This is a genomic window from Escherichia sp. 93.1518, from assembly GCF_013368915.2.
Lineage (GTDB): Bacteria > Pseudomonadota > Gammaproteobacteria > Enterobacterales > Enterobacteriaceae > Escherichia > Escherichia ruysiae.
Genome location: NZ_JABWMT020000008.1, coordinates 115343 through 171565, shown reverse-complemented (window position 1 = coordinate 171565; position 56223 = coordinate 115343). Strand labels below are relative to the sequence as shown.

Genomic DNA, 56223 nt, shown 5'->3' with positions numbered 1-56223 from the left:
CTTATGAATTACTTAGGCAACATGGGCATAACTATCAGATAACAGTATCTGTGGCATAGGCGCGGGTAAGTCAGTGTTTTGCGCTATATATGGCCTGTCCATTAACAGATGCTGTGGTAAATAAAAAACAAAATAACATAATAAAAATATAATTAGGAATATTTATAAAGACGTTTTTAATCAATTGATATGGCTGCGATTATTTTTATTGTCAGGCAATTTTCCCATTATTTTTTATTCTCAATATGTTGATCTGCATTGCTTTTTTTCATTTCCACATTGCCTTAGCATCGAGTTAATGAAGTATTGTGATTAATTTGACTTTAATTGAATTAAAAAATAATTTTGATGCAGTCCTTTCTGAATATTCTCCAAAAGTAAATCTTATTGTTAATAACACACTTGCTGATGACGGTAGCGAAGACAGCATCAGGTTGCACTTCTGGACAAGCTACCACCGGACTGGCTCACTCCCCGAGGATGGCAGCTTGTCGAACAAGCCCGGGCGATTTGGCCGGAGCGGGCAAAACCTCTGATGCAACAGTGGCAGCAACAACTTAATGTTACCGCATTGCCTACAGGAAACCTGAATGGCTGGCATCAGGGAATGATGACGCTACAGAAACTGAGTGAACGACTGAACGGACTGGATGAGCATAAAGGGAAATATATGACGGTCAGTGAACTGAAATCTGTGGTGTATTCCGCTATGCAGCTATTTAACCAATCCATACCGGCTGAAGAACAACTGCGGATACTGGCGCAATCGCCGGTAGGGCAGCCACTCCCTCCTGCCGCAGGGGCTCAGGCAGAGATGCGCCTGAAACAACTTATCGCCAGGTATGCCGACATTAAACAGAATGCTTCGAAGCTAAAAGGTGTGAATGATTATGAATGACTCAGCTCGTTATCGAAATGTCTGCTGCGGAGATTGCTGCACAATCAGGGAGAGTGCCAGCGGACAGAATATCGCTTTGATTTTGTGAAAGTTATCATGAAATTGCATAGTGGTTAGATTCTATCCGCAGTCCATTGAACCTTATTTATTTAAATACGGCTTTAGATTTTTGCCTGCCGCAGGTAGTAAGTGATTGTAGTAAAATCCTCCGTGTTACCAGTTGTTTGTATATCCGTGTGAAATTTTCCTACAGTGAATGTTTAGCTGTTTACCTATATTTATAATCAATGTATCGGTCGTGATCAGAACAGAATGGAGTTGCACATTCATTGAACTTGTCAGAATTTAATTGCATTGAAAAATAATATCCCATAAATTTCATGGTATAGATAATAATAATTTGTTGGTATTGATTAGTTGAACGCTTTACCATACATGGAATATACAAGGAGTCGCGATGCCAGAGGATGTAAAAAACATGATTAGCGTTATGGGGAAAAGAGTTGCGAAGCTTGTTCCCTATGTCGCTTTGTTATCTGGAATAGTTGTTTGGAGCTATTTGAATAGTATAGGTCGAGTAGATATTTTTCCTGATATACTTTCGTTTAATGCTGGGCTTATGTCGGTTTTGGTTTCAGTTATGATATTTGCACTAGCAATTTCAATGACATTGGTTATACCCAGCTTTATATTGATAGTTATTAAGTCAACCTATGAAAAAAACAGTCGTGCTGTAAATGTATTATCGAAGCTTCCTGCTGTATCTTTGTGTTTATCCATCCTGTATTTGGCTATGATTTTTATCCCATTCATACCTGAGGTGGCGAAAGTAACTAAGGGATATGAACCCGGGATTGTTCTAATCGTCTCAATCATTTTGTTTTTGTCATTTTGCTTTGTATTCCTGACTTTAATGAGGAATTTTAAATGGAATAAAGATGATGGTGTAATAAGTAATATAGGTAGTTTTATCGGGCATACACTCGTAAATCTGTTTGGGATTTTTTCTGCAACATTGTCAATTTCTATCCCGATCTCGTTCCTGATGCAGTCAAGTAAAGGGGAGAGTACTACTGCTGTCATTTTTGCACTGTTGTTTATGATTGCATTCTCTTTTCTTACATTCTTTCCTTCAATTATTTATTTTTCCAGCACGGGAAAAACAAAAAGCAATATTGTTTCGGTTGTTCATCAAATATCATTGGCAATTGTGGGTGCGGTTTTGTTGACGTTTTTATTCTTCCCTAATATCGCAACAATATTTATATATTCATCACTCAATGCGATTGGTCTTGTTAGCAAAACACCACATTTTTATCTCATTAACGGAGAGAAGTATAAACCTGCTATGTTTCATAAAACGTCATGGAATACTCAGGTACTATCAGATATGGGAGAGCATTTTTACATTAAAGGTGTGAATGTATTTTCTGTGGAAAGTAAAAACCTGATTTGCCCTATAGCAGTAGTAAAAATCAGGGATGAGACATATAAGAGAGATTACGTATCTTTTGTTCCGTTTGCTGATAGTAAGAAAATTGCGGAATTAAAAAAAATGACCAGAGACTGTCTGGTATTAGACGATGTTGATATTCAACAATGGGATACATTGTTTGATGATAATGGGAAAGTGAGGGAATGATATTTTTGCGATAAAATAATAAATATTAGCTGCTGGGAACGCTTACCTCAGTTATGTGTGGAGTCTGGTTCACACATAACGGTCTGAGGTTCACATATAGTAGGTGGAACTGCACACATAGCGGCGTGAAAAACATTCCCACCTCGCTTGTATGATGTTGAGCCATCATCTCTGCATTGAGCTTTAAGTTAATATGCCTGGTTAGGCTCATTTGAGATAAAATTTCACGATGTTTATTATTGCTTATTGAAATATATAAATATTTTTATTTGTTTTTGAGATGTAGGCATGAGGCAGTTGGGATAACCAAACATCATGGTTCAATTCAATCTCTCTGAACAGAACTAAAAATACTGCGCCAGAACCCACTCGAACTTATTTACCGCCTCCGCATACTTGGCCGGATTCTTATCATTCAGCACTGCCAGGTTACGCAGCTTCCAGCGAATAGCCGGAAGATGCTGAATTTCAGGATAGCGATACATCGACCAGTCAGGGATGTTTTGCTTAAAACTGAGCAAGAACTCGCGATCCCGATCCGTAAGATGTGACTTCAACGCCTGCGGCAGCAAATTCGTTACTGACAGCAGCGATTCCAACGACGTTTCCTGCTGGGTCATCCCTGAAAATTCCTGGGCGTACAACCTGGCAATCCGCGCTGTATTCCAATTCGGTGCCAGCAGTTCGGCAATAGGTCGAGGATGACCAGCCAGGTAGCAAAGAAAACCGTCAAAAATTTCGCGCGTCAGACCCGGTTTCTCCAGCATGTTCATCACATCAAACAGATCGCGCGGATGCTGACGATCGAGCGCGGCGCAGATTTTACCGCCATAAAGATCCGCCAGCGAAACAATACTTATGGTGGTGAAACCATATTCCATTTCCACGCGCTCGCATACCGGCATTTCTGCCGGAGGCAACAACAGCCCACGCCAGACAGGACTAACCTCGATCTTTATCTGTGCATCAGCGGTATTCACAATGATGCGCTTTTCATCTGCTTTATTTTCCTGTCGAATCGCGGTAATCCCCGGTTTACTGTTCAGCGATGCAGTAATTCTCTTCAAAGCATCGTTAATAGCCGTCAAATCGGTATCGCGATCAGCAAAAGTCTTATACGCCAGATCGATATCCACCGACAAACGGGGAAAATCCTGCACAAACAAATTGATTGCCGTGCCGCCTTTCAACGCGAAACAGGACTCCTCCGCCACATGCGGCAGAGCAGCCATCAGCAGTTTAACCTGTCGGTCATAACTATCACGCAGATCCATCTTCAACTCCTTCCGGTTTAAATGTGCGTGGAACAGTAATTTGATAATCCGGCTCCAGCCAGCCGCCGGGTATGATTTGCCGCTTTCCTGTACCTGTTTCTATACCGCTTTGATCAAGATACTGAAAATAAGGGTGCCCATTACGCCGGGCAAGGTAAAGCATCACCCGGTTGGTTTTAACCGAATGGCTGGCGCAGAGTAGTGTTTGTAATTTACGCGGGCTGAGAAGATTCATTCCCTGAAACAGAGCATCGGCATGTTCGAACGAGATCAACGAAGGAACACCGTAGGCGATCTCATACGCGGCCAGTTCCGGGACACTGCCCGCTAACTGCCGGTCGCCCACATTAAGTTTTGTCGTGAATGGTGTTATATCGACGGTGAGGCCAGAGGTATATAGTGTGACAAACGTCGTAGATTGGTCGAAGGCAGCAAACCATCCTGGTAGCTTGACGTAAGCCGGGAGCGCGAGCCAGACCTGCGATTTCCCCAGTTCGGTATAGTGCGCATAGCCCTGAAGCGCAAGGCTGGTTAGCCCCGCCACCCGAACTGGCTTTTCCCACTGCGATTGTAGGCAGTAAACTGCATCCACCCAATCCGGTTCACGACCCGTTCGGCAGTATACGCCGTGAGCGATCCGCCTGAGCCAGCCATTCTGGACATAGAGATAAGAGAGCTTACGATCTATGCCGTTGCGGGTAAGCCATGACTGGAGCAACACCTGACCGGGGAGGGTGTTTTGCATCAGCCAGTTTATATACTTTGGCAAATGTCGTCTCTTGATTGACAATTTGGAAAATTATTAAACTATTATAGTTCTTGTTTTCAGATTGGTACAGGTATTTGACTAAATAGTCATAAGTCTTTCAGGAGACTTAGTTGTATGATTTATGCAGATTATTTTTAGTGGAGCAATCAATGCATATCATAACTAAAGATTTTGTACATAAAATTGACGACAAGTTGATAGCCGCTGATGTCGCACTTCATGCTCGACCATTTTGTGTTGTAATCGAATGGATGAAAGAAAAAAATATCACTGGCGATATACTGGATAAGGGGATATGGGAGCCTGTGATGGGGATTTATGAATATCTTTACCCAAAAGGCGATTTTTCTATTCCATCAGTAATGGTTGGTGGGGTTGCTCTGCGTGATGTGATGTACCCTGTGCACATTAATGTCGCTTATGGTTCTTTTAGTATTGATCCCCTCAAATGTATTGATATCTCGCAAAGCGAATTAGAATTTATTTTTCAGAATTACCCAGAGCAAGGTTGGAGGGCTTTTTATGGCGTCTGTGATCTTTGGGACTTTGGATATGGAGTTGATGATCTTATCAACATGGGATCTCCGGCAAAAGAACTTTTATGTAATGCGCGGTCATCCGCTGTGGCGACCCCCCGTATTCTATCTGGAACAGATCCTGATGCTGCTGTTCAAACGGCATGTTTGATGGCTGAATTATCAATTAAAGCTTCACTAACTCACTTAGGATGGACTGGTGACCAACTAAAAAAATTGTCACATCATCTACCCAAACTAGCCGCTGAATTAATTAAGATTAAACCTACACGCAATGATGAGCGGTTGTTCCAGGCATGCGCAAATTTTCCAAATTATGTAGAAAGTCGATATGCTTTTCATGGCATGACTCGCCTTGAACTTATGGCTCTTTCAATGCGTGCGCTATTTGTTGCTTCTGAGGCGATCCGCCGCATATCTCAACGTAATATGGCTAACGAGATGGAAGAACGATCTGATTGTCCTTCCCGACCAGTGCTTTGATGGGATGAAAGAATAATATTAAATTATTGAAGGATTATATATGGATAAATACAGATTATGTGGGAGGGAAATAGTATTAGAACTTAGTCATACTCTCCCCAAGTCATTGAAGTAATAAAAATTCAAAGAGGTGAATCATCTCCTAATAAAAAGATAAGATTGAGGAGTGAGTTATTAATAGTATGTTTTACCAATTTATTTAATATTAGTGATTTATTACTAAGCTTGCATTGTTTGATTGAATTGGTGTAAGCTTAGTTTTATATATGTTTAATAGTATAATTTATCTGATCCATTTTTGAGGTATGAGCCTATCTCCTTTATCTTTCCAGCAAACTGATTCATGAGTATTATCAATCGACCCCATATTGAGCTATCAGTATGCTCAAGAACGATAATTTGGAAATTTAGATTATTCTTTTTAATTGCTGATGATAATATTTCAAAATACGCCTTGTGGCAGTAATATCAAATTTCCTTGATTTTTGTAGGTTTTCATTTTTATTAGATTGATCTAGTATATTTTCACCAGAATCTGTACCAGGAAAATAAACCTTGATTAGTTGAACGATTACTAAAAAGCTAAAGGGAGGTAATTTATGTCTATTTGGGTGAGAGATATTCATGTAAAGCTAATGAAATTGATATGTGATAGCCCATCCAATTTTCACTACTACCAACTTTCCATAGATATTTTTTTATATATTTGGTTCTTAAAATTTAATGTTAGTTATTTCTTATCAAGACTAATATTTTCTCTTCGTTCAAGGTTAAATTTGTCTGCATATTTTTCAATAAGCGAATTAACTTCTTTATATGCAATGTATTCGTGACGTTCGCGATTAAATTTTTTAAAATAAATATCAAGAGGAGTTAACTGTCTGTTTATTTTTTTATATTTTCACTGATGCCGTCTGTATTCTTTAGTGTTACCGCTTTTACGGGCAAACTTTTCCTTCTGCTTTTTCACGCCGGGATCGTTGCCTGCGCTCAATACCGAGCGGGCATCCTCGCGCATCTTGCGGGTAATTGCCAGAGAAACAGCAGGATAAGCGCCAAACGCCAGCTTTTTCTCTTTACCGCCGAAACGGTACTTGAGGTGCCAGAGTTTAGATCCGTTGGGTTTAATCAGCAGGTACAGACTCTGCGTATCGCTGAGAGACATAGTGGGGGCTCCATAGTTTATCAAACCGACGGGCCTTCAATTAAGCCCTAAAAAACTATGGATGTCAAAAAACCTGGTAGCACCTGTTGGTGCTCCAGATTCTTTGTTACTAACTGATTTTTAACGTTTCAGGACTCATAGCGACGCCATGAAACTAAATAGTGGTGCCCGGACTCGGAATCGAACCAAGGACACGGGGATTTTCAATCCCCTGCTCTACCGACTGAGCTATCCGGGCAACGGGGCGCATTAAACCTGATTCGCCTCGTCTCGTCAATCAAATTTCTTCAAATTACTGCAGACTGCACAATCTATCATCACTTTGCCGCTATTGCACACATTTCAGGAAAACCAGGCGGTCCAGGCGGCGGAAAGTGGCATTGCCAGAAGCAGTGCTGGAAGCATGTTGACCACCGGGAACATTTTAATGCCACAGATGCGCAAACCGGTTGCCAGAAGCAATAATCCTCCCACCGCGCTAAAGTCCGCCATCATCGCCGGCGTAGTTAGCGGTAATATCAGCGCTGCTCCCCAGGCCAGCGTTAACTGGATGATGAGCAATGGAATGCTAATTACTGATACCGCAATCCCCAGAGAGCAGGCGAAGATCATCGCCGTAAAGAAATCAAGAAATGACTTGGCGATTAAAATACTCGGATCGCCAGTCATTCCTTCATTCATCGCGCCGAAGATCCCTGTACCGCTGGCACAAAACAGGATAATAATCGCGACAAAATTTTGAATAAAAGATTCATGCGCTGGCTTCTTGCGCGAGTGGCGAAACAGATTCTGCGCTCTGGCAACCGCTGTATTGACTCCTTTCTCCAGCAAACATATTTCGCCGATTAGAGCGCCAAGTAGCGTAGCTAAAACCATCGCCGGAAGGTTGGCGCATTTCACCACCAGTAAAATACCAATCCCCAGCGATGCCAGACCAAAAATCGATGTCATTGAGACGCGGATACGTTCCGGTAAACGTTGGCTAAGCAGTGCGCCGAGAACGCCACCCAGTAATACTGCACTAGCGTTGATAAAAGGGCCGATGACCACGAGAGTTCCTGTTAACTGTATTGTTTGATTTTTTTATTATGAACTTTTTGCCCTGTTTATGGCTTGTCTGGCCGCAAAGTCCTGGCTTGCACGCTTTAGCGAAAGGTGCCATTATTGCGCGAATTTTCTCCTCTCTGTACGGAGTTTGCCTGATGCATGCCACCTCCTTACATTCTCTCGCTTCTCGCCGTTTTGCGCGAAAATCTTCCCTTTCCATGTTACTGCTCATGCGGTGAAGTTAACGCACGCTTACTGCAGGACAACAGTAAAATCAGAGCGTTTCTGCTTTTACTGATGTCTGGCGGTCGGAGCTGGTGACCAGTTTGACCCACATCTCATGGGGCAAGGTTTTTCATCTTGTCCGATATTCTTACCTCCCCGAAACGGGTTTGCGCTTATGAAATCAATGAGTATTGCCGCCAGTTATGAACTGGTTTCCCGACTTTCTACCCATCGTCGCGTGGTGGCGCTGGAAGATACTGATTTTACGGACGTCGCGGCAGTCGTCATTACCGCTGCGGATAGTCGTAGTGGCATTCTTGCGTTACTTAAGCGAACCGGGTTTCATCTACCGGTATTTTTGTATTCTGAAGATGTTGTTGAAGTGCCTGCGGGCATTACGGCGATTATCAACGGTAACGAGCAGCAGTGGCTGGAGCTGGAGTCTGCTGCTTGTCAGTATGAAGAGAATTTGCTGCCACCGTTTTATGACACGTTGACGCAGTACGTTGAGATGGGCAACAGCACCTTTGCTTGTCCAGGGCATCAACATGGCGCGTTCTTTAAGAAGCATCCAGCCGGACGCCATTTTTACGATTTCTTCGGTGAGAACGTCTTTCGCGCCGATATGTGTAATGCCGATGTGAAACTGGGCGATCTGCTTATCCATGAAGGCTCGGCGAAAGATGCGCAGAAATTCGCAGCCAAAGTTTTTCATGCCGATAAAACCTATTTTGTCCTTAATGGCACCTCGGCGGCGAATAAGGTTGTGACAAACGCACTGTTAACGCGTGGCGATCTGGTGCTATTCGATCGTAACAATCATAAGTCGAATCATCACGGTGCGCTGATTCAGGCCGGGGCGACGCCGGTGTATCTGGAAGCCTCACGCAACCCATTCGGTTTTATCGGCGGGATTGATGCGCACTGTTTTAATGAAGAGTATCTGCGCCAGCAAGTTCGCGACGTTGCGCCAGAAAAAGCCGAACTGCCGCGCCCGTTCCGCCTGGCGATTATTCAGCTGGGAACCTATGACGGCACTATCTACAACGCCCGCCAGGTGATCGATACCATTGGGCATCTGTGTGATTACATTCTGTTTGATTCTGCATGGGTCGGGTACGAGCAGTTTATCCCGATGATGGCGGATAGCTCGCCGCTGCTGTTGGAACTTAACGAAAACGATCCGGGGATCTTTGTTACCCAGTCGGTGCATAAACAACAGGCGGGATTCTCGCAGACGTCGCAGATCCATAAAAAAGATAACCATATTCGCGGGCAGGCGCGTTTTTGCCCGCATAAGCGGTTGAATAATGCCTTTATGCTCCATGCTTCCACCAGCCCGTTCTATCCGCTATTTGCCGCGCTGGACGTCAATGCCAAAATCCATGAAGGGGAGAGTGGTCGTCGGCTGTGGGCTGAGTGCGTTGAGACGGGAATTGAAGCGCGCAAGGCGATTCTTGCACGCTGTAAGCTGTTCCGTCCGTTTATCCCACCCGTTGTCGATGGCAAATTGTGGCAGGATTATCCGACGTCAGCGTTGGCCAGTGACCGCCGTTTCTTCAGCTTTGAACCAGGAGCAAAGTGGCACGGCTTTGAGGGATATGCCGCAGAGCAGTATTTTGTTGATCCGTGCAAGCTGTTACTGACCACGCCAGGTATCGATGCCGAAACCGGTGAATATAGCGATTTTGGCGTACCGGCGACGATTCTGGCGCATTATCTGCGTGAGAACGGCATCGTACCGGAAAAGTGCGACCTCAACTCCATTTTGTTCTTATTAACACCGGCGGAAAGTCACGAGAAGCTGGCACAACTGGTGTCGATGCTGGCGCAGTTTGAACAGCATATTGAGGGTGATTCGCCGTTGGCTGAGGTGCTGCCGAGTGTTTATAACAAATATCCGGTGCGCTACCGCGACTACACTTTGCGCCAGTTGTGTCAGGAGATGCACGATTTGTATGTCAGCTTCGACGTCAAAGACCTGCAAAAAGCGATGTTCCGCCAGCAGAGTTTCCCGCCAGTGGTGATGAATCCACAGGATGCGCATAGCGCCTATATTCGCGGCGAAGTGGAGTTGGTGCGGATTCGTGATGCCGAAGGGCGAATTGCGGCTGAAGGGGCGCTGCCGTATCCGCCGGGGGTGCTTTGCGTAGTGCCGGGGGAAGTCTGGGGAGGCGCGGTACAGCGTTATTTCCTCGCACTGGAAGAAGGCGTGAATTTGCTGCCGGGGTTTTCGCCGGAGCTACAAGGTGTCTATAGCGAAACTGATGCGGACGGCATGAAACGGTTGTACGGTTATGTATTGAAGTGAGAATAAAAAAACGGGTCACCTTCTGGCGACCCGTTTCTCTTTGCGTAATTAGTGGCTAACAGTCTGTGTGCCCGCAGGGACACGAACGTGTTTGTATTTAAACATCGCCATGAATGCGAAGGCCAGAATCACGGAGTAACCTGCGAAAATCAGCCATACGGTCTGCCAGTCGGTAATGCCGTTTTGGGTGTACATCTCAACCACTTTACCGCTCACAATACCGCCGAGGATACAGCCGAAGCCGTTGGTCATCATCAGGAACATCCCCTGCGCACTGGCGCGAATTGCCGGGCTAACTTCTTTTTCAACAAACACCGAACCAGAGATGTTGAAGAAGTCGAATGCGCAACCGTAGACAATCATTGACAGCACCAGCAGTACAGTACCGAACGGAGTCGGGTCGCCGTAAGCAAACAGCGCAAAACGCAGGATCCACGCCACAATACTGATCATCATTACGTTCTTAATACCGTAGCGGCTTAAGAAGAACGGGATGGTCAGAATGAACAGGGTTTCAGAGATCTGCGAAATCGACATGATGATTGACGCATGTTGCACGATGAAGCTGCTGGCAAACATCGGGTCTTTGTCGAAGCTGTGCAGGAAGGTATTACCGAACATGTTGGTAATCTGCAGTTCCGCACCCAGCAACATCGAGAAGATGAAGAAAATCGCCATACGCTTGTTTTTAAACAACGCGAACGCATCAAGCCCCAGCAAAGTCGTCCAGCTCTGATTCGCTTGCTGTTTAGCAACCGGAATATGCGGCAGCGTAAAGGTAAACAGCACCAGAACGGCGGAGAGAGCTGCGCCAATATACAGCTGCATGTGGCTTAATTCGAAGCCAGACAGGCTCACCACCCACATCGCCATAATAAAGCCGATGGTGCCCCAGATACGGATTGGCGGGAAATCCGTCACAATATCCAGCCCGGCATTTTGCAGTCGATAGTAGGAGATTGTGTTGATTAACCCAAGCGTTGGCATATAAGCAAACGAGTTAATCAATATCACAAGGAACATCGCCTCCGGCGTGGTGACTTTCGCCGCCATGAAGAGAGTGATCGCACCAATAGTGTGACAAATGGCGTAAACCCATTTCGCACTTAACCATTTGTCGGCCACAATCCCCAGCAACGCAGGCATAAAGACAGCGGCGATACCCAATGAACTATAAACTGCGCCGATAGAGGCACCGTCGAACTTCAGGGTAACAAACATATATGAGCCGAGGGTCGTCAGCCAACTTCCCCACAGGCAGAACTGCAGAAAAGAGAGAATTTTCAGCTGCAGCTTAAGATTCATGTTAATTTCCTCACATCATGATGCGGATGAGTGTTTCAAAAAGCACATTTGACCGTGCAAGATGATGCGATTCTATCAACTTCACTGACTGTTTTTTTGTTACCCGTGGCAAATAATTGCAAATAATATCGTTTTGCAAAACATAATTGTGATGTAGATAACACTTTTGCCCCAAGACATCGTCAAGGGGCGATAAGTGCAATTATCGGCGACGGTAAGATTTTTGCGCCATGTTCACTTTATAGAGATAGCGGCGAGATTCCGCAGACGGATGACGTGTGGTCAGTGTCTGATAAACATCGCCCGGCGTCATAGTATTAATGATGTTGGCAGCCTTAATTTTATCATTTGAGAAGACGCGTAATACGCTGCCTGCGCCGCCGTTATAGGCGGTGATGACGGCATAACGCCGCGACGTTGGGTTATCAATGCCGCCAAGATAAACATTATTCAGCATCGCCAGATATGCGGTGCCGGTATCAATATTGCTGGCAGGATCAAACAAGAAACTTCGGCTCGGCGTGCCGGATTTCCCCTGCGAGCGGAATACATCTTTCCCGGCGGTGTGTTGTACCACCTGCATTAATCCCAGCGCGTCGGAACGGCTGACCGCATATGGGTTGAAGGAGGATTCGGTCTGCATAATCGCCAGAATCAGCGACTCATCGACGCCATATTTCCGTGACGCCTGGCGGACCATGCCGAGATATTTATGCGCACGTTTATCAAGGTGGTTCGGCACCATGTTAATGGTGACGCTGTAGATGATACGCAACCCGTTGCTGCGGCTCTTCAGACGGTTTTTCAGCAGATAATCCGCGAAGTTGCTCGCGCGACCTTCCCAGCGAATCGGCTGCCCGGTGTTGTCCACCACCTGACCGTAAAGGAAAGGTTCTTTCGAAATTGTAATATCATCAACGTCGGAATAGAGATCGACCGAACTCGGATCGTCACCCATCAGCAACGTTTTGATAATTGCCCGGCGCAAATGCGCGGCAGGTTCTGTCCCGGCGATGGTTTCGATAGTAATCGTACCGTCATCGAAGTTGATGTGACTGCGGGTCTGATATTGATCGGTGTATTTCACGTAGTCCTTAGGACCGGCGATCACCACCTCTTTGAATCCCCAGATGTTCTCAATATTGTGGGCAAATTGCCCCATCAGAATATCAAAACCGTTGGTATCTTTGACCCAGGCTTCGTTATAGGTATCGCCTTTTTTGGTCGTCGAACAGGAGATGAGCAACGGCGCAATCAAAGCCAGCGCAAGATATTTTTTCATCATTCCGGGTGCGTGTTGTGTTTGTTTTTATGCAAGTTGCCGGAGGCGTGCTCCGGCACTGTTTTTATTTTTTATCTTCCGGCGTATAGCCCTCGATATGCACCTCTTTACCCTCGAACAGGAAGTTGACCATCTCCTGCTCCAGCAGCTTGCGGTGCTCGGCATTCATCATGTTGAGTTTCTTTTCATTAATCAGCATGGTTTGTTTGTGCTGCCACTGCGCCCAGGCTTCTTTGGAGATCTCGTTATAGATGCGTTTTCCCAGTTCGCCGGGGTACAGCTGAAAATCCTGACCTTCTGCTTCACGTTGCAGGAAAGTACAAAAAATCGTTCTGCTCATAAATCATCCTCTTTATCGACTCACGCGCTAAACCGGCGCGCCAGTGCGTAACTGCTGTAACAAACGCTCCACGGGAGCCGCCAGGCCAACTGACGGCGGTTGCGCTAAGTTATACCAGAGCGCATTATCTTCATCCATGCAACCGGTGAATGACGACACGGGAAGCCACATAGGCACAATATCTAAATGGAAATGGCTGAAGGTATGCCGAAACGCGGTGAGTTGCGCCAGGTTATCGGCAGCAATCTGCCGTTGCGCCAGCCATTCTCGCAAACTTTCTTCATCGGCAAACTGCGGGAAACAGTATAAGCCACCCCACAATCCGCTTGGCGGACGCTGCGCCAGAAACACTTCATCTTCGTGCTGTAACAGCAGAAAGTAACCTGTGCGTTCCGGCAGTGTCTGTTTTGGTTTTTTGCCCGGATAAAGCGACCAGCTGTTATTGGCGGCGGCAATACAACCGTTTTGTAGCGGGCAGAGCGAACACTTCGGTTTCGAGCGCGTACAAATCATCGCGCCTAAATCCATCATCGCCTGATTAAACCGCTCCACGCCGACGGCGGGCGTAACCTGCTCGCTTAAACTCCACAGTTTATTTTCGACCTCTTTTTTCCCAGGCCAGCCGCTTACAGCATAGCAGCGTGCTAACACGCGTTTGACGTTACCGTCGAGAATCGGAAAGTGCTTACCCAGAGAAAGCGAGAGGATCGCGCCTGCGGTGGAGCGTCCGACGCCCGGCAGCGCGGCGACTTCCTCAAAGGTTTCCGGGAATTTACCACCGTGTAAGGTCGCCACTTGCTGTGCCGCTTTATGCAGGTTGCGCGCGCGGGCGTAATAGCCAAGCCCGGTCCACAAGTGGAGAACTTCGTCCAGCGGCGCATTGGCGAGATCGGTCACCGTCGGGAAACGCGCCATAAAGCGTTCAAAATAGGGGATAACGGTCGCAACCTGAGTTTGTTGCAACATCACTTCTGAGAGCCATACTTTGTAGGGCGTCTTGTCAATTTGCCAGGGCAGAGTTTTTCGCCCGTATTTATCGTACCAGTCCAGAACCTGGGCTGAAAATTGCGACGCTTGCATGGTCACCGAATTCATTGTTGTTGGGGGCAAGATTGCAGCACAGCGATGGCAGGGTGTAAACCGGAACTTTCCGCAGCCACGGCCTTATCATGCTTGCATCCGGCAACTAACTTTGGATAATGCCCGTTTTCAGAACACTTTCACAAGCGACTAAATCTTTATGAAAAACGACGTCATCTCACCGGAATTTGATGAAAACGGCCGCCCACTGCGCCGTATCCGTAGTTTTGTGCGCCGCCAGGGGCGACTGACCAAAGGCCAGGAACATGCGCTGGAAAACTACTGGCCGGTGATGGGCGTTGAATTCAGCGAAGATATGCTGGATTTCCCTGCGCTTTTTGGCCGTGAAGCGCCAGTGACGCTTGAGATTGGTTTCGGCATGGGCGCTTCGCTGGTAGCAATGGCTAAAGAGCGCCCGGAGCAGGACTTCCTCGGCATTGAAGTGCATTCGCCGGGCGTTGGCGCTTGTCTGGCTTCAGCGCATGAAGAAGGGTTAGATAACCTGCGTGTGATGTGCCATGACGCAGTCGAAGTGCTGCATAAAATGATTCCTGACAATTCATTGAGCATGGTTCAGCTCTTTTTCCCTGACCCGTGGCACAAAGCGCGCCATAATAAACGCCGTATCGTTCAGGTGCCGTTTGCTGAGCTGGTAAAAAGCAAACTGAAACTGGGGGGCGTATTCCATATGGCGACCGACTGGGAACCTTATGCGGAACATATGCTTGAAGTGATGTCTTCCATTGACGGTTATAAAAACCAGTCAGAGAGCAATGATTACGTACCGCGTCCGGCATCTCGTCCGGTGACGAAATTTGAACAACGTGGTCATCGTCTTGGTCACGGAGTATGGGACTTAATGTTCGAGAGGGTGAAATAATGGCAAAGAACCGTAGCCGTCGTCTGCGTAAAAAAATGCACATCGACGAATTCCAGGAATTAGGATTTTCGGTGGCATGGCGATTCCCGGAAGGTACATCGGAAGAACAAATTGATAAAACCGTTGATGACTTTATTAACGAGGTTATCGAACCGAACAAACTGGCCTTTGACGGCAGCGGCTATCTGGCCTGGGAAGGTCTGATCTGTATGCAGGAAATCGGCAAATGCACCGAAGAACATCAAGCGATTGTGCGTAAGTGGTTGGAAGAGCGCAAACTGGATGAGGTACGCACCAGCGAACTTTTCGACGTTTGGTGGGACTAAGAAAACATACGGGCGATGACAAATGCAAAACTGCCTGATGCGCTACGTTTATCAGGTCTACAAAGATGCACGATCGAGTAGGCCGGATAAGGCGTTTACGCCGCATCCGGCATGGACAACGCGCACTTTGTTATCAATCTGGGCCAGCAAATGCTGGCCTGATTTGTTCTTGAGGGAAGATTATGATGCGCAAAATGCTGCTGGCGGCAGCACTTTCAGTGACGGCAATGACCGCTCACGCCGACTACCAGTGCAGCGTCACGCCGCGTGACGATGTGATTGTCAGCCCGCAAACCGTGCAGGTGAAGGGCGAAAACGGCAATCTGGTGATCACGCCAGACGGCAACGTGATGTACAACGGCAAACAATATTCTCTGAACGCTGCCCAACGCGAGCAGGCGAAGGATTATCAGGCAGAATTGCGCAGTACGTTACCGTGGATTGATGAAGGCGCGAAAAGTCGCGTCGAGAAAGCTCGCGTCGCGCTGGATAAAATTATCGTTCAGGAGATGGGCGAAAGCAGCAAAATGCGCAGCCGTCTGACCAAACTGGATGCGCAATTAAAAGAGCAGATGAACCGCATTATCGAAACGCGCAGCGATGGCCTGACGTTCCACTATAAAGCTATCGATCAGGTTCGCGCCGAAGGCCAGCAGTTAGTGAATCAGGCAATGGGCGGTATTTTGCAGGACAGCATTAATGAAATGGGCGCGAAAGCGGTGCTGAAAAGCGGCGGTAACCCATTACAGAACGTGCTGGGAAGCCTGGGGGGGCTGCAATCCTCAATCCAAACCGAGTGGAAAAAGCAGGAAAAAGATTTCCAGCAGTTTGGCAAAGATGTCTGTAGCCGTGTCGTGACACTGGAAGACAGCCGCAAAGCCCTGGTCGGGAATTTGAAATAATCCTCTATTCTAAGACGGCATAATACTTTTTTATGCCGTTTAATTCTTCGTTTTGTTACCTGCCTCTAACTTTATAGATCTCCAAAATTCATTCACGTTGTAAATTGTTTAACGTCAAATTTCCCATACAAAGCTAAGGGATAATACGTAGCGTTCACGTAACTGGAGGAATGAAATGGAGTTTTTCAAAAAGACGGCACTTGCCGCACTGGTTATGGGTTTTAGTGGTGCAGCATTAGCATTACCGAATATCACCATTCTAGCGACCGGCGGGACGATTGCCGGCGGTGGTGACTCCGCAACCAAATCTAACTACACAGCGGGTAAAGTTGGCGTAGAAAATCTGGTCAATGCGGTGCCGCAACTGAAGGACATTGCGAACGTTAAAGGCGAGCAGGTAGTTAACATCGGCTCCCAGGACATGAATGACAATGTCTGGCTGACGCTGGCGAAAAAAATTAACACCGACTGCGATAAAACTGATGGCTTCGTTATTACCCACGGTACTGACACGATGGAAGAAACCGCTTACTTCCTCGACCTGACGGTGAAATGTGACAAGCCAGTGGTGATGGTAGGCGCAATGCGCCCATCCACTTCCATGAGCGCAGACGGTCCATTCAATCTGTATAACGCGGTAGTGACCGCAGCCGATAAAGCCTCCGCCAACCGTGGTGTGCTGGTGGTGATGAACGACACCGTGCTTGATGGTCGTGACGTCACCAAAACTAATACCACCGATGTAGCGACCTTCAAGTCTGTTAACTACGGTCCGTTGGGTTACATTCACAACGGTAAGATTGACTACCAGCGTACCCCGGCACGTAAGCACACCAGCGACACGCCGTTCGATGTCTCTAAGCTAAATGAACTGCCGAAAGTCGGCATCGTTTATAACTACGCCAACGCATCCGATCTTCCGGCAAAAGCACTGGTAGATGCAGGCTACGACGGTATCGTTAGCGCCGGTGTGGGTAACGGCAATCTGTATAAAACCGTGTTCGACACCCTGGCGACCGCTGCGAAAAACGGCACTGCGGTAGTACGTTCTTCCCGCGTACCGACAGGCGCAACCACTCAGGATGCCGAAGTGGATGATGCAAAATACGGTTTCGTCGCTTCTGGCACGCTGAACCCGCAAAAAGCGCGCGTTCTGCTGCAACTGGCACTGACGCAAACTAAAGATCCACAGCAGATCCAGCAGATTTTCAATCAGTACTAATCGCCTCGCCCCGGTATCGTGCCGGGGCTTTTTCACTTCAGACTCACGTCCATTGCCAATTGTAATTACCATGATGATAATCATCGGAATAAATTATTCCTCGAGAGGGTTTTCTGTTGAAAAAGCAATGGATTGTAGGCACGGCGCTGTTTGTGTTGATGTCTGGTAATGGCTGGGCCGATGGCGAACCGCCAACTGAAAATGTCTTAAAAGATCAATTCAACAAGCAGTATCACGGTATTCTCAAGCTTGATGCCATCAGTTTAAAAAACCTTGATGCGAAAGGTAATCAGGCCACCTGGTCAGCGGAAGGCGATGTTTCTTCCAGTGATGATCTCTATACCTGGGTTGGTCAACTGGCAGACTACCAACTACTGGAACAGACCTGGACGAAAGATAAGCCCGTAAAATTTTCGGCGATGTTAACCAGTAAAGGAACACCTGCGTCTGGCTGGACGGTGAACTTTTACTCTTTTCAGGCAGCAGCCAGCGATCGTGGGCGGGTGGTCGACGATATCAAAACGAATAATAAGTATCTGATCGTGAATAGCGAAGATTTCAATTATCGCTTTAGTCAGCTTGAGTCAGCGTTGAATACCCAGAAGAGCTCGATTCCTGCGCTGGAAAAGGAAGTGGAAGAGCTTGATAAGCAAATGGCGGCGGCGCAGAAAGCAGCGGATGCATATTGGGGAAAAGATGCAAACGGCAAGCAAATGACCCGCGAAGACGCCTTCAAAAAAATTCACCAACAGCGTGATGAGTTTAATAAACAGAATGATAGCGAGGCGTTCGCGGTTAAATATGACAAAGAGGTTTATCAACCGGCGATTGCGGCATGTCATAAACAAAGCGAAGAGTGTTATGAAGTGCCGATTCAGCAGAAACGGGATTTCGATATCAACGAACAGCGGCGACAGACCTTTCTGCAATCACAAAAACTTAGCCGTAAATTGCAGGATGACTGGATAACGCTCGAGAAAGGGCAATATCCGTTAACGATGAAGATTTCAGAAATAAACAGTAAAAAAGTCGCGATATTAATGAAGATTGACGATATCAATCAGGCGAGCGATCGCTGGAAAAAAGATACCGAAGAATTACGGCGTAATGGGGTGATTAAGTAATTTCTGCGATGACGCATGACTTGTAGCCGGATGCTGCATTCACGCCGCATCCGGCAATACAAGTTTACTCCGCCAGAAAAAGCTCCAGCAGCGAATTTAAAAATAACTTCCCATGTTCCGTTATCTGCCAGTAATCCGCACACTCAGTGAGATAACCCTGAGCGATAGCCTCGTCTAACTGTGGGCGAATAACTTCTTCGCAAAGCCCCGTGTACTGGCTAAACTCCATGCGCGGTGCGGCTTCCAGCAAACGGAAGCGATTCATAAAGAACTCGAATGGCTTATCTGCGGTTTCAACATCGCGCTGGCTTTCCAGATACCTTCCCTGCATAAAACCACGCGGATGACGCGTTTTGGTGGTACGCAGAATGCGCCCATCCGGGAAGGTCACTTTGCCGTGCGCGCCGCAGCCGATGCCGATGTAGTCACCAAATCGCCAGTAGTTAAGATTATGCTGGCACTGATAACCCGGTTTGGCGTAAGCGGAAGTTTCATATTGCTGATAACCCGCTGCGGTTAATAACTGATGCCCCTGTTCGAAAATATCCCACAGCGCGTCATCGTCCGGCAGCACCGGTGGTCGCGAACCAAACAGCGTATTGGGTTCGATGGTCAGTTGATACCAGGAAAGATGCGGCGGATTCAGTTCAATGGCCTGGCGTAGATCGCCAAGCGCCTCTTCCAGTGATTGATCCGGTAGTCCATGCATCAAATCAAGGTTAAAGCTACGTAACCCTAAACCGCTCGCCAGCTTTGCCGCTCGTTTCGCTTCTTGCGGGCCATGAATACGCCCAAGTCGTTTCAGCTTTTCTTCGCTAAAACTCTGCACACCAATAGAGATGCGGTTTACACCAGCACGCTGATAATCGACAAAGCGATCCGCTTCTACCGTGCCTGGGTTCGCTTCCATAGTAATTTCTGCATCCGCTGCCAGCGGCAAACGCGCACGCACGCCGTCCAGCAGCGTTTGCATCGCCGGTCCGGAAAGCAGGCTCGGCGTACCACCGCCAATAAAGATTGTCTTTACTTCACGGTTCTGTGCGTAAGCGACATCGTTGTCCAGATCGCTAAGCAGATGCTGAACATAATCGTCGTGCGGCACTTCCCCTTTCAACGCGTGAGAGTTGAAATCGCAGTACGGGCATTTCTGCACGCACCACGGGATGTGAATGTAGAGACTCAGCGGCGGTAATTTAACCATTACGTAAAGCGTCCAGCAGCAGTTTCAATGCCTGACCACGATGGGAAATGGCGCTCTTTTCTTCGCGGGTTAGTTCGGCAGCGGTTTTACCTTCGGAAGGCACAAAGAAAATCGGATCATAACCAAAGCCACCAGTACCGGCTGGTTCACGGGTAATCACGCCCGGCCAGCTGCCGTGGCACACCAGCGGAGTGGGATCTTCCGCGTGACGCAGATACACCAGCACACAGTGGAAGCGAGCCTGACGTTGGTCGTCCGGTACGTCTTTCAGTGTTTCCAGCAGTTTTTGCAGATTCTTTTGATCGGTCGCGTCTTCACCGGAATAACGCGCGGAGTAAATCCCTGGCGCGCCGCCAAGTACATCTACCGCCAGACCGGAGTCGTCGGCAATCGCTGGTAAACCGGTCGCTTTTGCCGCGTGGCGCGCTTTCAGAATCGCGTTTTCGATAAAGGTCAGGCCGGTTTCTTCAGCGGAATCAACGCCAAGTTCCGTCTGAGCCACAATATCAAGACCGAAGTCGCTAAGCAGCGACGCCAGCTCACGCACTTTACCGGCATTGCCGGTTGCGAGGACAACTTTTTGCATAGGATACCTAATTAATTAACGCCGCGATTTCTGGCGGGATTTGTTGCGGATTAATGATTTTAATTTGTTTGTGGCGACCAAGTTCGCCTTTTTCAATCACCACCTGGCTTTTGGCTACCCGGAATTGCTTGCCGAGAAACTTCACCAGATGGCTGTTGGCCTGACCGTCAACCGGCGGCGCGGTAATGGCGACTTTTACCTCGTCGCCATGTAAACCGACAATAGAATCACGGCTGGCTTTCGGCTGAATATAGAGCCGCAAAACCAGGCCGTCATCGTTAACTGTTACGGCACTCATAACGCCATCCACAGCCCCGGCAGCAGCATGTTTCCTGTCGCCTGTAATACTTCTGCGACACCCATATTGATGACATACAGCAGCAGAACGAGGATCATCGGCGAGAAATCAATCCCACCCATTGCCGGCAGCAGGCGGCGAATCGGGCGCAGCAGCGGATCGGCAAGCTGAATCAGCACGTATTCAATCGGGCTACGACCCTGGCTTACCCAGCTCATAATCGCCATCACCAGCAGTACCCAGAAAATCAGCAGGCCGATGGTTTTCAGCAGAATTAATAAACCGGCAATCCAGATGATTGGCAGGAAGGTCACCACTTTAAACAGCACAATGGCTTTGATGAAACTGAGAATATAGGCAACCAGAAGCGAGGCGCTGTCAATTGGCCCCATTGCCGGAATAACGCGGCGCAGTGGCCCGATAATTGGCTGTGTCACTTTCACCACAAACTGTGAGAAAGGGTTGTAAAAATCACAATGAGCCCACTGCATCCAGATGCGTAATAACAGCACCATGGTATACAGCTCAATGACCGTTGAAAGCAGGAAAGTCAACGTATTCATGGCGTTCCTTTAATTCCTTATTTTTTAGAGTAATCACGCGCACCAAAGATGGCTGTGCCGATGCGAACCATTGTGCTACCTGCCGCAATGGCGGCTTCCATATCGTCCGACATCCCCAGAGAGAGCGTATCGACATGCGGGTAGCGCGTTTTCAGTCCGGCAAATGCTACAGCCATTTGGCGTGCAACTTCAAACTGCCTTACATATTCTGACTCAGGCGCCGGGATAGCCATCAGCCCGCGCAGGCGTAGACGCGGTAGTTCAGCGACCGCAGCCGCCAGTTCGTCCAGTTCTGCCAGTTGAATCCCGGACTTACTGTTTTCATCACTAATATTAATTTGAATCAGTACGTTAAGAGGTGGAAGTTCTGCCGGTCGCTGGTCGTTCAGGCGGGTAGCGATACGTAAACGGTCGATGGTATGACACCAGTCGAAATGCTCTGCCACCAGGCGACTTTTGTTGGACTGTAGCGGACCAATAAAATGCCATTCTAATCCTGTTACGCCCAGTTCCTGAAAGTGGCGAATTTTATCTACCCCTTCCTGAACGTAGTTTTCACCAAATTGACGCTGCCCGGCGTCGATGGCTTCTGCGATGGCGCTCGCAGGTTTTGTTTTACTGACTGCAAGCAGCGTAATTTCTTCTGGAGAACGGCCGCAACGCGTTGCAGCCGCTGAGATTTTGTCCCGGACCTGTGCCAGGTTATGCGCAATATCGTTCATTTTCCGAGGATCTTAGTATGAATATGGAAGAAATTGTGGCCCTTAGTGTAAAGCATAACGTCTCGGATCTACACCTGTGCAGCGCCTGGCCCGCACGATGGCGCATTCGCGGCAGAATGGAAGCTGCACCGTTTGACGCGCCGGACGTGGAAGAGCTACTGCGGGAGTGGCTGGATGACGAGCAGAGGGCGATATTGCTTGAAAATGGTCAGCTTGATTTTGCCGTATCGCTGGCGGAAAACCAGCGGTTGCGCGGCAGTGCGTTCGCGCAACGGCAAGGTATTTCTCTGGCATTACGGTTGTTACCTTCGCACTGCCCGCAGCTCGAACAGCTTGGTGCGCCACCGGTATTGCCGGAATTACTCAAGAGCGAGAATGGCCTGATTCTGGTGACGGGGGCGACGGGGAGTGGCAAATCTACCACGCTGGCGGCGATGGTTGGCTATCTCAATCAAAATGTCGATGCGCATATTCTGACGCTGGAAGATCCTGTTGAATATCTCTATGCCAGCCAGCGATGTTTGATCCAGCAGCGAGAAATCGGTTTGCACTGTATGACGTTCGCATCGGGATTGCGTGCCGCATTGCGGGAAGATCCCGATGTGATATTGCTCGGAGAGCTGCGTGACAGCGAGACAATACGTCTGGCGCTGACGGCGGCAGAAACCGGACATCTGGTGCTGGCGACCTTACATACGCGCGGTGCGGCGCAGGCCGTTGAGCGGCTGGTGGATTCATTTCCGGCGCAGGAAAAAGATCCCGTGCGTAATCAACTGGCGGGGAGTTTACGGGCGGTGTTGTCACAAAAGCTGGAAGTGGATAAGCAGGAAGGGCGCGTGGCGCTGTTTGAATTATTGATTAACACGCCAGCGGTGGGGAATTTGATTCGCGAAGGGAAAACCCACCAGTTGCCACATGTTATTCAAACCGGGCAGCAGGTGGGGATGTTAACTTTTCAGCAGAGTTATCAGCAGCGGGTGGGGGAAGGGCGCCTGTGACGTTATAGTGTCTGATTAGCATCGTAAATATGCCTGATGCGCTACGCTTATCAGGCATACAGACGTTGCCACATGTAGGCTGGATAAGGCGTTTACGCCGCATCCGGCAAGATGACGGTAATGACAATTCGCCAGGCTTATAAATCGCCTTAATAACCCTGCTCGAAATAACTTTCGAGAATGATAACCGCAGAGGCAGAGTCGACTTTACCTTTGTTGAGCGCCCGGTAACCACCTTGTTCAAAAAGCCCGGAACGCGCTTCTACGGTGCTAAGACGCTCGTCATGGAGCTTTACTTCAACACCGAAACGACCATGAATACGGTTGGCAAATTTACGCGCTCTGGCAGTCAACGGTTGCTCGGTGCCGTCCATATTCAGCGGCAAACCGACGATGATTTCGTCTGGCTGCCACTCTTTCAGTAAACGTTCGATGAGGTTCCAGTCCGGCGTACCGTCCTGTGCTTTAATTGCAGGCAAAGGGCGAGCGGTGCCGGTAATGCGTTGGCCGACCGCTACGCCAATGCTTTTGGTGCCGAAGTCGAAGGCGAGTAAGGTTCCACTCATCAGGCGTGTCCTGCCACACCAGGCATGGTGAGAATATCCACACCAATCAGTTTTGCCGCCTCGCGCCAGCGGTCGGCAATTGGCGTTTTGAACAGAATATTCAGATCTGCCGGGGCGGTTAGCCAGGCGTTGTCGAGAATCTCTTGTTCCAGCTGGCCTTTATCCCAGGAGGCGTAACCCAGCGCCACCAATACGTCAGACGGTTGTTTATCGGTGCCGAGCGTTTCAAGTACATCACGGGAGGTGGTCATCACCGTGTTGTCTGAAATGCGAATACTGGAAGCAAAATTTGATGGTGGAGTATGCAAAATAAACCCGCGATCTTCAGCCAGCGGGCCGCCAAGCATAACCGGTTTATCCAGACGGATTGATTCATCACGCGGCTCCGGCGTGATCTTCAGCTTTTCCAGAATCCCTTCAATTTTGAGATTTTCCAGCGGCTTGTTGACGATGATCCCCATTGCACCATTGGTATTATGTTCGCAAATGTAGACCACGGAACGACGGAAAATCGGATCCTGGAGAGCAGGCATGGCAATAAGAAAGTGATGCTGTAAATTCATTGTCAGAGGTTCTGTTTCCTGGTTCAAAAAAGCAACAGCGCCCAGTATGCGTGGAAAGAAGGGCGCTGTCACTCAGAGTCTCAACGAGATCCTTCTCGCTAAGGTGGGTTACTGCTGCTGTAAACGTGCTTCGATGGCATCCATTAACATTCCGGTGATCGACACCGGAAACTCTGCTTCAATCTCACGAATACAGGTTGGGCTGGTGACGTTAATTTCAGTCAGACGGTCGCCGATAATATCCAGGCCAACAAAGATAAGCCCTTTTTCTTTCAGCGTCGGCCCGACCTGGCGTGCGATTTTCCAGTCACTTTCAGTTAGCGGACGAGGTTCGCCACGACCACCGGCAGCCAGATTGCCACGGGTTTCGCCACCTTGTGGAATACGTGCCAGACAGTACGGCACTGGCTCGCCATCGACGACCAGCACGCGCTTGTCGCCATCTTTAATGGCAGGCAGATAATTCTGCGCCATGCAGTAGCGCGTGCCGTGTTCAGTCAGGGTTTCGGCTATTACGCCGAGGTTCGGATCGCCCTCTTTCACCCGGAAAATAGACGCACCGCCCATACCGTCCAGCGGCTTAAGGATGATGTCGGTATGTTTTTCCCAGAACGCTTTCAACTGTGCTTTATTGCGCGTGACCAGCGTTTCCGGTGTTAAGTCAGAGAACCAGGCGGTAAACAGTTTTTCGTTACAGTCGCGCAAGCTCTGCGGCTTGTTAACGATCAGCGTACCTTTCTCTTCGGCACGTTCCAGAATGTAAGTGGCGTAGATAAACTCGGTATCAAACGGCGGATCTTTACGCATCAGGATCACGTCGAGATCGGCCAGTGGCAGATCCTGCTCTCCCGTAAACTCGTACCATTTATCGTAGTTTTGTTCAACGCTCAGAGTACGCGTATGAGCACGGGCTTCACCGTTAATCAAATAGAGATCGGCCATCTCCATATAGTGAAGTTCGTAACCACGACGTTGTGCTTCCAGCAACATAGCGAAGCTGGAATCTTTCTTGATGTTGATGCTTGCGATGGGGTCCATCACGATGCCGAGCTTGATCATTATTCTTCTCCGTTAGCCCAGATCGCCAAAACGTACTTGTAGCGCAGTTATGGCGGTGAGCGCAGTTGTCTCTGTACGCAAAACGCGAGGTCCCAACAGGATATCAGTAAATTGATAGCGGGCAGTCATGGCAATTTCATCTGCCGACAAACCGCCTTCCGGGCCAATCAGCAGGCGGACGCGTTCGACCGGCAACGGCAACGTGTTGATACTGTTACTGGCGCGCGGGTGAAGATTCAGTTTCAGCCCTTCATCCTGCTCTGCACACCAGGCTTCCAGATCCATCGCCGGACGGATTTCCGGCACCCGATTACGACCACACTGCTCGCAGGCGGCAATTGCAATTTTCTGCCACTGCTGGAGCTTCTTGTTCAGACGTTCGCTATCCAGTTTAACGCCGCAGCGTTCAGAAAAAAGTGGCGTAATGAGGCTTACTCCAAGTTCGATCGATTTCTGGATAGTAAATTCCATTTTTTCACCGCGCGACATCACCTGACCGAGATGAATATGCAACGGGGATTCACGATCGTCGAGCTGACCTTCCAGCACTTTTACTTCGACACTTTTTTTGCTGGCGCTGGTAATTTCTGCGTCAAAGACTTGGTTGCTGCCGTCAAACAATTGCAACGCCTGTCCAGGTCCCATACGCAGCACACGTCCGATATGGTTGGCTGCATCTTCGCAAAGCGCAATGTGAGAGTTGCTGATAAGTGGTTCTGGATGATAAATGCGGGGGATACGCATGGTTAAAAATCCGCGTCGTCTCCCCACGCGGTTGTCCGCGTGGGGTAGGGGTTAACAAAAAGAATCCCGCTAGTGTAGGTTAGCTCTTTCGCGCCTGGCAAGCGCGTTGCACATACGGGTTATGATTGCCTTGCATCTTCGCAATACGTTCGTCACGCTCACACTCCCAGTCGGTGACCGGATACATTTTGTTCCAGGCGTTAAACAACTGCGTTTGTTGGCGTGAGAGTGTCAGGTTGTACTGGTCGCGCATGTAGAAGTAAATCCGCGCAATGGAACCACGGGCATGAGCTGGCGGTTCAGCCACTTTTTCTTTGAAATCCACCTTCATGGCGCACTGCCCGTACTGCCCTTCGCCGCCGTTCCACTGACTATACATAAAATTGCCGCGATCGCCGTTCACTTCGCCTATTGCGGGCTGAAGGTTATGCATATCGCTTTCCATTTGGCGATAAACCGGATCTTTGGCGCAGTTTTTACGACCGCCTTCCTGCCAGCACTGACGCTGGTGGCCGAACTGCCAGGCAGGAACCACATGTTCCCACTCTACGCGGCTGGCGCGGTTTTCATTTTTGCGCACCTGGTATCCGCACGACTCCAGATCCACGACGCCTTTTTTACCCTGCCAGTTGATTTTACATCCGCAGTAAAATGTTCCCGGCACATCAGCGTAGACTTTTACCGCTGCTGTTTTCGCCTGGGAAAAACTATTGATGCCTTCGGCTAACGCCGTGCCGGATAATGCTGCGCTCAGTACCACCGCAGCCACAGACAAATTACGGTACATCACTTACTCCGTGTTAAAACGAGCGAGCAACGTAGCGAAAGTTGTTTTGGTATGCAATCAGCCAGATCAGTAAAATTCCTGATAGTTCTACTGGTTATTGGGCAACCAGTTGTTCACCGCAGTGAACGCAGCGATAGACGGCCTCTCCACGCACCACGCGATTATGGCGGCGTACGGTAAGCTGATGCTCCTGGCATTTACAGCGGTAAGGGAAGGTGTTGCGGCGCACGGATTGTAGCTCAAACTGATGCGTGCGGCGGGCGGGAACGCCCAGCACGTTTTCCATCATCCACTTCCACTCTTTTCCATGCGGCGCCACGCGACCGAAGTGTTTCCAGACCAGTAAATGCGCCAGCTCGTGCGGTACGACTTCTTCTATAAAAGCCTCGCTGTTTTCCATCAGCAAAACCGGATTGAGGCGAATTTCATAGCTGTCCAGCCATGCCGTTCCGGCGGATGTACCACGCTGGGTGTACGAAATTTTTGGCTCCGGGTAATTACGCCCCAGCTTCAGGTTGGCCTGGGCGAGTTTTTCCCGCAGGCGACGCATAACGGCCTGTTGGATGGCGATAGGGAGACGGGAAGTTTTCATAGCGGCTGAGGATAAAGCGAAGAAAAGATGACTGCAAGAGGCGGCTTCCTCCGCGACGGGAGGAAGCCTGAGGAGATTAATCGTGAGCGCCGATTTCGCGCAGTTTACGACCTTTCATCAGATTACGTTCAATATGTTCCAGCGAAACGTGTTTGGTTTCCGGCACCAGCCACAGCGTCAGCAGGATAAACAGCACGTTCAGAGCCGCATACACCCAGAAGGTGTTGGCGTTGCCTAGCGTGTTGAGCATGGTCAGGAACGTTGCGCCGACGATCATGTTGGCAATCCAGTTGGTGGCGGTGGAGCAGGTGATGCCAAAATCGCGGCCTTTCAACGGCTGAATTTCGGAGCACAGTACCCAAATCAGCGGACCGGCGCTCATCGCAAAACCGACAATAAACATCAGCAACATGGCGATAGCGAAATACTGCGCCGACGGTGAGTGAATACCGATATGCATCATTGTGCCGAGTACGCCCATGCCCGCAGCCATGACGAGGAAACCCAGCGTCAGCGTTGGTTTACGTCCCCAGCGGTCAACAAGGCCGATAGCGATAAAGGTGGCGAGTACGTTGGTCAGGCCGACGATCACCGTCCCCCACATTTGCTCGGTGGTGTTGGTATAACCTGCCAGTTCGAATATTTTCGGTGCGTAATACATGATGACGTTCATCCCGGTGAATTGCTGCATCACCTGCAACAGTACGCCAAGGAACACCGCGCGACGGAAGTTGCTGTTCTCTTTAAACAGCGCCCAACCACTCTGTTTAACCTGCAAACTTTCACGGATTTCATCCAGTTCGCGTTTCGCTTCTGCGCTGGTGTCGCGCAGGCGCAGCAGCACGCGTTCGGCATCAACAAAGCGACGTTTGGCGGCAAACCAGCGTGGGCTGTCTGGCAGGAAGAAGACACCAATCAGCAGCAGAATTGCCGGGATGATAATCACACCCAGCATCCAGCGCCATGCGCCGGTGTAGCTGAAGGCGGTATCAGAAAGATAAGCACCGAGGATGCCGATGGTAATCATCAGCTGATACATCGAGATCATACTGCCGCGAATTTTTTCCGGTGCAATTTCAGAGAGGTAAAGCGGCGCGGTATAAGAGGCAACACCCACCGCCAGCCCCAGCAGAACGCGGGAAAGAATCAATACTTCAACGTTCGGCGCAGCCGCAGAAAACAGCGAACCGGCAACAAACAGGATTGCGCCGATCATCAGGCTCTTTTTGCGCCCGAGTTTAAAAGAGAGCCAGCCACTGCCTACCGCACCGACTGCCGCACCAAACATCATGGAGCTTACGACCCATTCTTGCGTGTGCGAGGTAATCTGGAATTCATCTGCAATAAACGGCAGTGCGCCAGCAATTACACCGATATCCAGGCCAAAGAGTAATCCTGCCAGAGCGGCAAGGAAGCAGACGAAAAACGTCATTGCCTTGTTTGACCGCCCCTGTTTTTTAGCGTCAGGCATGATGCCCTCCAATATGTTATTTTTTATTGTGAATTAAGATAGGTGAGTACGACGTAAAAAGATGTGAGGCAAATCACATCAGTGTAATCGCTTACACTGGCATTTATAGTGGTTATAATTTAAGTGCATGAAAACAATTGATTTATATCATCATAGATTAAACATAGTTATCTGCAATTAAGACTTTGCTGAAAAGAAATGTAACAGTTATGAAAAATGAATCACAAGATGAAAATACTGTGAATGTTTGCTCTTCGTGGTTGGTGTAATCGGTTTCAGTAATGGTGATAATTTGCGGGTAAACGTGTTCAGCAATGGAAAGTTACTATCGTGTGGCGGCTTTTTGCCGGATGCGGCGTGAATAACTACGTTTGGAGTTTGTAGGACTGATAAGCGTAGTGCATCGGGCATTTTTTTAGAAAAGAAAAAGGCCAGCACGAGGCTGGCCTTTGAAAGCAGGGATAAAAGATTATTTCAGACCGGCTGCATCGCGCAGCAGTTGCGCTTTGTCGGTTTTTTCCCATGGGAAATGTTCGCGACCAAAGTGACCGTATGCTGCGGTTTCTTTGTAGATTGGATGCAGCAGATCCAGCATCTGAATCAGACCGTATGGACGCAGGTCGAAGAACTCACGTACCAGCAGGGTCAGCTGTTCAGAAGGTACTTTCTCAGTACCGAAAGTTTCGACCATGATGGAGGTCGGTTCTGCCACGCCGATCGCGTAGGAAACCTGAATTTCACAACGATCGGCCAGACCTGCAGCAACGATGTTTTTCGCTACATAACGTGCCGCGTAGGCTGCGGAGCGGTCCACTTTTGATGGATCTTTACCAGAGAATGCGCCGCCACCGTGACGTGCCATGCCGCCGTAAGTATCGACGATGATTTTGCGACCAGTCAGACCGCAGTCACCCATCGGGCCGCCGATAACAAAACGTCCGGTCGGGTTGATGAAGAATTTGGTTGCGGAAGTCAGCCATTCAGCGGGCAGAATCGGCTTGATGATCTCTTCCATCACCGCTTCTTGCAGGGATTTCTGGTCGATCTCTTCAGAATGCTGGGTGGAAAGCACTACAGCATCGATGCCGACGATTTTGCCGTCGTCATACTGGAAAGTAACCTGGCTTTTCGCGTCCGGGCGCAGCCACGGCAGAGTGCCGTTTTTACGCACTTCAGCCTGACGCTGTACCAGACGGTGTGCATAGGTGATTGGTGCTGGCATCAGCACGTCGGTTTCATTGGTTGCGTAACCAAACATCAGACCCTGGTCACCCGCGCCCTGTTCCAGCGGATCGGCACGGTCAACACCCTGGTTGATGTCAGGAGACTGTTTGCCGATGGCGCTCAGAACCGCACAGGAGTTAGCGTCAAAGCCCATGTCGGAATGCACATAGCCAATTTCGCGAACGGTGTTACGGGTGATCTCTTCGATGTCTACCCAGGCGCTGGTGGTGATTTCACCACCAACTAAGACCATGCCGGTTTTTACGTAGGTTTCGCAAGCAACGCGTGCTTTCGGATCCTGTTCGAGAATCGCATCTAAAACAGCATCAGAGATTTGGTCAGCAATTTTGTCAGGATGCCCTTCAGAGACGGACTCGGACGTAAAAAGGTGTTTTGCCATATTTAATATCACCAAAAGAGAATTTAGTTAGCTCAAACTGTTGTGTGGATTTTCTGTGGTAGCGGATCCTACCACGACTCTGCAGATTAAAAACACTGGCAGTCTGAGTGTTAATCAGTATGGATGGATTAACATCTGGACGGCTATTTTAGGTCACTTCTTCACCCAATTTCCACTTTTTTTTGAATCGTGTCTCATTCTGCTAAAAACGTAGCTGGAAATTTTTCCTGACAATGCTGGCATTCTGCGCATTTATCTTTTGCAATTTTCTGCCATTGTGGGGTATAAAACGCGGCGCGCGGCTTAAATAAAAAGCACACGACGTTTCTTTCGTGTTGCCACTTCCAGCCGGGTTGAAATCAGTGTTTTAGCTTGTTGGTTCGTCTTCGCAGGCGGCCGTGGAGGTGATACGAAATAATGAATCGTTGTCTGCTGCTTAATCTGTCGCACCGTTCTGGTGTAGATTCGTTCCCCGCATTCTGCATCTCTGCATTGCATACCTGCCGATGTTATACCCATCTCGGCGCTTCTCAGGATTCAAGAGCTGGCAACAGTTACTGAAGACTGAACAAGGGCGCTCTTGTAAAAAACAAGAGTTTTCTCGTGGTTTCGCCGAACTGTCACACTTACGTTCGGTTATGTGTTTAATAATGTTATGAAAAAGAAACCGGTTGCGCAGTCGGAGCGTCAGCATACGCTGCTGGAAAATCCGTGTGCTTATGGGTTGTTATCGCAGTTTCAGGCTGCGATAGTGGTTAACTGTTTTACACTTAATAAAATAATTTGAGGTTCGCTATGTCTGACGACATGTCTATGAGTTTGCCTTCGTCAGCGGGCGAACACGGTGTACTACGCTCCATGCAGGAGGTTGCAATGAGCTCCCAGGAAGCCAGCAAGATGCTGCGTACTTACAATATTGCCTGGTGGGGCAATAACTACTATGACGTTAACGAGCTGGGTCACATCAGCGTGTGCCCGGACCCGGACGTCCCGGAAGCTCGCGTCGATCTCGCGCAGTTGGTGAAAACCCGCGAAGCGCAGGGGCAGCGCCTGCCAGCACTGTTCTGCTTCCCGCAGATCCTCCAGCACCGTTTGCGTTCCATTAATGCTGCGTTTAAACGTGCGCGGGAATCCTACGGTTATAACGGTGACTACTTCCTCGTTTATCCGATTAAAGTTAACCAGCATCGCCGCGTGATTGAGTCCCTGATTCATTCTGGTGAGCCGCTGGGACTGGAAGCAGGTTCCAAAGCCGAGTTGATGGCGGTGCTGGCTCATGCGGGCATGACCCGTAGCGTCATCGTCTGTAACGGTTATAAAGACCGCGAATATATCCGCCTGGCGCTAATTGGCGAGAAGATGGGCCATAAGGTCTATCTGGTTATTGAGAAGATGTCGGAAATCGCCATTGTGCTGGATGAAGCTGAACGCCTGAACGTTGTTCCGCGTCTGGGTGTGCGTGCGCGTCTGGCTTCGCAGGGCTCGGGTAAATGGCAGTCCTCCGGCGGGGAAAAATCGAAGTTCGGCCTGGCTGCGACTCAGGTACTGCAACTGGTTGAAACCCTGCGTGAAGCCGGGCGTCTCGACAGCCTGCAACTACTGCACTTCCACCTCGGTTCGCAGATGGCGAATATTCGCGATATCGCGACAGGCGTTCGTGAATCGGCGCGTTTCTATGTGGAACTGCACAAGCTGGGCGTCAATATTCAGTGCTTCGACGTCGGCGGCGGTCTGGGCGTGGATTATGAAGGCACCCGTTCGCAGTCCGATTGTTCGGTGAACTATGGCCTCAATGAATACGCCAACAATATCATTTGGGCGATTGGCGATGCTTGTGAAGAAAACGGCCTGCCGCATCCGACGGTGATCACCGAATCGGGTCGTGCGGTGACTGCGCATCACACCGTGCTGGTGTCTAATATCATCGGCGTGGAACGTAATGAATACACGGTGCCGACCGCGCCCGCAGAAGATGCGCCGCGCGCACTGCAAAGCATGTGGGAAACCTGGCAGGAAATGCACGAACCGGGGACTCGCCGTTCTCTGCGTGAGTGGCTGCATGACAGCCAGATGGATCTGCACGATATTCATATCGGATACTCTTCGGGCACTTACAATCTGCAAGAACGTGCATGGGCTGAACAGCTCTATCTGAGCATGTGCCATGAAGTGCAGAAGCAGCTGGATCCGCAAAATCGCGCTCATCGTCCGATTATCGACGAGCTGCAGGAACGTATGGCGGACAAAATGTACGTCAACTTCTCGCTGTTCCAGTCAATGCCGGATGCCTGGGGGATCGACCAGTTGTTCCCGGTTCTGCCGCTGGAAGGGCTGGATCAAGTGCCGGAACGCCGCGCTGTGCTGCTGGATATTACCTGTGACTCTGACGGTGCTATCGACCACTATATCGATGGTGATGGTATTGCCACGACAATGCCTATGCCGGAGTACGATCCAGAGAATCCGCCGATGCTCGGTTTCTTTATGGTCGGTGCCTATCAGGAGATCCTCGGCAACATGCACAACCTGTTCGGTGATACCGAAGCGGTTGACGTGTTCGTCTTCCCTGACGGTAGTGTAGAAGTGGAACTGTCTGACGAAGGCGATACCGTGGCGGACATGCTGCAATATGTACAGCTCGATCCGAAAACGCTGTTAACTCAGTTCCGTGATCAAGTGAAGAAAACCGATCTTGATGCTGAACTGCAACAACAGTTCCTTGAAGAGTTCGAGGCAGGTTTGTACGGTTATACCTATCTTGAAGATGAATAATTAAGATTATTCTGCTGGCGGGTCGATTTATTTACGTAAATCGGTCCGCTTTCTTTTTATATATTCTTAAAAATAATTTAGCTGCTTTTCTTATTAAATAATCTCCCTACAATCGCTGCATTAATTAAATGCAGAGGGAACGGTTATGAAAAAATGGAAAGTACGTAGCGCGTTGGTGGCATTAATCGTGCTGCTGGCCGGTTGTTCCAGTAATGCGCAGTATAATAGCAGTGCATCGGGCAATGTCGGCACCGCCTGGGGGGGGGATGTGCACTCAACGGTTCAGGGCGTATCTGCTGAACGCGCCTGGCGCGATCCGGCAGAGATGATCGTTATTAATTATTCGACAAATATTCCTTCCGGCTACGACCGTGTTTATAGCATTCGTATTAACGAACTGGAATATGCTATTCGTGATGCGAATTTTAATTCTCTACCTATTACGCGAGTTTATGATTCATCAAATAATGAACCGCGATATATTGTTCATGCCAGAGTGGGGATGAATTATCAATTATATGTCCGTAACTACAGCCGGAACACTAACTACGAGATCGTTGCTACGGTTGATGGCCTGGATGTTCTGAATGGTAAACAAGGTTCGTTGAATAACAATGGCTATATTGTGAACGCTGGTGATTCGTTAGCGATTAAAGGATTCCGCAAAGATAAACATACCGAAGCGGCTTTTCAGTTCGCCAATGTTGCAGATTCCTACGCCGCCAATTCGGCGCAAGGCGATGTGCGTAATACCGGGGTGATCGGCTTTGCCGCCTTTGAATTGCAAGGCTCGGCGAAAAGCGCGCTGCCGCCGTGCTCTGGACAAGCCTTTCCGGCTGACAACAATGGCTATGCGCCGCCACCGTGTCGTAAATAGCAACCTCGCTTGATGCCTCGCCCATTTAAGGCGATAATTAGCGCAAACTTGTGTTTCGCAAATCCAACCCTTCCTCGTCGGGCCTAACGACGCGGAAGGGTTTTTTTATATCGACTTTGTAAGAGGAGTCCATCCATGAGCACCTTAGGGCATCAATACGATAACTCACTGGTTTCCAACGCCTTTGGTTTTTTACGCCTGCCGATGAACTTCCAGCCGTATGACAGCGATGCTGACTGGGTAATTACCGGCGTGCCGTTCGATATGGCCACTTCTGGTCGTGCGGGTGGTCGTCACGGTCCGGCGGCTATCCGTCAGGTATCAACTAACCTGGCCTGGGAACACAACCGTTTCCCGTGGAATTTCGACATGCGCGAGCGCCTGAACGTGGTGGACTGCGGCGATCTGGTATATGCCTTCGGCGATGCCCGTGAGATGAGCGAGAAATTGCAGGCGCACGCAGAGAAACTGCTGGCTGCCGGTAAACGTATGCTCTCCTTCGGTGGTGACCACTTTGTCACGCTGCCGCTGCTGCGCGCTCATGCGAAACATTTCGGCAAAATGGCGCTGGTACACTTTGACGCCCACACCGATACCTACGCTAACGGTTGTGAATTTGACCACGGCACGATGTTCTATACCGCGCCGAAAGAAGGTCTGATTGACCCGAATCATTCCGTGCAAATTGGTATTCGTACCGAGTTTGATAAAGACAACGGCTTTACCGTGCTGGACGCCTGCCAGGTGAACGATCGCAGCGTGGATGATGTTATCGCCCAAGTGAAACAGATTGTGGGTGATATGCCGGTTTATCTGACTTTTGATATCGACTGCCTGGACCCTGCATTTGCACCAGGCACCGGTACCCCGGTAATTGGCGGCCTGACCTCCGATCGCGCTATTAAACTGGTACGCGGCCTGAAAGATCTCAACATTGTTGGGATGGACGTTGTGGAAGTGGCTCCGGCATACGATCAGTCGGAAATCACCGCTCTGGCAGCAGCGACGCTGGCGCTGGAGATGCTCTATATTCAGGCGGCGAAAAAGGGCGAGTAAGCGCCTTATCCTGCTTACGCTCATCACCCGTAGGCCGGATAAGATGCGTCAGCATCGCATCCGGCAATGCGCACGGGGTAACACATGTGCCATTCATGTCAGATGCGGCGTGAACGCCTTATCCGACCTACGTTCGGCACCACCGGACCTTACTTAACCCCGTCTGCGCTCATACGATCGCGAATATGCTGGGCGCGTTCGGCGGATGCCGGATGGTCGTCAAACATTGAGCTTTGGCGACCTTCTTCCAGTTTCGCCAGTTTTTCAAAGCTGGTGGCGAGACCTGCCGGGCTGATGCCGCGTTGGCGCAACAAATCGTAGGAATAATCATCCGCTTCTGCTTCCTGACGTTGGGAGAATTGCGAATTGACTAATTTCTCGCCCAGATCACCGAGTTGTGATTGTGATAAACTGCCGACAATCCCGCCCGCAGATGCTGCTGCGACACGCACCGCGTTAGTGCCCAGTGCCACCTGCATCCCTTTCTTCACATGGCCTAACGCCACGTGCCCCATTTCGTGACCGATCACCGCTTCGACTTCGTTATCCGTCATCATATCCATCAGCCCGCTATAGACGCGGATACAGCCGTTAGCCATTGCAAAGGCGTTCACATCCTTCGCCATATACACTTTGTAATTCACAGGCTGACCGTTGATATTGTCGCCTAGCGCGTTAGCAATGGTGGTCAGTCGCTTAGCATATTCGCTATTGGCTGGCGCAATCGTCGCCTTGCTGTCCATCTCCTGACAGGCCTGATCGCTCAGGGCTTTCACCTGCGCATCACTCAAACTGTAAGCCTGAAAAGCTTCCGCTCCTGATGAGAGCAGTCCACTGGAGTCCATATTCTGGCAACCGGTCAGTACCGTTGCCACGCTCATTGCTACCAATAAGGCGCGAATTTTCATGTTTTCTCTTCCGCACAAGGTCAGGATTATTCTAAAAATGCGCCGTTTGCAGGTGAATCGACGCTCAGTCTCAGTATAAGGAAAAGCGCAGCGGACGGGCGAGCAGATTGCGCAACATGCGAGCATGATCCAGAGATTTCTGAAGCGGCAAAAGGATGTTCCATGTACATGACGCGCGGCTTGCGGTAAATTGTTGGCAAATTTTCCGGCGTAGCCCAAAACGCGCTGTCGTCAAGTCGTTAAGGGCGTGCCCTTCATCATCCGATCTGGAGTCAAAATGTCCTCACGTAAAGAGCTTGCCAATGCTATTCGTGCGCTGAGCATGGACGCAGTACAGAAAGCCAAATCCGGTCACCCGGGCGCCCCGATGGGTATGGCTGACATTGCCGAAGTCCTGTGGCGTGATTTCCTGAAACACAACCCGCAGAATCCGTCCTGGGCTGACCGTGACCGCTTCGTGCTGTCCAACGGCCACGGCTCCATGCTGATTTACAGCCTGCTGCACCTCACTGGTTACGATCTGCCGATGGAAGAACTGAAAAACTTCCGTCAGCTGCACTCTAAAACTCCGGGCCACCCGGAAGTGGGCTACACCGCAGGTGTAGAAACCACCACTGGCCCGCTGGGGCAGGGTATTGCCAACGCAGTCGGTATGGCGATTGCAGAAAAAACGCTGGCGGCGCAGTTTAACCGTCCGGGTCACGACATTGTCGACCACTACACCTACGCCTTCATGGGCGACGGCTGCATGATGGAAGGCATCTCCCACGAAGTTTGCTCTCTGGCGGGTACGCTGAAGCTGGGTAAACTGATTGCATTCTACGATGACAACGGTATTTCTATTGATGGTCACGTTGAAGGCTGGTTCACCGACGACACCGCAATGCGTTTCGAAGCCTATGGCTGGCACGTTATTCGCGACATCGACGGTCATGACGCGGCATCCATCAAACGCGCAGTTGAAGAAGCGCGCGCAGTGACTGACAAACCGTCCCTGCTGATGTGCAAAACCATCATCGGTTTCGGTTCCCCGAACAAAGCCGGTACTCACGACTCCCACGGTGCGCCGCTGGGCGACGCTGAAATTGCCCTGACCCGCGAACAGCTGGGCTGGAAATACGCGCCGTTCGAAATCCCGTCTGAAATCTATGCTCAGTGGGATGCGAAAGAAGCAGGCCAGGCGAAAGAATCTGCATGGAATGAGAAGTTTGCGGCTTACGCGAAAGCTTATCCGCAGGAAGCGGCTGAATTTACCCGCCGTATGAAAGGCGAAATGCCGTCTGACTTCGACGCGAAAGCAAAAGAGTTTATCGCTAAACTGCAGGCTAATCCGGCGAAAATCGCCAGCCGTAAAGCGTCGCAGAATGCTATCGAAGCGTTCGGCCCGCTGTTGCCGGAATTCCTCGGCGGTTCTGCTGACCTGGCACCGTCTAACCTGACCCTGTGGTCTGGTTCTAAAGCAATCAACGAAGATGCTGCAGGTAACTACATCCACTACGGTGTTCGCGAGTTCGGTATGACCGCGATTGCTAACGGTATCTCCCTGCACGGTGGTTTCCTGCCGTACACCTCCACCTTCCTGATGTTCGTGGAATACGCACGTAACGCCGTACGTATGGCTGCGCTGATGAAACAGCGTCAGGTGATGGTTTACACCCACGACTCCATCGGTCTGGGCGAAGATGGCCCGACTCACCAGCCGGTAGAGCAGGTCGCTTCTCTGCGCGTAACCCCGAACATGTCTACATGGCGTCCATGTGACCAGGTTGAATCCGCTGTAGCGTGGAAATACGGCGTTGAGCGTCAGGACGGCCCGACTGCGCTTATCCTCTCCCGTCAGAACCTGGCGCAGCAAGAACGTACTGAAGAGCAGCTGGCAAACATCGCGCGCGGTGGTTATGTGCTGAAAGACTGTGCCGGTCAGCCGGAACTGATTTTCATCGCTACCGGTTCTGAAGTTGAGCTGGCTGTCGCTGCCTACGAAAAACTGACTGCTGAAGGCGTGAAAGCGCGCGTGGTTTCCATGCCTTCTACCGACGCATTCGACAAGCAGGATGCGGCTTACCGTGAATCCGTACTGCCGAAAGCGGTTACTGCACGCGTAGCTGTGGAAGCGGGCATTGCTGACTACTGGTACAAGTATGTTGGCCTGAACGGTGCTATCGTCGGCATGACCACCTTCGGTGAGTCTGCACCGGCAGAGCAACTGTTTGAAGAGTTCGGCTTCACCGTTGAAAACGTTGTTGCGAAAGCAAAAGCGTTGCTGTAATCGGTAAGATGCTTTGTGAGAAGGGCCGCGAAAGCGGCCCTTTATATTGTTGGCAAAGTGCGCGTTGTTCATGCCGGATGCGGCGTGAACGCCTTATCCGGCCTACGAAATCATGCAAATTCAATATATTGCACGGACTGTGTAGGCCTGATAAGCGTAGCGCATCAGGCAGTTTAGCCCTTGCCATCAGTCTCAAGAGCCGCAAACGCGGCTCTTTTTACTTGGTTGAGATAAACGGAACGGTACTGCCGGGGAGCATGGTATCGGGTAATTTGCCGTCCCAACGCTCAGCAGTGGTAAGGACAACAAGACCTGGATTGTCCCGCAGAGCCTCACCGTGCAGGCGAATAGCTTCAGCTTCTGCCGCACTTTTTAAACGAATAGTTTCAGCTTCAGCCGCGCCTCTTACGCGAATAGTCTCCGCTTCCGCTTTAGCTGCCGCCAGTTTACTGTCAGCTTCGGCCTGAGCCTGAGTTACGGCAATTTGCGCCTGGATTTTCTCCGTTTCCAGATTTTGTTTACGTATGGCAATGGCGACTTCCGCTTTCATTCGATCTTCAATCGACTTCTCATAAGCGTCAGAATTGAGCAAAGCAAGGAATATGCCCCCTCTGATGTGAGGATAACAGTCAACCCCGAATATTAAGAATCTATAAAGAAGGGGCTGTAAGATTTAATTTTATCTGTTTTCGGACTTTCAAGCTATAAATGGTGAGCGTTATCACAAACACAATAATCATAAATTTGTCTTATTTGCAATTCAAGTCACAAACAGAAAGTTGACTTTATAATTACTAATCGCAACCTGTTGTTATTTATGGCTTGTTTGTTTTTCCTCTTCTGGTGGTTCGCCTTTTTAGCCCAATTGCTTTCAATTTTTTGCGCGCGTATTTTATTTTCACCGACAGTCGGTACTCTAAAAATAGGGATAATTTATGCGGCTTATTGATTATTTTCCAGAATCATCAATCTCAGTGATACATGCAGCTAAAGACTGGCAGGAGGCTATTGATTTTTCGATGGCATCATTATTAACAAAAGACTATATCAGCGAGAATTACATTCAGGCTATTAAAGATTCCACCATTAGCAATGGCCCTTATTATATTCTCGCACCAGGCGTGGCAATGCCTCATGCGCGACCGGAATGTGGGGCGCTCAAAACCGGGATGTCTTTGACGTTACTTAAACAAGGTGTTTATTTTTCCGGGAATGACGAACCGATTAAATTACTCATCGGGCTTTCTGCTGCCGATGCCGATTCGCACATTGGCGCTATTCAGGCGTTAAGTGAATTACTGTGCGAAGAAGAAATACTTGAACAACTCTTAACAGCATCATCAGAAAAACAATTAGCGGACATTATCAGCCGCGAATAATAACTTTCTCCTCTACAGGATAATATTATGGAAAACAAGTCTGCTCGTGCAAAGGTTCAGGCTTTTGGGGGCTTTTTGACCGCTATGGTCATTCCCAATATCGGAGCTTTTATTGCCTGGGGTTTTATTACTGCATTATTTATTCCTACCGGCTGGCTGCCGAATGAACATTTCGCCAAAATTGTCGGCCCAATGATTACCTATTTATTACCGGTGATGATTGGTTCTACCGGTGGTCACCTGGTCGGCGGTAAACGCGGTGCGGTGATGGGGGGCATAGGGACGATTGGCGTAATTGTTGGTGCTGAGATCCCCATGTTCCTGGGTTCGATGATTATGGGACCGCTTGGCGGCCTGATGATTAAATATGTCGATAAGGCACTGGAAAAACGCATCCCCGCTGGTTTTGAGATGGTTATCAATAACTTCTCATTAGGTATCGCCGGCATGGCTCTCTGCCTGTTAGGTTTTGAAGTTATCGGTCCAGCGGTGTTAATAGCCAATACTTTCGTCAAAGAGTGTATTGAGGCGCTGGTACATGCGGGCTATCTGCCTCTGCTGTCTGTTATCAATGAACCTGCGAAAGTGCTTTTCCTCAATAACGCGATCGATCAGGGTGTTTATTACCCGTTGGGTATGCAACAGGCTTCGGTTAACGGCAAATCCATCTTCTTTATGGTGGCGTCGAATCCGGGGCCTGGGTTGGGGTTGCTGCTGGCGTTTAGTCTGTTTGGTAAAGGAATGAGTAAACGTTCTGCGCCAGGTGCGATGATTATTCACTTTCTTGGCGGCATCCACGAACTGTATTTCCCGTATGTGCTGATGAAGCCACTGACCATTATCGCCATGATTGCGGGCGGCATGTCTGGAACCTGGATGTTTAATTTGCTGGACGGTGGTCTGGTGGCTGGCCCAAGTCCGGGGTCTATCTTTGCCTACCTGGCACTGACGCCGAAAGGCTCGTTCCTGGCGACAATTGCCGGAGTTACGGTAGGCACGCTGGTCTCCTTTGTCATCACTTCACTGATACTGAAGATGGAAAAAACGGTGGAGACTGAGAGTGAAGATGAATTTACCGAGTCAGCCAATGCGGTTAAAGCAATGAAGCAGGAAGGCGCATTTTCGTTAAGCCGTGTGAAACGCATTGCCTTTGTTTGCGATGCGGGGATGGGCTCCAGCGCGATGGGCGCAACCACCTTCCGTAAGCGCCTGGAAAAAGCGGGGCTGGCAATAGAAGTAAAACATTACGCGATAGAAAACGTGCCTGCGGATGCCGATATTGTGGTCACACACGCCAGTCTGGAAGGGCGCGTGAAACGTGTGACGGATAAACCACTGATATTGATTAATAACTATATTGGCGATCCAAAACTCGACACTTTATTTAATCAATTAACCGCCGAACATAAACACTGATTACAGAGGTAAAAATGAAAACCAAAGTTGCTGCTATTTATGGCAAGCGGGATGTCCGTCTGCGCGAATTTGAACTGCCAGAAATTACCGATAATGAATTACTGGTGAGTGTAATTTCTGACAGCGTCTGTTTATCCACCTGGAAAGCGGCGTTACTCGGTAGTGAACATAAACGCGTACCCGACGATTTAGAAAATCATCCGGTCATTACCGGGCATGAATGTGCCGGGGTTATTGTCGAAGTGGGTAAAAATCTCACTGGCAAATATAAAAAAGGCCAGCGTTTTGTATTGCAACCGGCGATGGGGTTACCAAGCGGATATTCAGCGGGCTACAGCTACGAATATTTTGGCGGCAATGCCACTTATATGATTATTCCCGAAATCGCCATTAATTTGGGCTGCGTATTACCGTATCACGGCTCTTATTTTGCTGCGGCGTCGCTGGCAGAGCCGATGTGCTGCATTATTGGTGCTTATCATGCCAATTATCACACCACGCAATATGTTTATGAGCATCGCATGGGCGTCAAACCTGGTGGCAATATTGCGCTGCTGGCGTGTGCTGGCCCGATGGGAATTGGCGCTATCGATTACGCCATTAACGGCGGCGTACAACCGTCGCGGGTAGTGGTGGTCGATATCGACGAAAAACGCCTGGCGCAGGTGCAGAAGTTGTTGCCGGTGGAACTGGCTGCAAACAAGGGCATTGAACTGGTGTATGTGAATACCAAAGGGATGAGCGATCCAGTCCAGACGCTACGGACGCTGACAGGAGATGCCGGGTTCGATGACGTGTTTGTCTATGCAGCGGTGCCTTCAGTCGTCGAGATGGCTGATGAATTACTGGCGGAAGATGGCTGCCTGAACTTCTTTGCCGGCCCGACGGATAAAAACTTCAAAGTGCCATTTAATTTCTACAACGTCCATTACAACAGTACCCACGTCGTCGGTACATCCGGCGGTTCAACGGACGATATGAAAGAGGCGATAGCCCTTAGCGCCACGGGGCAGTTGCAGCCGTCGTTTATGGTTACCCATATCGGTGGGCTGGATGCGGTGCCAGAAACCGTGCTCAATTTGCCGGATATCCCCGGCGGTAAAAAACTCATCTACAACGGCGTCACCATGCCGCTCACCGCCACTAGCGATTTTGCCGAAAAAGGCAAAACAGATCCGCTGTTTAAAGAGCTGGCGCGGCTGGTTGAGGAAACGCACGGTATCTGGAATGAGCAGGCCGAGAAATATCTGCTGGCGCAATTTGGCGTTGATATCGGGGAGGCCGCGCAATGATGTCCCTGGCGTGGCCATTATTTCGCGTTACGGAGCAGGCAGCGTTGGCTGCCTGGCCGCAAACCGGATGTGGCGACAAAAATAAAATTGATGGCCTGGCGGTCACCGCGATGCGCCAGGCATTAAACGACGTCGCTTTTCGTGGGCGAGTGGTTATCGGCGAGGGAGAAATTGACCACGCGCCGATGCTTTGGATTGGCGAAGATGTGGGCAAAGGCGATGGGCCAGAAGTCGATATCGCGGTTGACCCGATTGAAGGCACCCGGATGGTAGCGATGGGGCAGAGCAATGCGCTGGCGGTCATGGCCTTCGCCCCACGAAACAGCTTGCTACACGCGCCCGATATGTATATGAAAAAACTGGTCGTTAATCGACTGGCTGCCGGGGCAATCGATCTGTCTTTACCCCTTACAGAAAACTTGCGCAACGTGGCGAAAGCGTTAGGTAAACCACTGGATAGGTTACGTATGGTTACGCTTGATAAACCGCGCCTGAGTGCCGCGATTGAGGAAGCGACGCAGCTTGGCGTGAAGGTTTTTGCTCTGCCGGATGGCGATGTCGCCGCCAGCGTGCTGACCTGCTGGCAGGATAATCCTTACGACGTGATGTACACCATCGGCGGTGCGCCAGAGGGCGTTATTTCTGCCTGCGCTGTTAAAGCATTGGGCGGGGATATGCAGGCCGAGCTGATTGATTTTTGTCAGGCCAAAGGTGACTACACCGAAAATCGGCAAATTGCAGAGCAGGAGCGCAAGCGGTGTAAGGAAATGGGGGTTGACGTTAACCGAGTGTACTCACTCGACGAACTGGTGAGGGGAAAAGATATCCTCTTTAGTGCCACGGGCGTCACGGGCGGAGAGCTGGTGAACGGTATACAACAGACGGCGAATGGGGTGCGGACGCAGACATTACTGATCGGCGGCGCGGACCAAACGTGTAATATAATAGATTCCCTGCATTGATGGTGATCTATCGGAAGACGAATGGCGACGCTGACAGAAGATGATGTGCTTGAGCAACTGGACGCACAGGACAATTTATTTTCATTTATGAAAACTGCGCATACCATTTTGCTCCAGGGAATACGCCAGTTTCTGCCGTCGCTGTTTATCGATAACGATGAAGAGATCGTGGAATATGCAGTGAAGCCGTTACTCGCCCAAAGCGGCCCGCTTGACGATATTGATGTTGCGCTGCGTTTAATTTATGCGCTGGGGAAAATGGATAAATGGTTGTACGCCGATATCACGCATTTTTCTCAGTTCTGGCATTACCTGAACGAACAGGATGCCCCCCCAGGATTTGCCGATGACATAACCTGGGATTTTATCAGCAACGTCAATAGTATAACCCGCAATGCGACTCTCTATGATGCGTTAAAGGCGATGAAGTTCGCCGATTTCGCCGTCTGGTCAGAGGGGCGTTTTACCGGGATGGTCAAAACGGCGCTGACGCTGGCAGTAACGACAACCTTAAAGGAATTAACGCCGTGAAAATTGAATTAACGGTGAATGGGCTGAACGTGCAAGCGCAGTACCATGATGAAGAGATAAAACACGTGCATAAACCATTGCTGCGCATGTTGGCCGCCTTGCAGGCGGTAAATCCGCAGCGGCGCACGGTGGTATTTCTTTGCGCTCCACCGGGGACGGGCAAATCTACGCTAACGACCTTCTGGGAATATCTTGCACAACAAGATCCCGAATTACCCGCTATTCAGACGCTCCCGATGGATGGTTTTCACCATTACAATAGCTGGCTGGATGAGCATCAGCTTCGCCCTTATAAAGGCGCACCGCAGACGTTTGACGTGGCGAAACTGGCGGAAAATCTGCGCCGGGCAGTGGAAGGGGATTGTACGTGGCCGCAGTACGATCGACAAAAGCATGATCCCGTAGAAGATGCGTTACACGTTACTGCACCGATCATTATCGTAGAAGGAAACTGGCTGTTGTTGGATGACGAGAAGTGGCGCACGCTTGCGCAATTTTGTGATTTCTCGATCTTTATCAACGCGCCCGCAGCTGCGTTACGGGAACGGCTGGTGGGGCGCAAGCTGGCGGGAGGGTTATCGCTGGCAGACGCTGAAGCCTTTTATGAACGTACCGACGGCCCAAATGTTCGCCGGGTGCTGGAACAGAGTCTGCCGGCAAATTTGACCTTAATGATGACGGCTAGCGGTGAATATCGTCTGGCGGATTGACGTCTCTCACTACACCGCCTTCCAGTCTCACAACGCGAGAAAAATGACGCCGGGTAAACGCGGCGTCATGGCTGATTGCCACCACGCTTGCACCTCGCTGGCGGCACTTTTCCAGCCAGCTTTCAAATACCGCCAGCCATTGGGCATCAAAATCCCGGCTCGGTTCGTCAAGTAATAACAGCGGCGGGGTGAGAGCTTCCAGACTGGCGACGGCGACCATCCTTCGCTGTGCGCTATGCAGATCCAATGGATGCGCGCTGGCAACGTCTGCTAACTGACAACATTGCAGGGCGTATTCGGTGCGTTTCGCGATGTCTGCGGGTGAGTATTTTTGTAATTTCAGGCCAAACGCGACCTCTTCAGCGACGGTGCTATGAAACAGCTGGTTTTCCACTTCCTGAAACAGCACGCCAATCTTTGCCGCGCGTTGGCGGTTCTTAAGCGTATGTAATGCCTGTTGTTGCAATATTACTATACCGGAAGATGGGGGAAGAAGACCCGCCATGATGCGTAACAGTGTCGATTTACCCGAGCCGTTGTCGCCGGTCAGCGCCAGCCATTCACCTTGTTTGAGTTGCAGAGAAATGTCGCAAAGACAATCCGTTGCCGCACCTGGCCAGCGATAAGTCACCTGATTTAACGTTAACATAATGACCGGAGCACTCCGTTTTGCAGTTGCCACGCTTGCTGGCAATAGTTCAGGAAAGGTGTGCGATGACGTTCAAAAAGAATAATCAGCGAATCACATTCCAGCGCCCAGTGTTGTAAACGCTGCAACAGCATTTCGCTGGCTTGCGACGTCAGTCGGCTAAAGGCTTCATCAAGAATTAATAGTTTTGGTTGCATGGCAATAGCGCAGGCGATGACCACACGTTGGGTCTCTCCGCCGGAGAGCGTTGCTGGGTGACGATGGCGCAACGACTGGCACTCGGTCAGGGTCAGGGCTGCGTCAATCCGCGCCATAACCTCGGCTTCTTCAAGACACAGATTTTCTGGCCCAAAGGCAACTTCTTCTTCCACGCTAAAGGTACAGCCGGAGAGCTGCAAATAGGGTGATTGTTGGACGAGCTGGATAGTGGCGGCTTGTTCGTTTAGTGAGAGTTGCCCAATAGGCGTATTGAGGAGCATTCCCATGCCAGCGATATCACCCGGCAGGAAGTCCGGATACCAACCCGCCATCAGCTGCGCCAGCGTGCTTTTGCCGCTGCCGTTGTCCCCAAAGATGGCGACCATCCCCGGTTTGTCATAGTGAAAGTCATAACAGAACGGAGAGTGCGTTGAGTGCGTCGGACAATAGCGAAACTGTTCTAACGTAACCATAGCCACACTCCGGGTTCTGCCAGTATCAGCAATATCATGGTGTAACGAGACACTTTTTGTAATTTACTGTCAGGTGGTGCCCATAGCGTAGTGCGCCGGTTATGTAAGCGAAATGCCCGCATATCCAGCGCCGCACCACGGATCGCCAGATCGTTAAGCGCATTGTGTGTTAGCGGAATAATTAACGCCGGCATCGCACGTAAACGCTGATACCAGCCTTCATCCAGCGGCACGCCACGCGCACGCTGTGCTTCATGAATAATCGCTAATTGCCGTTTTAACTGCTCAACGACCAGCAGCGGTCCGGCAAACAGATAAGCGACGCCCGGCGGCAGGCGAGAAGCAAACAAAGCGCGGATAAAACATTGCACGGGTACGTACTGCATCCACAACTGCGAAGTGGAAACAATAGCCAGAATGCGCAGCCAGAGCGTAATAGCAAATGCCCAACGTTCTGGATTGCGCGGCGTTCCGCTTATCCATTCTGTCAGCCAGCCACCGTGCACTAGCCACAGCCCGACCCCCAGCGAAAACATCAGCCAGGCGACATATTTTGCCCGTCGCCGCGTGGCTTTTAACGCAATGAGGCAGAGAAAGGTCGCCGCGCTATAGACCGGCAAAATGGTCTGCGCGGGCAGGACTAGCGTGGTGCAGGCCGCCAGCGCCCACAGCGTTAATGAGGTAAACGGATGCATTTAGCGCACGGCTGCCATCGTTGGAAAATGGCGCGTAGTGCGAATCGGCAGTTGTCGCAGTAAAAGCCAGACAATCACCGCCGTGAGAATTTTATCGATCAGGTTCGCGCCTATCACCGTAATCGCCACCGATTCCACCAGGTTTTGCCCCATAGAGTGCATCCAGGCAACGAACAAATCGGCTCCACTACCGGTTACGCCGCCGAACAGCGCAGTACGTAACGGTACAGCAACGACTGTGACCGCCAGGGTAATAATCACGCCGCTGACAACGACTTTCGGTAGGGTGCGAAACCAACCTACCCGCGCCAGCCAGCCCGCGACCAGACCAATGATCATCGCTACGGGAGCAAAAGCGGCGGCGATCGGGTCGGTCAATAATCCCCAAAGTAAATTGGTCAGCAAGCCGGTCAGCATACCGACCACCGGCCCAAGCAGTACCGCGCTAATAAGCGTGCCGATGGAGTCGAGAAAAATAGGTAGTTTGACCATGCTGGCCAGTTGCCCGCCGATCATATTGATGGAGATAGAGATAACGATCAGCACCAGAGCCTGACTGGAAAAGTGGCGATGCGCCATAAGAAAACCTCTCTGAAAATAGTTAGTTAACGGGGGAAATATGCAACTCGTCGTAACCAGAAAGTGCACAAGGTTGGCGACTGAATGCCAGTTCTTCCAGGCAGCCGATCACCAGTTCAAGCGTGGTGCGCACGGTACAGCCGGGCATCATATGACCGCCAAGCATCGCACCGTGTTGGTCAGAAACGCAGAGATGAAGATGTTCGCCCGTCTGTTCCAGCGTGCCGTTCAGTGAGATCACTTCAAACTTACCGCTTAGAAGGGTGGTGTTTTCTTGCCCGGCATAGCGCAAAGCAACATCAGTCAGACTGCCGGTACAACCAGCAATCCACGCAGCGTGAAGCTGTTGCTGCTGTGCGAAGGCGCGTAATTGAGAGAAAACTTCCTGATCGGGAAGCAGGCGCAGCGCGTAAAAGCGTGCAGTTGAAGAATAAGGGTGAGGCAATGTCATCATTGAAGTACTCCGAAACTCGGACGTATTGCGGATGATATCGACGCTGCATCAATCATATTCTGATATAAGTCAGGGTTTATGACGGCACAACGAAAAGATTTTGCTACGCTTATTCGTGATTCTGCCAGGTGGAATAATTCCTGGTGAACCAGAGCGAAAAACGTGACGTAAGTCAGATAATTGTCTTCTTTGACTGGACAATCATTCCTTTTATTCCGCGTTTCGCTTATCCTAGCTGAAGCGTTTCAGTCGATTAAATGTTCGACAATTAACCAATCAGTCGCGATTTGCGACAGGTAAGGTTTTCCCGAACGATTTGCTGGACTACTCTGTCTGGCAAATTTGCTTAGAGAAAGCCTTGCAGGAGACCTATGACCGTACGCGTAGCGATAAATGGCTTCGGTCGCATCGGGCGTAATGTGGTTCGTGCTGTGTATGAATCCGGACGCCGGGCGGAAATCACCGTGGTGGCAATCAACGAACTGGCGGATGCTGCGGGCATGGCGCATTTGTTGAAATATGACACCAGCCATGGCCGTTTTGCATGGGAAGTACGTCAGGAACGCGATCAACTCTTTGTTGGTGATGACGCCATCCGCGTATTGCATGAACGTTCACTGCAATCGCTTCCCTGGCGTGAACTTGGCGTCGATGTGGTTCTCGACTGCACTGGCGTATATGGCTCCCGCGAGCATGGCGAAGCGCATATTGCCGCCGGGGCCAAAAAAGTGCTCTTTTCACATCCTGGCAGTAACGATCTCGACGCGACCGTTGTTTACGGCGTCAATCAGGATCAACTTCGTGCGGAACACCGCATCGTTTCTAACGCTTCCTGTACCACGAATTGCATAATTCCCGTCATCAAATTGTTAGATGATGCGTACGGTATTGAGTCCGGCACTGTGACTACAATTCACTCCGCCATGCACGATCAACAGGTTATTGATGCATACCATCCTGACCTGCGTCGCACCCGGGCAGCCAGTCAGTCGATTATTCCGGTCGATACAAAACTGGCCGCTGGTATCACGCGTTTTTTCCCGCAGTTTAACAATCGTTTTGAAGCGATTGCGGTACGCGTGCCAACCATAAATGTGACGGCAATTGATTTAAGCGTGACGGTGAAGAAACCTGTAAAAGCCAATGAAGTCAACCAGTTGCTGCAAAAGGCGGCACAAGGTGCATTTCATGGTATAGTTGACTATACGGAATTACCGTTGGTCTCTGTAGATTTTAACCACGATCCGCACAGTGCCATTGTCGATGGCACCCAAACCCGGGTCAGTGGCGCACACCTGATCAAAACGTTGGTCTGGTGCGATAACGAATGGGGCTTTGCTAACCGAATGCTCGACACGACGTTAGCCATGGCCGCTGTTGCTTTCAGGTAAGACGCAAGCAGCGTCTGCAAAACTTTTAGAATCAACGAGAGGATTCACCATGTCTGTAATTAAGATGACCGATCTGGATCTTGCTGGGAAACGTGTATTTATCCGTGCGGATCTGAACGTACCAGTAAAAGACGGGAAAGTAACCAGCGACGCACGCATCCGTGCTTCTCTGCCGACCATCGAACTGGCTCTGAAACAAGGCGCTAAAGTGATGGTAACTTCCCACCTGGGTCGTCCTACCGAAGGCGAGTACAATGAAGAATTCTCTCTGCTGCCGGTTGTTAACTACCTGAAAGACAAACTGTCTAACCCGGTTCGCCTGGTTAAAGATTACCTCGACGGCGTTGACGTTGCTGAAGGTGAACTGGTTGTTCTGGAAAACGTTCGCTTCAACAAAGGCGAGAAGAAAGACGACGAAACTCTGTCCAAGAAATACGCTGCACTGTGCGACGTGTTCGTAATGGATGCATTCGGTACTGCTCACCGCGCGCAGGCTTCTACTCACGGTATCGGTAAATTCGCTGACGTTGCGTGCGCAGGCCCGCTGCTGGCGGCTGAACTGGACGCGCTGGGTAAAGCACTGAAAGAACCAGCTCGTCCGATGGTGGCTATCGTTGGTGGTTCTAAAGTTTCTACCAAACTGACCGTTCTGGACTCCCTGTCTAAAATCGCTGACCAGCTGATCGTTGGTGGTGGTATTGCTAACACCTTTATCGCGGCACAAGGCCACGATGTGGGTAAATCTCTGTACGAAGCAGACCTGGTTGACGAAGCAAAACGTCTGCTGACCACCTGCAACATCCCGGTTCCGTCTGATGTTCGCGTAGCAACTGAGTTCTCTGAAACTGCTCCGGCTACTCTGAAATCTGTTAACGACGTGAAAGCTGACGAGCAGATCCTGGATATCGGCGACGCTTCTGCGCAAGAACTGGCTGAAATCCTGAAGAATGCGAAAACCATTCTGTGGAACGGCCCGGTTGGTGTGTTCGAATTCCCGAACTTCCGTAAAGGTACTGAAATCGTGGCTAACGCTATCGCAGACAGCGAAGCGTTCTCCATCGCTGGTGGCGGCGACACTCTGGCAGCAATCGACCTGTTCGGTATTGCTGACAAAATCTCCTACATCTCCACTGGCGGCGGCGCATTCCTCGAATTCGTGGAAGGTAAAGTACTGCCTGCAGTAGCGATGCTCGAAGAGCGCGCTAAGAAGTAAAAAAATCACAGGGCAGGGAAACCTGCCCTTGTTTCAGCGCGCTTTTAAAGCACGCACTTTTTCTACAGCCCGACGATACAGGACAAAGAAACATGTCTAAGATTTTTGATTTCGTAAAACCTGGCGTAATCACTGGTGATGACGTACAGAAAGTTTTCCAGGTAGCAAAAGAAAACAACTTCGCACTGCCAGCAGTAAACTGTGTCGGTACTGACTCCATCAACGCCGTACTGGAAACCGCTGCTAAAGTTAAAGCGCCGGTTATCGTTCAGTTCTCCAACGGTGGTGCTTCTTTTATCGCTGGTAAAGGCGTGAAATCTGACGTTCCGCAGGGTGCTGCTATCCTGGGCGCGATCTCTGGTGCACATCACGTACACCAGATGGCTGAACACTACGGTGTTCCGGTTATCCTGCACACTGACCACTGCGCGAAGAAACTGCTGCCGTGGATCGACGGTCTGCTGGACGCAGGTGAAAAACACTTCGCTGCTACCGGTAAGCCGCTGTTCTCTTCTCACATGATCGACCTGTCTGAAGAATCTCTGCAAGAGAACATTGAAATCTGCTCTAAATACCTGGAGCGCATGTCCAAAATCGGCATGACTCTGGAAATCGAACTGGGTTGCACCGGTGGTGAAGAAGACGGCGTGGACAACAGCCACATGGACGCTTCTGCACTGTACACCCAGCCGGAAGACGTTGATTACGCATACACCGAGCTGAGCAAAATCAGCCCGCGTTTCACCATCGCTGCTTCTTTCGGTAACGTACACGGCGTTTACAAGCCGGGTAACGTGGTTCTGACCCCGACTATCCTGCGCGATTCTCAGGAATATGTTTCTAAGAAACACAACCTGCCGCACAACAGCCTGAACTTCGTATTCCACGGCGGTTCCGGTTCTACAGCTCAGGAAATCAAAGACTCCGTAAGCTACGGTGTAGTGAAAATGAACATCGATACCGATACCCAATGGGCAACCTGGGAAGGTGTTCTGAACTACTACAAAGAAAATGAAGCTTACCTGCAGGGTCAGCTGGGCAACCCGAAAGGCGAAGATCAGCCGAACAAGAAATACTACGATCCGCGCGTATGGCTGCGTGCCGGTCAGACTTCGATGATCGCTCGTCTGGAAAAAGCATTCAAGGAACTGAACGCGATCGACGTTCTGTAAGATATTCCTTTTTGCTTATCTCAAGACCCGCTTTGCGGGTCTTTTTTTCGCCAAAAGAAAAATTGCCTGATGTGCTACGCTTATCAGGCCTACGTGAACTTAAATGCTTTCGTAGGACGGATAAGGCGTTTACGCCGCATCCGGCATGAACAAAGCGCACCTTGTCAACAATCTGAGGAGGCCAGCATAGCGGGCTTTTTTTCGCCAAAAGCAAGGTGATGCAGATGAGAATTTTGTGATCTATTTGGCAAAATTATACTTTATTGTTTACCCTTGTCAGACCGCCCGTCATAAGGCGGCGGAGTGTATTTCTCCATTTTGAGTCAGTTAAAAAGGAATATTGAATGGAAGATTTGAATGTTGTCGATAGCATACACGGTGCAGGTTCCTGGTTGGTGAACAACCAGGCGCTGTTGCTGAGTTATGCTGTAAACATCGTGGCGGCTCTCGCGATTATCATCATCGGTTTGATTGTCGCGCGGATGATCTCCAACGCGGTGAATCGCCTGATGATCTCCCGTAACATAGATGCCACCGTAGCTGATTTTATCTCTGCATTAGCCCGATATGCGATTATTGCCTTTACGCTGATCGCAGCGTTAGGTCGCGTGGGCGTTCAAACCGCATCGGTTATCGCCGTGCTGGGTGCCGCAGGTTTAGCTGTAGGTTTGGCGTTGCAGGGTTCTCTGTCTAACCTGGCCGCTGGCGTGTTGCTGGTACTGTTCCGCCCGTTCCGTGCCGGTGAATATGTCGACCTCGGCGGTGTTGCCGGTACAGTGCAGAGCGTGCAGATTTTCTCTACGACTATGCGCACCGCAGACGGTAAAATTATCGTTATCCCGAACGGTAAAATTATTGCCGGTAATATTATTAACTTCTCTCGCGAGCCTGCGCGCCGTAACGAATTTATCATTGGTGTGGCGTATGATTCCGATATCGATCAGGTGAAGCAGATCCTGACCGATATTATCCAGTCTGACGATCGCATTTTAAAAGATCGCGAAATGACCGTGCGTCTGAACGAGCTTGGCGCATCCTCGATTAATTTCGTGGTCCGCGTCTGGAGCAACAGCGGCGATCTGCAAAACGTTTACTGGGATGTGCTGGAGCGTATTAAACGCGAATTTGATGCTGCTGGTATCAGCTTCCCGTACCCGCAAATGGATGTGAATTTTAAGCGGGTGAAAGAGGACAAAGCTGCATAATCAACGCTGAGGCCAGATAATACTATCTGGCCTCTCTCTTATTAGTTATTCTGATTGCCAATTAATATTATCAATTTCCGCTAATAACAATCCCGCGCTATAGTCTCTGCATCAGATAATTAATTCGGAATGTTTAACGTGTTTTCTTATTATTTTCAAGGTCTTGCACTTGGTGCGGCTATGATCCTGCCGCTCGGTCCACAAAATGCTTTTGTGATGAATCAGGGTATTCGCCGCCAGTACCACATTATGATTGCCTTACTTTGTGCAATCAGCGATTTGGTTCTGATTTGCGCCGGGATTTTTGGCGGTAGCGCGTTACTGATGCAGTCACCGTGGTTATTGGCCTTAGTGACCTGGGGCGGCGTTGCCTTCTTGCTGTGGTATGGCTTTGGCGCTTTTAAAACGGCGATGAGCAGTAATATTGAGCTGGTTAGTGCTGAAGTCATGAAACAGGGACGCTGGAAAATTATTGCCACCATGCTGGCAGTGACCTGGCTGAATCCCCATGTTTATCTGGATACCTTTGTGGTATTGGGGAGCCTCGGCGGGCAGCTCGACGTCGAACCAAAACGCTGGTTTGCGCTTGGGACGATTAGCGCCTCTTTCTTGTGGTTCTTTGGTCTGGCTCTTCTCGCAGCCTGGTTGGCACCGCGTCTGCGTACTGCCAAAGCGCAGCGTATTATTAATATTATTGTTGGTAGCGTAATGTGGTTTATCGCCCTACAGCTGGCGAGAGATGGTATTGCCCATGCACAAGCCTTGTTCAGTTAGGCGCTATCTTATGGAAAATAAAAACAGAGACGCTAAGCTTGCCTACAGAGGTTTTGAATTTTGGGCAAGTAAATTAACACGGAGAGACTAACGTGAAGTTCAAAGTTATCGCCCTGGCGGCATTGATGGGTTTCAGCGGGATGGCAGTACAGGCCAATGAACTACCGGATGGTCCGCACATTGTCACTTCAGGAACGGCAAGCGTAGATGCAGTGCCAGACATTGCCACTCTTGCTATTGAAGTTAATGTGGCAGCGAAGGATGCTGCTACCGCCAAGAAACAAGCGGATGAGCGCGTGGCGCAATATATCTCTTTCCTTGAACTCAATCAGATCGCGAAAAAAGATATCAGTTCTGCGAATTTACGTACCCAGCCAGATTACGATTACCAGGATGGCAAAAGTATTCTGAAAGGCTATCGGGCAGTGAGAACGGTAGAAGTAACAGTTCGTCAGTTAGACAAACTGAATTCGTTGCTGGATGGTGCGCTGAAGGCCGGTCTTAACGAAATTCGTTCTGTTTCGTTGGGCGTAGCGCAACCGGATACCTATAAAGATAAAGCGCGTAAGGCAGCGATAGATAACGCGATTCATCAGGCGCAGGAGCTGGCAAATGGCTTTAATCGCAAACTGGGACCGGTGTATAGCGTGCGCTACCATGTTTCCAACTATCAGCCCAGCCCGATGGTTCGGATGATGAAAGCTGATGCCGCGCCGGTTTCTGCTCAGGAAACTTACGAGCAGGCCGCTATTCAGTTTGATGATCAGGTGGATGTGGTCTTCCAGTTAGAACCCGTTGATCAGCAACCTGCAAAAACACCTACCGCACAATAATACATTTAGCCCGACTCATTTGTCGGGCTAATGTCTTCACCTTATATCGTCTCCTTTTTCTGTAATTTTCTGTAAAACCATGATGCAATTACCTATCTTTGCTCGCGATTTCATCAAAGATTGAATAACTGAAACGGTTAAGCGGACAGTGATGTTTGGGAGAGAGTATGGATATTTTTATTTCGAAAAAGATGCGCAATTTTATTTTATTAGCGCAAACCAATAATATTGCTCGGGCAGCAGAAAAGATTCATATGACGGCTTCACCGTTTGGCAAAAGTATTGCCGCGCTGGAGGAGCAAATTGGTTATACGCTGTTTACCCGTAAAGATAACAACATTAGCCTTAATAAAGCCGGGCAGGAACTTTATCAAAAACTATTCCCGGTTTACCAACGACTTTCTGCTATTGATAATGAAATTCATAATTCCGGGCGTCATTCTCATGAAATTGTCATTGGCATCGATAATACTTATCCGACGATTATTTTTGATCAGCTAATCAGTCTTGGTGATAAATATGAAGGGGTGACTGCTCAGCCGGTTGAGTTTAGCGAAAATGGGGTTATCGATAATCTCTTCTACCGTCAGTTTGATTTTATTATCTCTCCGCAGCATGTATCCGCCCGAGTAAAGGGGCTGGAAAATCTAACTATCAGCGAACTGTCGCCGCTGCGGCTAGGGTTTCTTGTTTCCCGCCGTTTTGAAGAACGTCAGGAGCAGGAGTTATTACAGGAGCTACCGTGGTTACAGATGCGCTTTCAGAACCGCGCTAACTATGAAGCGATGATTGATGCGAACATGCGCCCTTGTGGGATCAATCCAACAATCATTTATCGCCCCTACAGTTTTATGGCCAAAATCAGCGCCGTTGAGCGCGGACATTTTCTGACAGTCATTCCACATTTTGCCTGGCGACTGGTGAATCCGGCAACGCTGAAATATTTTGATGCGCCGCATACGCCAATGTATATGCAGGAATATCTCTATTCACTGAAAAATCATCGCTATACCGCCACGATGCTACAGCAAATTGCTGAAGATCGTGATGGTACGAGCAATTAACCCAGCATTGAACCCGTTTCGATCAAGTTACGATGCAGATCGAAAACGTGGCTAAGATCGTGGTGAATATGCCCGCCAGGGGCATTTTCCAGATAGCGATGCAGATAGTCACGGTACATGGGATGGGCGCAGTTATCGATGATAGCGCGTGCGCGCTGAAGTGGAGAGAGGCCGCGCAGATCGGCGATCCCTTGTTCAGTGATGATCACTTTCACGCTGTGCTCGCTGTGATCAACATGACTACACATCGGCACGATGGTTGATATTTTTCCTTCTTTGGCGATCGACGGCGCCATAAAGATCGACAGATAAGCATTGCGTTCAAAATCACCGCTGCCGCCGATACCGTTCATTAAATTAACACCGGCAACATGCGTTGAGTTGGCGTGCCCGTAAATATCAAACTCCAGGCCGACGTTCAGAGCGATAACGCCAAGGCGGCGGATAATTTCCGGGTTATTGGAAATCTCCTGCGGACGTAACACAATGCGACAGGAGAAATAGTCCATATTGTCATAAATCTTACGCAGTGAATCGGCAGAGATAGTCAGACTGGAGGCGCTGGCTCCGGTGATTTTTCCGGTTTCCAGAAGATGAACTACTGATTCCTGTAGCACTTCCGAATACATCATAAACGGTGGAATATCCGGGTTATCCCCGAGACGCGCCATTACCGCATTATTGATGTTGCCTACCCCACTTTGCAGTGGCAGAAATTCCGGCGGAATGCGCCCCTGTGCCATTTCACGTAATAAGAAGGTAACCA

At 49.7% G+C, this 56223-nt stretch carries 58 protein-coding genes, 1 tRNA gene and 5 pseudogenes (1 of these 64 running past the window's edge); 32 read left to right on the top strand and 32 right to left on the bottom strand.

The annotated features are described in order from the left end of the window. Positions 1 to 335 precede the first annotated feature (335 nt). From HEN21_RS08385 to HEN21_RS08375, 3 genes and pseudogenes are all read left to right on the top strand, one after another. Positions 336 to 443: pseudogene (locus tag HEN21_RS08385) on the top strand (type VI secretion system contractile sheath small subunit); the annotation flags it as partial. Next, a pseudogene (locus HEN21_RS08380) lies at positions 425 to 898 on the top strand (VasL domain-containing protein); the annotation flags it as partial. The pseudogenes HEN21_RS08385 and HEN21_RS08380, both read left to right, overlap by 19 nt. Before the next feature lie 457 nt (positions 899 to 1355). After that, the gene (locus HEN21_RS08375) at positions 1356 to 2540 is read left to right on the top strand and encodes a hypothetical protein (protein WP_176252204.1); all 1185 of its coding nucleotides are present in this window, start codon (positions 1356 to 1358) and stop codon (positions 2538 to 2540) included. A gap of 344 nt (positions 2541 to 2884) precedes the next feature. Here the strand turns inward: HEN21_RS08375 and HEN21_RS08370 are convergent, their stop codons facing one another. Together HEN21_RS08370 and HEN21_RS08365 are read right to left on the bottom strand one after the other, a co-directional pair. Continuing rightward, positions 2885 to 3814: a nucleotidyl transferase AbiEii/AbiGii toxin family protein gene (locus HEN21_RS08370; protein ID WP_176252205.1), complete on the bottom strand. Its 930-nt coding sequence runs from the start codon at positions 3812 to 3814 to the stop codon at positions 2885 to 2887. Next, on the bottom strand, positions 3801 to 4583 hold the full coding sequence (locus HEN21_RS08365; protein ID WP_176252206.1) for a type IV toxin-antitoxin system AbiEi family antitoxin domain-containing protein: 783 nt from the start codon (positions 4581 to 4583) through the stop codon (positions 3801 to 3803). The genes HEN21_RS08370 and HEN21_RS08365 overlap by 14 nt, the downstream gene beginning before the upstream one ends. Before the next feature lie 149 nt (positions 4584 to 4732). Between HEN21_RS08365 and HEN21_RS08360 the strand changes: the two genes are divergently transcribed. After that, positions 4733 to 5602, top strand: a complete 870-nt coding sequence (locus tag HEN21_RS08360) for a hypothetical protein (protein WP_176252207.1) — start codon at positions 4733 to 4735, stop codon at positions 5600 to 5602. A 270-nt stretch (positions 5603 to 5872) separates the two neighbouring features. Here the strand turns inward: HEN21_RS08360 and HEN21_RS08355 are convergent, their stop codons facing one another. The 5 genes and pseudogenes from HEN21_RS08355 to HEN21_RS08335 all read right to left on the bottom strand — a co-directional run bounded on the left by HEN21_RS08355 (position 5873) and on the right by HEN21_RS08335 (position 7817). Beyond that, on the bottom strand, positions 5873 to 6028 hold the full coding sequence (locus HEN21_RS08355; protein ID WP_309487107.1) for a hypothetical protein: 156 nt from the start codon (positions 6026 to 6028) through the stop codon (positions 5873 to 5875). A 177-nt stretch (positions 6029 to 6205) separates the two neighbouring features. Further along, positions 6206 to 6304, bottom strand: a complete 99-nt coding sequence (locus HEN21_RS23370) for a DUF3732 domain-containing protein (RefSeq protein WP_328056828.1) — start codon at positions 6302 to 6304, stop codon at positions 6206 to 6208. 217 nt (positions 6305 to 6521) lie between these two features. Continuing rightward, positions 6522 to 6767 (bottom strand): annotated as a pseudogene (locus HEN21_RS08345) (Arm DNA-binding domain-containing protein); the annotation flags it as partial. Positions 6768 to 6929: 162 nt separating this feature from the next. Then, a tRNA-Phe gene (locus tag HEN21_RS08340) sits at positions 6930 to 7005 on the bottom strand. 104 nt (positions 7006 to 7109) lie between these two features. Then, positions 7110 to 7817 carry a DUF554 domain-containing protein gene (locus tag HEN21_RS08335; protein ID WP_176252477.1) on the bottom strand — a complete coding sequence of 236 codons (708 nt, stop codon included), beginning with the start codon at positions 7815 to 7817 and terminating at the stop codon, positions 7110 to 7112. A gap of 152 nt (positions 7818 to 7969) precedes the next feature. On the opposite strand from HEN21_RS08335, the gene HEN21_RS23020 reads away from it, so the two are divergent. After that, positions 7970 to 8053 (top strand): hypothetical protein, encoded by an 84-nt coding sequence (locus HEN21_RS23020; protein WP_219906480.1) that lies wholly within the window; start codon positions 7970 to 7972, stop codon positions 8051 to 8053. A 161-nt stretch (positions 8054 to 8214) separates the two neighbouring features. Beyond that, positions 8215 to 10350 (top strand): ornithine decarboxylase, encoded by a 2136-nt coding sequence (gene speC, locus HEN21_RS08330; RefSeq protein WP_176252476.1) that lies wholly within the window; start codon positions 8215 to 8217, stop codon positions 10348 to 10350. Between the two features lie 48 nt (positions 10351 to 10398). Here speC and nupG read toward each other — a convergent pair whose 3' ends face one another. From nupG to mutY, 4 genes are all read right to left on the bottom strand, one after another. Beyond that, the gene (gene nupG, locus HEN21_RS08325; RefSeq protein ID WP_176252475.1) at positions 10399 to 11655 is read right to left on the bottom strand and encodes a nucleoside permease NupG; all 1257 of its coding nucleotides are present in this window, start codon (positions 11653 to 11655) and stop codon (positions 10399 to 10401) included. Positions 11656 to 11857: 202 nt separating this feature from the next. Then, positions 11858 to 12937: a membrane-bound lytic murein transglycosylase MltC gene (gene mltC, locus HEN21_RS08320; RefSeq protein ID WP_105285470.1), complete on the bottom strand. Its 1080-nt coding sequence runs from the start codon at positions 12935 to 12937 to the stop codon at positions 11858 to 11860. A gap of 64 nt (positions 12938 to 13001) precedes the next feature. Next, complete coding sequence (locus HEN21_RS08315; protein WP_000091700.1) at positions 13002 to 13277, bottom strand: oxidative damage protection protein; 276 nt, start codon at positions 13275 to 13277, stop codon at positions 13002 to 13004. Positions 13278 to 13304: 27 nt separating this feature from the next. Continuing rightward, complete coding sequence (gene mutY, locus HEN21_RS08310; RefSeq protein ID WP_176252474.1) at positions 13305 to 14357, bottom strand: A/G-specific adenine glycosylase; 1053 nt, start codon at positions 14355 to 14357, stop codon at positions 13305 to 13307. Between the two features lie 160 nt (positions 14358 to 14517). Here mutY and trmB point away from each other — a divergent pair, with 160 nt between their 5' ends. From trmB to HEN21_RS08285, 5 genes are all read left to right on the top strand, one after another. Next, positions 14518 to 15237 (top strand): tRNA (guanosine(46)-N7)-methyltransferase TrmB, encoded by a 720-nt coding sequence (gene trmB, locus HEN21_RS08305; protein ID WP_176252473.1) that lies wholly within the window; start codon positions 14518 to 14520, stop codon positions 15235 to 15237. Further along, positions 15237 to 15563: a YggL family protein gene (locus HEN21_RS08300; protein WP_001107564.1), complete on the top strand. Its 327-nt coding sequence runs from the start codon at positions 15237 to 15239 to the stop codon at positions 15561 to 15563. The genes trmB and HEN21_RS08300 overlap by 1 nt, the downstream gene beginning before the upstream one ends. 182 nt (positions 15564 to 15745) lie before the next feature. After that, positions 15746 to 16465 carry a YggN family protein gene (locus HEN21_RS08295; RefSeq protein ID WP_000984799.1) on the top strand — a complete coding sequence of 240 codons (720 nt, stop codon included), beginning with the start codon at positions 15746 to 15748 and terminating at the stop codon, positions 16463 to 16465. Positions 16466 to 16640: 175 nt separating this feature from the next. Continuing rightward, positions 16641 to 17687 (top strand): L-asparaginase 2, encoded by a 1047-nt coding sequence (gene ansB / locus HEN21_RS08290; RefSeq protein WP_000394132.1) that lies wholly within the window; start codon positions 16641 to 16643, stop codon positions 17685 to 17687. 116 nt (positions 17688 to 17803) lie between these two features. Continuing rightward, positions 17804 to 18811, top strand: coding sequence for a DUF1202 family protein (locus HEN21_RS08285; RefSeq protein ID WP_176252472.1), 1008 nt, complete (start codon positions 17804 to 17806; stop codon positions 18809 to 18811). Positions 18812 to 18875: 64 nt separating this feature from the next. On the opposite strand, the gene hemW is transcribed toward HEN21_RS08285, so the two are convergent. From hemW to yggS, 5 genes are read right to left on the bottom strand one after another with little or no spacing between them, the layout of a single operon-like run. Beyond that, complete coding sequence (gene hemW / locus HEN21_RS08280; RefSeq protein WP_176252471.1) at positions 18876 to 20012, bottom strand: radical SAM family heme chaperone HemW; 1137 nt, start codon at positions 20010 to 20012, stop codon at positions 18876 to 18878. After that, positions 20005 to 20598 carry an XTP/dITP diphosphatase gene (locus HEN21_RS08275; protein WP_001174759.1) on the bottom strand — a complete coding sequence of 198 codons (594 nt, stop codon included), beginning with the start codon at positions 20596 to 20598 and terminating at the stop codon, positions 20005 to 20007. Before HEN21_RS08275 ends, hemW begins: the two co-directional genes overlap by 8 nt. A gap of 7 nt (positions 20599 to 20605) precedes the next feature. After that, positions 20606 to 20896 (bottom strand): DUF167 family protein YggU, encoded by a 291-nt coding sequence (gene yggU / locus HEN21_RS08270; protein WP_001277222.1) that lies wholly within the window; start codon positions 20894 to 20896, stop codon positions 20606 to 20608. Next, entirely contained in the window at positions 20893 to 21459 is a 567-nt protein-coding gene (gene yggT / locus HEN21_RS08265; protein ID WP_001094831.1) for an osmotic shock tolerance protein YggT, read from the bottom strand. Before yggT ends, yggU begins: the two co-directional genes overlap by 4 nt. Before the next feature lie 17 nt (positions 21460 to 21476). Further along, a complete protein-coding gene (yggS, locus tag HEN21_RS08260; protein ID WP_010347747.1) occupies positions 21477 to 22181 on the bottom strand; it encodes a pyridoxal phosphate homeostasis protein in 705 nt (234 codons plus the stop codon). A gap of 17 nt (positions 22182 to 22198) precedes the next feature. Between yggS and HEN21_RS08255 the strand changes: the two genes are divergently transcribed. Then, complete coding sequence (locus tag HEN21_RS08255; RefSeq protein WP_176252470.1) at positions 22199 to 23179, top strand: PilT/PilU family type 4a pilus ATPase; 981 nt, start codon at positions 22199 to 22201, stop codon at positions 23177 to 23179. 149 nt (positions 23180 to 23328) lie between these two features. Here HEN21_RS08255 and ruvX read toward each other — a convergent pair whose 3' ends face one another. The 8 genes from ruvX to metK all read right to left on the bottom strand — a co-directional run bounded on the left by ruvX (position 23329) and on the right by metK (position 30585). Then, on the bottom strand, positions 23329 to 23745 hold the full coding sequence (gene ruvX / locus HEN21_RS08250; protein ID WP_000017111.1) for a Holliday junction resolvase RuvX: 417 nt from the start codon (positions 23743 to 23745) through the stop codon (positions 23329 to 23331). Then, positions 23745 to 24308 carry a YqgE/AlgH family protein gene (locus HEN21_RS08245; RefSeq protein WP_176252469.1) on the bottom strand — a complete coding sequence of 188 codons (564 nt, stop codon included), beginning with the start codon at positions 24306 to 24308 and terminating at the stop codon, positions 23745 to 23747. Before HEN21_RS08245 ends, ruvX begins: the two co-directional genes overlap by 1 nt. A gap of 108 nt (positions 24309 to 24416) precedes the next feature. Beyond that, positions 24417 to 25367: a glutathione synthase gene (gene gshB, locus HEN21_RS08240; protein WP_000593295.1), complete on the bottom strand. Its 951-nt coding sequence runs from the start codon at positions 25365 to 25367 to the stop codon at positions 24417 to 24419. A 12-nt stretch (positions 25368 to 25379) separates the two neighbouring features. Further along, complete coding sequence (rsmE, locus tag HEN21_RS08235) at positions 25380 to 26111, bottom strand: 16S rRNA (uracil(1498)-N(3))-methyltransferase (protein ID WP_010350368.1); 732 nt, start codon at positions 26109 to 26111, stop codon at positions 25380 to 25382. A gap of 79 nt (positions 26112 to 26190) precedes the next feature. After that, on the bottom strand, positions 26191 to 26898 hold the full coding sequence (gene endA, locus HEN21_RS08230; RefSeq protein ID WP_000286197.1) for a deoxyribonuclease I: 708 nt from the start codon (positions 26896 to 26898) through the stop codon (positions 26191 to 26193). A gap of 94 nt (positions 26899 to 26992) precedes the next feature. After that, positions 26993 to 27490, bottom strand: coding sequence for a SprT family zinc-dependent metalloprotease (locus HEN21_RS08225; RefSeq protein WP_000858392.1), 498 nt, complete (start codon positions 27488 to 27490; stop codon positions 26993 to 26995). Positions 27491 to 27566: 76 nt separating this feature from the next. Beyond that, on the bottom strand, positions 27567 to 28961 hold the full coding sequence (galP, locus tag HEN21_RS08220) for a galactose/proton symporter (RefSeq protein WP_001112301.1): 1395 nt from the start codon (positions 28959 to 28961) through the stop codon (positions 27567 to 27569). Between the two features lie 469 nt (positions 28962 to 29430). Continuing rightward, entirely contained in the window at positions 29431 to 30585 is a 1155-nt protein-coding gene (gene metK / locus HEN21_RS08215; protein WP_001062128.1) for a methionine adenosyltransferase, read from the bottom strand. Between the two features lie 55 nt (positions 30586 to 30640). On the opposite strand from metK, the pseudogene HEN21_RS23015 reads away from it, so the two are divergent. From HEN21_RS23015 to speB, 6 genes and pseudogenes are all read left to right on the top strand, one after another. Continuing rightward, positions 30641 to 30892: pseudogene (locus tag HEN21_RS23015) on the top strand (hypothetical protein). 110 nt (positions 30893 to 31002) lie between these two features. Further along, a complete protein-coding gene (locus HEN21_RS23010; RefSeq protein ID WP_272941840.1) occupies positions 31003 to 31146 on the top strand; it encodes a hypothetical protein in 144 nt (47 codons plus the stop codon). Positions 31147 to 31240: 94 nt separating this feature from the next. Then, entirely contained in the window at positions 31241 to 31372 is a 132-nt protein-coding gene (gene yqgB, locus HEN21_RS08205; RefSeq protein ID WP_001338822.1) for an acid stress response protein YqgB, read from the top strand. An 8-nt stretch (positions 31373 to 31380) separates the two neighbouring features. Beyond that, entirely contained in the window at positions 31381 to 33357 is a 1977-nt protein-coding gene (speA, locus tag HEN21_RS08200) for a biosynthetic arginine decarboxylase (RefSeq protein WP_010350365.1), read from the top strand. 145 nt (positions 33358 to 33502) lie between these two features. Then, on the top strand, positions 33503 to 34234 hold the full coding sequence (locus HEN21_RS08195; protein ID WP_000758908.1) for a hypothetical protein: 732 nt from the start codon (positions 33503 to 33505) through the stop codon (positions 34232 to 34234). A 135-nt stretch (positions 34235 to 34369) separates the two neighbouring features. Then, positions 34370 to 35290, top strand: coding sequence for an agmatinase (gene speB, locus HEN21_RS08190; RefSeq protein ID WP_000105566.1), 921 nt, complete (start codon positions 34370 to 34372; stop codon positions 35288 to 35290). Between the two features lie 149 nt (positions 35291 to 35439). Here the strand turns inward: speB and loiP are convergent, their stop codons facing one another. Continuing rightward, entirely contained in the window at positions 35440 to 36198 is a 759-nt protein-coding gene (gene loiP / locus HEN21_RS08185; protein ID WP_010350362.1) for a metalloprotease LoiP, read from the bottom strand. A gap of 277 nt (positions 36199 to 36475) precedes the next feature. Here loiP and tkt point away from each other — a divergent pair, with 277 nt between their 5' ends. Then, entirely contained in the window at positions 36476 to 38467 is a 1992-nt protein-coding gene (tkt, locus tag HEN21_RS08180; protein WP_000098617.1) for a transketolase, read from the top strand. A gap of 217 nt (positions 38468 to 38684) precedes the next feature. On the opposite strand, the pseudogene HEN21_RS08175 reads toward tkt, so the two are convergent. Further along, positions 38685 to 39050: pseudogene (locus HEN21_RS08175) on the bottom strand (prohibitin family protein); the annotation flags it as partial. Positions 39051 to 39402: 352 nt separating this feature from the next. Between HEN21_RS08175 and cmtB the strand changes: the two are divergent. Genes cmtB through HEN21_RS08145 form a run of 6 tightly spaced genes read left to right on the top strand, consistent with a single transcriptional unit; the run spans position 39403 to position 44757 of the window. Then, the gene (gene cmtB, locus HEN21_RS08170; protein WP_001236692.1) at positions 39403 to 39846 is read left to right on the top strand and encodes a PTS mannitol transporter subunit IIA; all 444 of its coding nucleotides are present in this window, start codon (positions 39403 to 39405) and stop codon (positions 39844 to 39846) included. Between the two features lie 27 nt (positions 39847 to 39873). Next, positions 39874 to 41262 carry a PTS mannitol transporter subunit IICB gene (gene cmtA / locus HEN21_RS08165; RefSeq protein WP_000428776.1) on the top strand — a complete coding sequence of 463 codons (1389 nt, stop codon included), beginning with the start codon at positions 39874 to 39876 and terminating at the stop codon, positions 41260 to 41262. 14 nt (positions 41263 to 41276) lie between these two features. Beyond that, positions 41277 to 42554, top strand: coding sequence for a zinc-binding dehydrogenase (locus tag HEN21_RS08160; protein ID WP_176252468.1), 1278 nt, complete (start codon positions 41277 to 41279; stop codon positions 42552 to 42554). After that, complete coding sequence (glpX, locus tag HEN21_RS08155) at positions 42551 to 43516, top strand: class II fructose-bisphosphatase (protein ID WP_000987270.1); 966 nt, start codon at positions 42551 to 42553, stop codon at positions 43514 to 43516. Before HEN21_RS08160 ends, glpX begins: the two co-directional genes overlap by 4 nt. Positions 43517 to 43537: 21 nt before the next feature. Continuing rightward, positions 43538 to 44047, top strand: coding sequence for a fumarase E (fumE, locus tag HEN21_RS08150; protein WP_176242667.1), 510 nt, complete (start codon positions 43538 to 43540; stop codon positions 44045 to 44047). After that, positions 44044 to 44757, top strand: a complete 714-nt coding sequence (locus HEN21_RS08145) for a nucleoside/nucleotide kinase family protein (RefSeq protein ID WP_000687771.1) — start codon at positions 44044 to 44046, stop codon at positions 44755 to 44757. The genes fumE and HEN21_RS08145 overlap by 4 nt, the downstream gene beginning before the upstream one ends. On the opposite strand, the gene HEN21_RS08140 is transcribed toward HEN21_RS08145, so the two are convergent. Genes HEN21_RS08140 through HEN21_RS08120 form a run of 5 tightly spaced genes read right to left on the bottom strand, consistent with a single transcriptional unit; the run spans position 44729 to position 47805 of the window. Further along, positions 44729 to 45406: an ABC transporter ATP-binding protein gene (locus HEN21_RS08140; RefSeq protein WP_176252467.1), complete on the bottom strand. Its 678-nt coding sequence runs from the start codon at positions 45404 to 45406 to the stop codon at positions 44729 to 44731. The two genes, HEN21_RS08145 and HEN21_RS08140, sit on opposite strands and share 29 nt — an antisense overlap. Continuing rightward, positions 45400 to 46077, bottom strand: a complete 678-nt coding sequence (locus HEN21_RS08135; protein ID WP_176252466.1) for an ABC transporter ATP-binding protein — start codon at positions 46075 to 46077, stop codon at positions 45400 to 45402. The genes HEN21_RS08140 and HEN21_RS08135 overlap by 7 nt, the downstream gene beginning before the upstream one ends. Then, positions 46065 to 46772: an energy-coupling factor transporter transmembrane component T gene (locus HEN21_RS08130; protein WP_105285483.1), complete on the bottom strand. Its 708-nt coding sequence runs from the start codon at positions 46770 to 46772 to the stop codon at positions 46065 to 46067. The genes HEN21_RS08135 and HEN21_RS08130 overlap by 13 nt, the downstream gene beginning before the upstream one ends. After that, positions 46773 to 47351 carry an ECF transporter S component gene (locus HEN21_RS08125; protein WP_176252465.1) on the bottom strand — a complete coding sequence of 193 codons (579 nt, stop codon included), beginning with the start codon at positions 47349 to 47351 and terminating at the stop codon, positions 46773 to 46775. Positions 47352 to 47373: 22 nt separating this feature from the next. Further along, positions 47374 to 47805, bottom strand: a complete 432-nt coding sequence (locus HEN21_RS08120; RefSeq protein ID WP_000988685.1) for a PPC domain-containing DNA-binding protein — start codon at positions 47803 to 47805, stop codon at positions 47374 to 47376. A 371-nt stretch (positions 47806 to 48176) separates the two neighbouring features. Between HEN21_RS08120 and epd the strand changes: the two genes are divergently transcribed. The 7 genes from epd to srsR all read left to right on the top strand — a co-directional run bounded on the left by epd (position 48177) and on the right by srsR (position 55457). Continuing rightward, the gene (gene epd, locus HEN21_RS08115) at positions 48177 to 49196 is read left to right on the top strand and encodes an erythrose-4-phosphate dehydrogenase (RefSeq protein WP_176252464.1); all 1020 of its coding nucleotides are present in this window, start codon (positions 48177 to 48179) and stop codon (positions 49194 to 49196) included. 49 nt (positions 49197 to 49245) lie between these two features. After that, positions 49246 to 50409, top strand: a complete 1164-nt coding sequence (pgk, locus tag HEN21_RS08110; RefSeq protein ID WP_000111269.1) for a phosphoglycerate kinase — start codon at positions 49246 to 49248, stop codon at positions 50407 to 50409. Positions 50410 to 50501: 92 nt separating this feature from the next. Next, a complete protein-coding gene (gene fbaA / locus HEN21_RS08105) occupies positions 50502 to 51581 on the top strand; it encodes a class II fructose-bisphosphate aldolase (protein WP_000034374.1) in 1080 nt (359 codons plus the stop codon). A gap of 344 nt (positions 51582 to 51925) precedes the next feature. After that, positions 51926 to 52786, top strand: coding sequence for a small-conductance mechanosensitive channel MscS (gene mscS, locus HEN21_RS08100; RefSeq protein ID WP_000389808.1), 861 nt, complete (start codon positions 51926 to 51928; stop codon positions 52784 to 52786). A 138-nt stretch (positions 52787 to 52924) separates the two neighbouring features. Continuing rightward, positions 52925 to 53560, top strand: a complete 636-nt coding sequence (argO, locus tag HEN21_RS08095) for an arginine exporter ArgO (RefSeq protein WP_105286525.1) — start codon at positions 52925 to 52927, stop codon at positions 53558 to 53560. Positions 53561 to 53652: 92 nt separating this feature from the next. Beyond that, positions 53653 to 54393 carry an oxidative stress defense protein gene (locus tag HEN21_RS08090; protein ID WP_000669826.1) on the top strand — a complete coding sequence of 247 codons (741 nt, stop codon included), beginning with the start codon at positions 53653 to 53655 and terminating at the stop codon, positions 54391 to 54393. A 167-nt stretch (positions 54394 to 54560) separates the two neighbouring features. Beyond that, complete coding sequence (gene srsR / locus HEN21_RS08085) at positions 54561 to 55457, top strand: LysR family transcriptional regulator SrsR (RefSeq protein WP_000350789.1); 897 nt, start codon at positions 54561 to 54563, stop codon at positions 55455 to 55457. On the opposite strand, the gene scpC is transcribed toward srsR, so the two are convergent. Continuing rightward, positions 55454 to 56223, bottom strand: partial view of a propionyl-CoA:succinate CoA transferase gene (gene scpC / locus HEN21_RS08080; RefSeq protein ID WP_176252463.1) — the 3' portion only. 709 nt of this gene lie beyond the right edge of the window; only the last 770 of its 1479 coding nucleotides appear in the window; its start codon lies off the right edge, out of view; it ends in the stop codon at positions 55454 to 55456. The two genes, srsR and scpC, sit on opposite strands and share 4 nt — an antisense overlap.

What these genes read in the sequence shown, in the direction of transcription:
- HEN21_RS08375 (WP_176252204.1), top strand. Translation starts at nt 1,356, where the DNA reads ATGCCAGAGGATGTAAAAAACATGATTAGCGTTATGGGGAAAAGAGTT.
- HEN21_RS08370 (WP_176252205.1), bottom strand. Translation starts at nt 3,814, where the DNA reads ATGGATCTGCGTGATAGTTATGACCGACAGGTTAAACTGCTGATGGCT.
- HEN21_RS08360 (WP_176252207.1), top strand. Translation starts at nt 4,733, where the DNA reads ATGCATATCATAACTAAAGATTTTGTACATAAAATTGACGACAAGTTG.
- HEN21_RS23020 (WP_219906480.1), top strand. Translation starts at nt 7,970, where the DNA reads ATGCATGCCACCTCCTTACATTCTCTCGCTTCTCGCCGTTTTGCGCGA.
- speC (WP_176252476.1), top strand. Translation starts at nt 8,215, where the DNA reads ATGAAATCAATGAGTATTGCCGCCAGTTATGAACTGGTTTCCCGACTT.
- nupG (WP_176252475.1), bottom strand. Translation starts at nt 11,655, where the DNA reads ATGAATCTTAAGCTGCAGCTGAAAATTCTCTCTTTTCTGCAGTTCTGC.
- mltC (WP_105285470.1), bottom strand. Translation starts at nt 12,937, where the DNA reads ATGAAAAAATATCTTGCGCTGGCTTTGATTGCGCCGTTGCTCATCTCC.
- HEN21_RS08315 (WP_000091700.1), bottom strand. Translation starts at nt 13,277, where the DNA reads ATGAGCAGAACGATTTTTTGTACTTTCCTGCAACGTGAAGCAGAAGGT.
- mutY (WP_176252474.1), bottom strand. Translation starts at nt 14,357, where the DNA reads ATGCAAGCGTCGCAATTTTCAGCCCAGGTTCTGGACTGGTACGATAAA.
- trmB (WP_176252473.1), top strand. Translation starts at nt 14,518, where the DNA reads ATGAAAAACGACGTCATCTCACCGGAATTTGATGAAAACGGCCGCCCA.
- HEN21_RS08300 (WP_001107564.1), top strand. Translation starts at nt 15,237, where the DNA reads ATGGCAAAGAACCGTAGCCGTCGTCTGCGTAAAAAAATGCACATCGAC.
- HEN21_RS08295 (WP_000984799.1), top strand. Translation starts at nt 15,746, where the DNA reads ATGATGCGCAAAATGCTGCTGGCGGCAGCACTTTCAGTGACGGCAATG.
- ansB (WP_000394132.1), top strand. Translation starts at nt 16,641, where the DNA reads ATGGAGTTTTTCAAAAAGACGGCACTTGCCGCACTGGTTATGGGTTTT.
- hemW (WP_176252471.1), bottom strand. Translation starts at nt 20,012, where the DNA reads ATGGTTAAATTACCGCCGCTGAGTCTCTACATTCACATCCCGTGGTGC.
- HEN21_RS08275 (WP_001174759.1), bottom strand. Translation starts at nt 20,598, where the DNA reads ATGCAAAAAGTTGTCCTCGCAACCGGCAATGCCGGTAAAGTGCGTGAG.
- yggU (WP_001277222.1), bottom strand. Translation starts at nt 20,896, where the DNA reads ATGAGTGCCGTAACAGTTAACGATGACGGCCTGGTTTTGCGGCTCTAT.
- yggT (WP_001094831.1), bottom strand. Translation starts at nt 21,459, where the DNA reads ATGAATACGTTGACTTTCCTGCTTTCAACGGTCATTGAGCTGTATACC.
- yggS (WP_010347747.1), bottom strand. Translation starts at nt 22,181, where the DNA reads ATGAACGATATTGCGCATAACCTGGCACAGGTCCGGGACAAAATCTCA.
- HEN21_RS08255 (WP_176252470.1), top strand. Translation starts at nt 22,199, where the DNA reads ATGAATATGGAAGAAATTGTGGCCCTTAGTGTAAAGCATAACGTCTCG.
- ruvX (WP_000017111.1), bottom strand. Translation starts at nt 23,745, where the DNA reads ATGAGTGGAACCTTACTCGCCTTCGACTTCGGCACCAAAAGCATTGGC.
- HEN21_RS08245 (WP_176252469.1), bottom strand. Translation starts at nt 24,308, where the DNA reads ATGAATTTACAGCATCACTTTCTTATTGCCATGCCTGCTCTCCAGGAT.
- gshB (WP_000593295.1), bottom strand. Translation starts at nt 25,367, where the DNA reads ATGATCAAGCTCGGCATCGTGATGGACCCCATCGCAAGCATCAACATC.
- rsmE (WP_010350368.1), bottom strand. Translation starts at nt 26,111, where the DNA reads ATGCGTATCCCCCGCATTTATCATCCAGAACCACTTATCAGCAACTCT.
- endA (WP_000286197.1), bottom strand. Translation starts at nt 26,898, where the DNA reads ATGTACCGTAATTTGTCTGTGGCTGCGGTGGTACTGAGCGCAGCATTA.
- HEN21_RS08225 (WP_000858392.1), bottom strand. Translation starts at nt 27,490, where the DNA reads ATGAAAACTTCCCGTCTCCCTATCGCCATCCAACAGGCCGTTATGCGT.
- galP (WP_001112301.1), bottom strand. Translation starts at nt 28,961, where the DNA reads ATGCCTGACGCTAAAAAACAGGGGCGGTCAAACAAGGCAATGACGTTT.
- metK (WP_001062128.1), bottom strand. Translation starts at nt 30,585, where the DNA reads ATGGCAAAACACCTTTTTACGTCCGAGTCCGTCTCTGAAGGGCATCCT.
- HEN21_RS23010 (WP_272941840.1), top strand. Translation starts at nt 31,003, where the DNA reads ATGAATCGTTGTCTGCTGCTTAATCTGTCGCACCGTTCTGGTGTAGAT.
- yqgB (WP_001338822.1), top strand. Translation starts at nt 31,241, where the DNA reads ATGAAAAAGAAACCGGTTGCGCAGTCGGAGCGTCAGCATACGCTGCTG.
- speA (WP_010350365.1), top strand. Translation starts at nt 31,381, where the DNA reads ATGTCTGACGACATGTCTATGAGTTTGCCTTCGTCAGCGGGCGAACAC.
- HEN21_RS08195 (WP_000758908.1), top strand. Translation starts at nt 33,503, where the DNA reads ATGAAAAAATGGAAAGTACGTAGCGCGTTGGTGGCATTAATCGTGCTG.
- speB (WP_000105566.1), top strand. Translation starts at nt 34,370, where the DNA reads ATGAGCACCTTAGGGCATCAATACGATAACTCACTGGTTTCCAACGCC.
- loiP (WP_010350362.1), bottom strand. Translation starts at nt 36,198, where the DNA reads ATGAAAATTCGCGCCTTATTGGTAGCAATGAGCGTGGCAACGGTACTG.
- tkt (WP_000098617.1), top strand. Translation starts at nt 36,476, where the DNA reads ATGTCCTCACGTAAAGAGCTTGCCAATGCTATTCGTGCGCTGAGCATG.
- cmtB (WP_001236692.1), top strand. Translation starts at nt 39,403, where the DNA reads ATGCGGCTTATTGATTATTTTCCAGAATCATCAATCTCAGTGATACAT.
- cmtA (WP_000428776.1), top strand. Translation starts at nt 39,874, where the DNA reads ATGGAAAACAAGTCTGCTCGTGCAAAGGTTCAGGCTTTTGGGGGCTTT.
- HEN21_RS08160 (WP_176252468.1), top strand. Translation starts at nt 41,277, where the DNA reads ATGAAAACCAAAGTTGCTGCTATTTATGGCAAGCGGGATGTCCGTCTG.
- glpX (WP_000987270.1), top strand. Translation starts at nt 42,551, where the DNA reads ATGATGTCCCTGGCGTGGCCATTATTTCGCGTTACGGAGCAGGCAGCG.
- fumE (WP_176242667.1), top strand. Translation starts at nt 43,538, where the DNA reads ATGGCGACGCTGACAGAAGATGATGTGCTTGAGCAACTGGACGCACAG.
- HEN21_RS08140 (WP_176252467.1), bottom strand. Translation starts at nt 45,406, where the DNA reads ATGTTAACGTTAAATCAGGTGACTTATCGCTGGCCAGGTGCGGCAACG.
- HEN21_RS08135 (WP_176252466.1), bottom strand. Translation starts at nt 46,077, where the DNA reads ATGGTTACGTTAGAACAGTTTCGCTATTGTCCGACGCACTCAACGCAC.
- HEN21_RS08130 (WP_105285483.1), bottom strand. Translation starts at nt 46,772, where the DNA reads ATGCATCCGTTTACCTCATTAACGCTGTGGGCGCTGGCGGCCTGCACC.
- HEN21_RS08125 (WP_176252465.1), bottom strand. Translation starts at nt 47,351, where the DNA reads ATGGCGCATCGCCACTTTTCCAGTCAGGCTCTGGTGCTGATCGTTATC.
- HEN21_RS08120 (WP_000988685.1), bottom strand. Translation starts at nt 47,805, where the DNA reads ATGATGACATTGCCTCACCCTTATTCTTCAACTGCACGCTTTTACGCG.
- epd (WP_176252464.1), top strand. Translation starts at nt 48,177, where the DNA reads ATGACCGTACGCGTAGCGATAAATGGCTTCGGTCGCATCGGGCGTAAT.
- pgk (WP_000111269.1), top strand. Translation starts at nt 49,246, where the DNA reads ATGTCTGTAATTAAGATGACCGATCTGGATCTTGCTGGGAAACGTGTA.
- fbaA (WP_000034374.1), top strand. Translation starts at nt 50,502, where the DNA reads ATGTCTAAGATTTTTGATTTCGTAAAACCTGGCGTAATCACTGGTGAT.
- mscS (WP_000389808.1), top strand. Translation starts at nt 51,926, where the DNA reads ATGGAAGATTTGAATGTTGTCGATAGCATACACGGTGCAGGTTCCTGG.
- srsR (WP_000350789.1), top strand. Translation starts at nt 54,561, where the DNA reads ATGGATATTTTTATTTCGAAAAAGATGCGCAATTTTATTTTATTAGCG.